General features: G+C 72.4%; 64 protein-coding genes. 24 read left to right on the top strand and 40 right to left on the bottom strand.

Annotated elements, in window-relative coordinates; all coding sequences use genetic code 11:
• The first annotated feature begins 17 nt into the window (after positions 1–17).
• The 8 genes from RB150_07595 (at position 18) to RB150_07560 (ending at position 7111) form a co-directional block, all read left to right on the top strand.
• On the top strand, positions 18–1154 hold the full coding sequence (locus RB150_07595) for a hypothetical protein (GenBank protein ID MDQ7820398.1): 1137 nt from the start codon (positions 18–20) through the stop codon (positions 1152–1154).
• A 139-nt stretch (positions 1155–1293) separates the two neighbouring features.
• A complete protein-coding gene (locus tag RB150_07590) occupies positions 1294–1635 on the top strand; it encodes a hypothetical protein (protein MDQ7820397.1) in 342 nt (113 codons plus the stop codon).
• Between the two features lie 149 nt (positions 1636–1784).
• Positions 1785–1946, top strand: a complete 162-nt coding sequence (locus tag RB150_07585) for a hypothetical protein (protein MDQ7820396.1) — start codon at positions 1785–1787, stop codon at positions 1944–1946.
• 289 nt (positions 1947–2235) lie between these two features.
• Positions 2236–2529: a hypothetical protein gene (locus RB150_07580; protein MDQ7820395.1), complete on the top strand. Its 294-nt coding sequence runs from the start codon at positions 2236–2238 to the stop codon at positions 2527–2529.
• 13 nt (positions 2530–2542) lie between these two features.
• On the top strand, positions 2543–3418 hold the full coding sequence (locus RB150_07575) for a 4Fe-4S dicluster domain-containing protein (protein MDQ7820394.1): 876 nt from the start codon (positions 2543–2545) through the stop codon (positions 3416–3418).
• Entirely contained in the window at positions 3418–4539 is a 1122-nt protein-coding gene (gene hybB, locus RB150_07570; GenBank protein MDQ7820393.1) for a Ni/Fe-hydrogenase cytochrome b subunit, read from the top strand. The genes RB150_07575 and hybB overlap by 1 nt, the downstream gene beginning before the upstream one ends.
• A 48-nt stretch (positions 4540–4587) precedes the next feature.
• The gene (locus tag RB150_07565) at positions 4588–6462 is read left to right on the top strand and encodes a histidine kinase (protein MDQ7820392.1); all 1875 of its coding nucleotides are present in this window, start codon (positions 4588–4590) and stop codon (positions 6460–6462) included.
• Positions 6434–7111 carry a response regulator transcription factor gene (locus RB150_07560; protein ID MDQ7820391.1) on the top strand — a complete coding sequence of 226 codons (678 nt, stop codon included), beginning with the start codon at positions 6434–6436 and terminating at the stop codon, positions 7109–7111. Before RB150_07565 ends, RB150_07560 begins: the two co-directional genes overlap by 29 nt.
• Positions 7112–7115: 4 nt before the next feature.
• Here the strand turns inward: RB150_07560 and RB150_07555 are convergent, their stop codons facing one another.
• The 6 genes from RB150_07555 to RB150_07530 all read right to left on the bottom strand — a co-directional run bounded on the left by RB150_07555 (position 7116) and on the right by RB150_07530 (position 12268).
• On the bottom strand, positions 7116–7847 hold the full coding sequence (locus RB150_07555; protein ID MDQ7820390.1) for a cytochrome C: 732 nt from the start codon (positions 7845–7847) through the stop codon (positions 7116–7118).
• Complete coding sequence (locus RB150_07550) at positions 7844–8737, bottom strand: cytochrome c3 family protein (GenBank protein MDQ7820389.1); 894 nt, start codon at positions 8735–8737, stop codon at positions 7844–7846. The genes RB150_07555 and RB150_07550 overlap by 4 nt, the downstream gene beginning before the upstream one ends.
• 395 nt (positions 8738–9132) lie before the next feature.
• A complete protein-coding gene (locus RB150_07545) occupies positions 9133–9375 on the bottom strand; it encodes a hypothetical protein (protein MDQ7820388.1) in 243 nt (80 codons plus the stop codon).
• A 14-nt stretch (positions 9376–9389) separates the two neighbouring features.
• Positions 9390–9752, bottom strand: a complete 363-nt coding sequence (locus RB150_07540) for a hypothetical protein (protein MDQ7820387.1) — start codon at positions 9750–9752, stop codon at positions 9390–9392.
• A gap of 244 nt (positions 9753–9996) precedes the next feature.
• Positions 9997–10659 (bottom strand): response regulator transcription factor, encoded by a 663-nt coding sequence (locus RB150_07535; GenBank protein MDQ7820386.1) that lies wholly within the window; start codon positions 10657–10659, stop codon positions 9997–9999.
• The gene (locus RB150_07530; GenBank protein ID MDQ7820385.1) at positions 10631–12268 is read right to left on the bottom strand and encodes a sensor histidine kinase; all 1638 of its coding nucleotides are present in this window, start codon (positions 12266–12268) and stop codon (positions 10631–10633) included. The genes RB150_07535 and RB150_07530 overlap by 29 nt, the downstream gene beginning before the upstream one ends.
• Positions 12269–12419: 151 nt before the next feature.
• Here RB150_07530 and RB150_07525 point away from each other — a divergent pair, with 151 nt between their 5' ends.
• Both RB150_07525 and RB150_07520 read left to right on the top strand, forming a co-directional pair.
• Entirely contained in the window at positions 12420–13745 is a 1326-nt protein-coding gene (locus RB150_07525) for a citrate synthase (protein ID MDQ7820384.1), read from the top strand.
• Positions 13746–13828: 83 nt separating this feature from the next.
• The gene (locus RB150_07520; GenBank protein MDQ7820383.1) at positions 13829–14707 is read left to right on the top strand and encodes a cytochrome c3 family protein; all 879 of its coding nucleotides are present in this window, start codon (positions 13829–13831) and stop codon (positions 14705–14707) included.
• A 49-nt stretch (positions 14708–14756) separates the two neighbouring features.
• Here RB150_07520 and RB150_07515 read toward each other — a convergent pair whose 3' ends face one another.
• Together RB150_07515 and RB150_07510 are read right to left on the bottom strand one after the other, a co-directional pair.
• On the bottom strand, positions 14757–15428 hold the full coding sequence (locus RB150_07515) for a CBS domain-containing protein (protein MDQ7820382.1): 672 nt from the start codon (positions 15426–15428) through the stop codon (positions 14757–14759).
• A 13-nt stretch (positions 15429–15441) separates the two neighbouring features.
• Positions 15442–17718 carry an NADP-dependent malic enzyme gene (locus tag RB150_07510; GenBank protein MDQ7820381.1) on the bottom strand — a complete coding sequence of 759 codons (2277 nt, stop codon included), beginning with the start codon at positions 17716–17718 and terminating at the stop codon, positions 15442–15444.
• 220 nt (positions 17719–17938) lie between these two features.
• On the opposite strand from RB150_07510, the gene RB150_07505 reads away from it, so the two are divergent.
• The 6 genes from RB150_07505 to RB150_07480 all read left to right on the top strand — a co-directional run bounded on the left by RB150_07505 (position 17939) and on the right by RB150_07480 (position 22294).
• Positions 17939–19336: an NAD(P)-dependent oxidoreductase gene (locus RB150_07505; GenBank protein ID MDQ7820380.1), complete on the top strand. Its 1398-nt coding sequence runs from the start codon at positions 17939–17941 to the stop codon at positions 19334–19336.
• Positions 19337–19397: 61 nt separating this feature from the next.
• The gene (locus RB150_07500; GenBank protein ID MDQ7820379.1) at positions 19398–19625 is read left to right on the top strand and encodes a hypothetical protein; all 228 of its coding nucleotides are present in this window, start codon (positions 19398–19400) and stop codon (positions 19623–19625) included.
• A 312-nt stretch (positions 19626–19937) separates the two neighbouring features.
• On the top strand, positions 19938–20420 hold the full coding sequence (locus RB150_07495) for an adenosine-specific kinase (protein ID MDQ7820378.1): 483 nt from the start codon (positions 19938–19940) through the stop codon (positions 20418–20420).
• A 130-nt stretch (positions 20421–20550) separates the two neighbouring features.
• The gene (locus RB150_07490; GenBank protein ID MDQ7820377.1) at positions 20551–20739 is read left to right on the top strand and encodes a hypothetical protein; all 189 of its coding nucleotides are present in this window, start codon (positions 20551–20553) and stop codon (positions 20737–20739) included.
• Between the two features lie 45 nt (positions 20740–20784).
• Positions 20785–21843 carry a hypothetical protein gene (locus RB150_07485; protein MDQ7820376.1) on the top strand — a complete coding sequence of 353 codons (1059 nt, stop codon included), beginning with the start codon at positions 20785–20787 and terminating at the stop codon, positions 21841–21843.
• A gap of 13 nt (positions 21844–21856) precedes the next feature.
• Entirely contained in the window at positions 21857–22294 is a 438-nt protein-coding gene (locus RB150_07480) for a rhodanese-like domain-containing protein (GenBank protein MDQ7820375.1), read from the top strand.
• A gap of 64 nt (positions 22295–22358) precedes the next feature.
• Here RB150_07480 and RB150_07475 read toward each other — a convergent pair whose 3' ends face one another.
• Genes RB150_07475 through RB150_07460 form a run of 4 tightly spaced genes read right to left on the bottom strand, consistent with a single transcriptional unit; the run spans position 22359 to position 24439 of the window.
• Entirely contained in the window at positions 22359–22613 is a 255-nt protein-coding gene (locus tag RB150_07475; protein ID MDQ7820374.1) for a hypothetical protein, read from the bottom strand.
• Between the two features lie 13 nt (positions 22614–22626).
• Positions 22627–23742: an FAD/NAD(P)-binding oxidoreductase gene (locus tag RB150_07470; protein ID MDQ7820373.1), complete on the bottom strand. Its 1116-nt coding sequence runs from the start codon at positions 23740–23742 to the stop codon at positions 22627–22629.
• 12 nt (positions 23743–23754) lie between these two features.
• A complete protein-coding gene (locus RB150_07465; protein MDQ7820372.1) occupies positions 23755–23991 on the bottom strand; it encodes a sulfurtransferase TusA family protein in 237 nt (78 codons plus the stop codon).
• A 25-nt stretch (positions 23992–24016) separates the two neighbouring features.
• A complete protein-coding gene (locus RB150_07460; protein ID MDQ7820371.1) occupies positions 24017–24439 on the bottom strand; it encodes a DsrE/DsrF/DrsH-like family protein in 423 nt (140 codons plus the stop codon).
• 200 nt (positions 24440–24639) lie between these two features.
• On the opposite strand from RB150_07460, the gene RB150_07455 reads away from it, so the two are divergent.
• Both RB150_07455 and RB150_07450 read left to right on the top strand, forming a co-directional pair.
• Entirely contained in the window at positions 24640–25341 is a 702-nt protein-coding gene (locus tag RB150_07455; protein MDQ7820370.1) for a thioredoxin family protein, read from the top strand.
• A gap of 11 nt (positions 25342–25352) precedes the next feature.
• A complete protein-coding gene (locus RB150_07450; protein MDQ7820369.1) occupies positions 25353–25637 on the top strand; it encodes a metal-sensitive transcriptional regulator in 285 nt (94 codons plus the stop codon).
• Between the two features lie 24 nt (positions 25638–25661).
• Here the strand turns inward: RB150_07450 and RB150_07445 are convergent, their stop codons facing one another.
• The 7 genes from RB150_07445 to RB150_07415 all read right to left on the bottom strand — a co-directional run bounded on the left by RB150_07445 (position 25662) and on the right by RB150_07415 (position 31572).
• The gene (locus RB150_07445; GenBank protein MDQ7820368.1) at positions 25662–26081 is read right to left on the bottom strand and encodes a universal stress protein; all 420 of its coding nucleotides are present in this window, start codon (positions 26079–26081) and stop codon (positions 25662–25664) included.
• A gap of 17 nt (positions 26082–26098) precedes the next feature.
• Complete coding sequence (locus tag RB150_07440) at positions 26099–26830, bottom strand: methyltransferase domain-containing protein (GenBank protein ID MDQ7820367.1); 732 nt, start codon at positions 26828–26830, stop codon at positions 26099–26101.
• A gap of 6 nt (positions 26831–26836) precedes the next feature.
• Positions 26837–27322 carry an OsmC family protein gene (locus RB150_07435; GenBank protein MDQ7820366.1) on the bottom strand — a complete coding sequence of 162 codons (486 nt, stop codon included), beginning with the start codon at positions 27320–27322 and terminating at the stop codon, positions 26837–26839.
• A gap of 59 nt (positions 27323–27381) precedes the next feature.
• On the bottom strand, positions 27382–27603 hold the full coding sequence (locus tag RB150_07430; GenBank protein MDQ7820365.1) for a DUF2892 domain-containing protein: 222 nt from the start codon (positions 27601–27603) through the stop codon (positions 27382–27384).
• A gap of 26 nt (positions 27604–27629) precedes the next feature.
• A complete protein-coding gene (locus RB150_07425; protein MDQ7820364.1) occupies positions 27630–28094 on the bottom strand; it encodes an Hsp20/alpha crystallin family protein in 465 nt (154 codons plus the stop codon).
• 208 nt (positions 28095–28302) lie between these two features.
• A complete protein-coding gene (gene acnA / locus RB150_07420; GenBank protein MDQ7820363.1) occupies positions 28303–31020 on the bottom strand; it encodes an aconitate hydratase AcnA in 2718 nt (905 codons plus the stop codon).
• A 123-nt stretch (positions 31021–31143) separates the two neighbouring features.
• On the bottom strand, positions 31144–31572 hold the full coding sequence (locus RB150_07415; protein ID MDQ7820362.1) for a hypothetical protein: 429 nt from the start codon (positions 31570–31572) through the stop codon (positions 31144–31146).
• Between the two features lie 480 nt (positions 31573–32052).
• Between RB150_07415 and RB150_07410 the strand changes: the two genes are divergently transcribed.
• The gene (locus RB150_07410; protein ID MDQ7820361.1) at positions 32053–32469 is read left to right on the top strand and encodes a cytochrome D1 domain-containing protein; all 417 of its coding nucleotides are present in this window, start codon (positions 32053–32055) and stop codon (positions 32467–32469) included.
• Between the two features lie 62 nt (positions 32470–32531).
• Here RB150_07410 and RB150_07405 read toward each other — a convergent pair whose 3' ends face one another.
• The 11 genes from RB150_07405 to RB150_07355 form a co-directional block, all read right to left on the bottom strand.
• Positions 32532–33020, bottom strand: coding sequence for a CHRD domain-containing protein (locus RB150_07405; GenBank protein ID MDQ7820360.1), 489 nt, complete (start codon positions 33018–33020; stop codon positions 32532–32534).
• A 102-nt stretch (positions 33021–33122) separates the two neighbouring features.
• Entirely contained in the window at positions 33123–34181 is a 1059-nt protein-coding gene (locus tag RB150_07400; protein ID MDQ7820359.1) for an SIS domain-containing protein, read from the bottom strand.
• Positions 34178–35323, bottom strand: a complete 1146-nt coding sequence (nagA, locus tag RB150_07395) for an N-acetylglucosamine-6-phosphate deacetylase (protein MDQ7820358.1) — start codon at positions 35321–35323, stop codon at positions 34178–34180. The genes RB150_07400 and nagA overlap by 4 nt, the downstream gene beginning before the upstream one ends.
• A 5-nt stretch (positions 35324–35328) precedes the next feature.
• Positions 35329–36060, bottom strand: a complete 732-nt coding sequence (locus RB150_07390) for an SIS domain-containing protein (protein ID MDQ7820357.1) — start codon at positions 36058–36060, stop codon at positions 35329–35331.
• Positions 36051–36356, bottom strand: coding sequence for a PTS sugar transporter subunit IIB (locus tag RB150_07385; GenBank protein MDQ7820356.1), 306 nt, complete (start codon positions 36354–36356; stop codon positions 36051–36053). The genes RB150_07390 and RB150_07385 overlap by 10 nt, the downstream gene beginning before the upstream one ends.
• A 3-nt stretch (positions 36357–36359) precedes the next feature.
• Positions 36360–37661: a PTS ascorbate transporter subunit IIC gene (locus RB150_07380; protein ID MDQ7820355.1), complete on the bottom strand. Its 1302-nt coding sequence runs from the start codon at positions 37659–37661 to the stop codon at positions 36360–36362.
• Positions 37662–37798: 137 nt separating this feature from the next.
• A complete protein-coding gene (locus tag RB150_07375; protein ID MDQ7820354.1) occupies positions 37799–40522 on the bottom strand; it encodes a GNAT family N-acetyltransferase in 2724 nt (907 codons plus the stop codon).
• A 30-nt stretch (positions 40523–40552) separates the two neighbouring features.
• Positions 40553–41491, bottom strand: coding sequence for a thiamine pyrophosphate-dependent enzyme (locus RB150_07370; protein MDQ7820353.1), 939 nt, complete (start codon positions 41489–41491; stop codon positions 40553–40555).
• 12 nt (positions 41492–41503) lie between these two features.
• Complete coding sequence (gene porA, locus RB150_07365; GenBank protein MDQ7820352.1) at positions 41504–42688, bottom strand: pyruvate ferredoxin oxidoreductase; 1185 nt, start codon at positions 42686–42688, stop codon at positions 41504–41506.
• On the bottom strand, positions 42685–42975 hold the full coding sequence (locus RB150_07360) for a 4Fe-4S binding protein (GenBank protein MDQ7820351.1): 291 nt from the start codon (positions 42973–42975) through the stop codon (positions 42685–42687). Before RB150_07360 ends, porA begins: the two co-directional genes overlap by 4 nt.
• Positions 42944–43537 carry a 2-oxoacid:acceptor oxidoreductase family protein gene (locus tag RB150_07355; GenBank protein MDQ7820350.1) on the bottom strand — a complete coding sequence of 198 codons (594 nt, stop codon included), beginning with the start codon at positions 43535–43537 and terminating at the stop codon, positions 42944–42946. Before RB150_07355 ends, RB150_07360 begins: the two co-directional genes overlap by 32 nt.
• A 227-nt stretch (positions 43538–43764) precedes the next feature.
• Here RB150_07355 and RB150_07350 point away from each other — a divergent pair, with 227 nt between their 5' ends.
• Together RB150_07350 and RB150_07345 are read left to right on the top strand one after the other, a co-directional pair.
• Positions 43765–44163 (top strand): hypothetical protein, encoded by a 399-nt coding sequence (locus RB150_07350; GenBank protein ID MDQ7820349.1) that lies wholly within the window; start codon positions 43765–43767, stop codon positions 44161–44163.
• Between the two features lie 5 nt (positions 44164–44168).
• The gene (locus RB150_07345; protein MDQ7820348.1) at positions 44169–44450 is read left to right on the top strand and encodes a hypothetical protein; all 282 of its coding nucleotides are present in this window, start codon (positions 44169–44171) and stop codon (positions 44448–44450) included.
• A gap of 40 nt (positions 44451–44490) precedes the next feature.
• Here RB150_07345 and RB150_07340 read toward each other — a convergent pair whose 3' ends face one another.
• From RB150_07340 to RB150_07325, 4 genes are all read right to left on the bottom strand, one after another.
• Complete coding sequence (locus RB150_07340) at positions 44491–44940, bottom strand: OsmC family protein (GenBank protein ID MDQ7820347.1); 450 nt, start codon at positions 44938–44940, stop codon at positions 44491–44493.
• Between the two features lie 5 nt (positions 44941–44945).
• On the bottom strand, positions 44946–45356 hold the full coding sequence (locus RB150_07335) for a CBS domain-containing protein (GenBank protein ID MDQ7820346.1): 411 nt from the start codon (positions 45354–45356) through the stop codon (positions 44946–44948).
• A gap of 67 nt (positions 45357–45423) precedes the next feature.
• Positions 45424–46359 (bottom strand): ribokinase, encoded by a 936-nt coding sequence (gene rbsK / locus RB150_07330; GenBank protein MDQ7820345.1) that lies wholly within the window; start codon positions 46357–46359, stop codon positions 45424–45426.
• A 320-nt stretch (positions 46360–46679) separates the two neighbouring features.
• Positions 46680–47672: a CapA family protein gene (locus tag RB150_07325; protein MDQ7820344.1), complete on the bottom strand. Its 993-nt coding sequence runs from the start codon at positions 47670–47672 to the stop codon at positions 46680–46682.
• 34 nt (positions 47673–47706) lie between these two features.
• Between RB150_07325 and RB150_07320 the strand changes: the two genes are divergently transcribed.
• Positions 47707–48405: a dienelactone hydrolase family protein gene (locus RB150_07320; GenBank protein MDQ7820343.1), complete on the top strand. Its 699-nt coding sequence runs from the start codon at positions 47707–47709 to the stop codon at positions 48403–48405.
• 24 nt (positions 48406–48429) lie between these two features.
• On the opposite strand, the gene deoC is transcribed toward RB150_07320, so the two are convergent.
• From deoC to RB150_07295, 5 genes are all read right to left on the bottom strand, one after another.
• Complete coding sequence (deoC, locus tag RB150_07315) at positions 48430–49095, bottom strand: deoxyribose-phosphate aldolase (GenBank protein ID MDQ7820342.1); 666 nt, start codon at positions 49093–49095, stop codon at positions 48430–48432.
• Positions 49092–49811 (bottom strand): CBS domain-containing protein, encoded by a 720-nt coding sequence (locus tag RB150_07310; GenBank protein MDQ7820341.1) that lies wholly within the window; start codon positions 49809–49811, stop codon positions 49092–49094. Before RB150_07310 ends, deoC begins: the two co-directional genes overlap by 4 nt.
• 5 nt (positions 49812–49816) lie before the next feature.
• Positions 49817–50272, bottom strand: a complete 456-nt coding sequence (locus RB150_07305) for a universal stress protein (protein MDQ7820340.1) — start codon at positions 50270–50272, stop codon at positions 49817–49819.
• A 13-nt stretch (positions 50273–50285) separates the two neighbouring features.
• Positions 50286–50762, bottom strand: a complete 477-nt coding sequence (locus tag RB150_07300; protein ID MDQ7820339.1) for a universal stress protein — start codon at positions 50760–50762, stop codon at positions 50286–50288.
• 185 nt (positions 50763–50947) lie between these two features.
• Positions 50948–51442 (bottom strand): ferritin-like domain-containing protein, encoded by a 495-nt coding sequence (locus tag RB150_07295; protein ID MDQ7820338.1) that lies wholly within the window; start codon positions 51440–51442, stop codon positions 50948–50950.
• A gap of 171 nt (positions 51443–51613) precedes the next feature.
• Between RB150_07295 and RB150_07290 the strand changes: the two genes are divergently transcribed.
• Together RB150_07290 and RB150_07285 are read left to right on the top strand one after the other, a co-directional pair.
• Positions 51614–52072, top strand: a complete 459-nt coding sequence (locus tag RB150_07290) for a universal stress protein (protein MDQ7820337.1) — start codon at positions 51614–51616, stop codon at positions 52070–52072.
• A gap of 215 nt (positions 52073–52287) precedes the next feature.
• The gene (locus RB150_07285) at positions 52288–53277 is read left to right on the top strand and encodes a TerC family protein (protein ID MDQ7820336.1); all 990 of its coding nucleotides are present in this window, start codon (positions 52288–52290) and stop codon (positions 53275–53277) included.
• Between the two features lie 36 nt (positions 53278–53313).
• Here the strand turns inward: RB150_07285 and RB150_07280 are convergent.
• The coding region (locus RB150_07280) for a Glu/Leu/Phe/Val dehydrogenase (protein MDQ7820335.1) at positions 53314–54398 on the bottom strand (1085 nt) is incomplete at its 5' end.

The raw sequence follows: 54398 nt of genomic DNA, 5'->3' as shown, positions 1-54398 counted from the left end.
CAAGGAGGAAGCCATCCATGAACGGACGGGTGCGCGTCATGCTGCGGGCGGCTGCGGTGGGGTTGCTGGCGGCCGTCCTGGTGTTCGCGGGGACAACGGCGGCGGTCCGGGCCCAGGCGGATCAGCGCGCCCAGTGGCTGCGCAGCGGGCACGCCAACCGGGAGCTGGCCCGCGACGAGGCCACAGTGGAACGCCGGGGCGCGACGGCGGCGCACTGCGCCCGCTGCCACGCCGAGCAGGGCTACCTGGCCTGGCTGCCGCAGCTGGAGAAGGGCAACCCCGGCCTGATCACCAAGCCCGACGGCAGCCCGGCCGACGTGCCCTATCTGTCCATGCTGGGGTTGAACCGGTTCTCGGTGCGGCCGGTGACCTGCGCCGCGTGCCACAAGCCTGACTTCAGCATCCGCGTGACACAGACGACGCCGGTCCTGCCGTCAGGCTTCCGGGCCATCGGGGTGGGTCTGGGCGCCCAGTGCATGACCTGCCACAACACCCGCAACGGGGCCATCGCCTGGAACGCCGACGACCCCAGGCGCTGGACCGCGCCCCACACGGCGGCCCAGGCCGACGTGCTGATGGGCAAGAACGCCTTCTTCGTCCCCCCGGCGGAAGCCACCATCTCGCCCCACGCCACCTTCATCGGGGACGCCTGCGTGACGTGCCACATGCGCTTCAGCAAGGAGAGCCACACCTTCAGGGCGCCGGAGGGCATCTGCATCCGCTGCCACGGGCCCGAGGTCACCGTGGAGCGCGTGCAGGCCGGCATCAAGACGCTCCTGCACGAGGTGGAGAAGGCCATCGCCGCCCGGGTGATGGCCCGCAAGGACCAGATCGCCGTCATCCGCAACTGGGACCCCCAGACCGACCGGTACACGGACAACTTCAAGGTCAACCCGGCCCTGATCGTGTCGGTGGAGCCGGTGGAGATCCACGGGCAGCAGGGGCTGAAGTTCACCCTGCGCGACGGCGGAGCCTGGTACAGCCAGCTGGGCAGCGTGCTGGATGCCGCCGGCAAGCCGGTCTTCCCGACCAGCGATCCCATCGTGCGGGCAGGCTGGAACTACTTCTTGATCGAGGGAGACGACAGCTTCGGCGTGCACAACCCCCGCTTTGCCCGCACGGTCCTGCTGGCCACGCTGGACGCCCTGCGCTGACCGGGCAGGCGCCCTCGTTCGGAAGGCGGGCGGCCGTCCGGCCGCCCGCCTTCGTTCAGCCTGACGGAGGAATCGGCCCGCCGCCCGATGGCATCCCGGCTGACGGCGCGGTACGCTACAGGTGGAGGGGCGGGCTGCGATGCCCGAGGTGTTCTTCCGGCCGTCCATTCACCGCCTGCCGGACCTCCCCCGGTGCCCGTGGTGCGGTTCCCGCTATACCTCCCGCGCCCGCCAGCCGCGCATCTACTACTGCCACAGCTGCTTCCGCGCCTTTGAGGAGATCCCGGAGGTCCCCTACGATTTCGTCGCGGACGAGTGGTCCCCGGCCCTGGGGGCGCTGCAGCGGGAGGGGGAACTGATCCTGGTCCGGCTGGGCGCGGGGTTTTACGGGGTGTGCCTGATCTCCGTGGAAAGCCCGTTGCAGGCTCTGCTGCGCCTGCGCCGCCGGCAGTCCGCCGCCTCCACCGCGCGTTCCGCCTGACGGACAGCCACCCGCCCCCACTCCGGCGCCGGCCGGAGGCGGCCCTCGGGTGGACACCGGGGTGCGATCGGCCTCCCGCCCGATGGACGGCCGCCTCCGGCAGTTCGACCATGGAGGTGCCGGCCTGACCGGCAGACGGGAGGTGCGCCATGGCGGCAGAGCGCGAGATCCACCCCACCGACACCTGCGCCCGGTGCGGCCTGCGCCGGGCGACCCGGGAACTGGAGACCCGGGGAATCCGGGTGCGTCTGTGCGACGACTGTTACTGGGGCCGCGAACCCTCCCCGGAGGAGACCGAACCCTCCGCGTGAGTGTCCCCCGGTCCGCTGCGCGGAGACCTCCTCTCCGCGGGCACTGCTCGAGCCCAAGCCAGGCGCAAGGTTCCGCCGGCCCCGAGTCTTCCTAGCCAGAACGGACTAGCCACAATCCGCAGGCGGCCTGCTGGGGCCGGAACGCGCCCCCATCTAGTATGGGAGATGAAGACGGCCATGTCCGGGAGGCGCACGCTCCGGATCCGGGAGCCCTCCCCGCCGGCTCCCGGGAGATCTCCCACTGCGGCCGGCACTCTCTCCGCGTACGGTCGGGGCGGAGGTGAGTGCCATGCTGTCCGTCCGCGACCTGGTCCGGAGGCGGCAGGAGTGTCCGGTCTGCCCGGTGGCCGCCCTGAGCTTCACCCTGGGCCTGACCGGCCTGCGGCTGTGCTGGCTGCCAGGGGTCAACTGCGTGCTGGGGGCCGCGGCCCTGCTGCTGGGAATCACGGGTCTTGTGATGATCGCCCGCAGTCGGGGCACCCTGGCGGGGGTGGAAGAGGCGATCTCCGGCGTGGTCCTGGGGGCCGTGGTCGTGGGGCTGTCGGTCTTCTTCATCTCGGCCCTGGTCGCCAGCTGGCGGTAGGAGCTGACCCGGGATGGCGCTGACCCGACGTCAGTTCCTGCACCTGGCGGCGGCCAGCGCCGTGGGGGTGACCGTGCTGTCTCCGACGCGCCCGGCCACCGCCCGGCGGCGGGCCGCGCCCGCCGTCGGCGTCCTGGTGGACGTGGCCCGGTGCGTGGGGTGCCGGTCCTGCGAGATGGCGTGCAAGCGCTACCACGGATTCCCCGAGCGGGAGTCGTCTGACCTGGGCCCCACCGCCTGGACCTACATCCGGGTCCGCCCCCTGCGGCAGCCGCGCAGCCACCTGAACCTGGGCGATGCGGGAGCCGACCGGCGCACCTATAAGGTACAGTGCATGCACTGCCTGGAACCGGCGTGCGCCTCGGCCTGTCCCGTGGCCGCCCTGCGCAAGACGCCCGAGGGGCCGGTGGTCTACGACGCCAGCCGCTGCCTGGGATGCCGGTACTGCATGCTGGCCTGTCCCTTTCAGGTGCCCCGCTTTGAGTGGGACCGGCCTCTGCCGCGCATCCAGAAGTGCAACCTGTGCGCGGAGCGGCTGGCCCGGGGGGAGCCCCCCGCCTGCGTGGAGGCGTGTCCGATGCGGGCGCTCCAGGTCGGGCCGCGGGAGGCGATCCTGGCCGAGGCCGCCCGCCGGATCGCCGAGTCGCCCGACCGCTACGTGCCCGCCATCTACGGCGCCGAGGAGGCCGGGGGGACCTCGTGGCTGTACGTGAGCGACGTCCCCTTCGAGGAGCTGGGGTTCCCGGTCGTGGTCCGGGAGCCGCTGCCCGCCTACACCTGGAAGGCGCTGGGCAAGGTGCCGACCCTGGTGATCGTCATCGGCGCCACCCTCAGCGCTCTGGAGTTCTTCCTGCGCCGGCGCATTAACCTGAACGGAGGTGGCCACTGATGGCCCGACGGCTCACGCCCGGCCGGACGATCCTGTGGATCCTGGTGGCGGCTGCCGCACTCATCAGCGGTGTCCGCTACGCCCGCGGGCTGGGCGCGGTGACCCGCCTGTCCGACCGCTTCCCCTGGGGACTGTGGGTGGGGTTTGACGTCCTGTGCGGGGTGGCCCTGGCCGCCGGAGGGTTCACCATGGCGGCCACGGTGTACGTCCTGCACAACGAGCGCTACCGCCCGCTGCTGCGCCCCGCCATCGTGACGGGGTTCCTGGGTTACCTGCTGGTGATCGCGGCCCTGCTGGTGGACCTGGGCCGGCCGTACCGCATCTGGCACCCCTTGATCATGTGGAACCCCCACTCGGTCATGTTCGAGGTCGCGTGGTGCGTGATGCTGTACACGCTGGTCCTGGCCCTGGAGTTCGGCATCATGGTCCTGGAGCGGCTGGGGTGGACCACCCTGCTGTCCATCGCCCGGGCGTCGCTGCCCCCGCTGGTGGTGGCCGGGGTCATCCTCTCCACCCTGCACCAGTCCTCCCTGGGATCGTTGTTCCTGATCGTCCCCGGGAAATTGCACCCCCTGTGGTACACGCCGCTGCTGCCGGTCCTGTTCTTCCTGTCGGCGGTGGCGGTCGGGCCGGCCATGGTGACCGTGGAGGCCGCCCTCAGCGCCCGGGCCTTCCGCCGCCCCCTGGAATTTCCTCTGCTCGCGGACCTGGGACGGGCCATGGCGGTGGTCCTCACCCTGTACCTGGGCGTGCGGGTGGTGGATCTGGTCCTCCGGGATGCACTTTCCCTGGCGACTCCCCGCACGGTGGAAGGGACCCTGTTCTGGGTGGAGATGGCGGTCGGGGTGATCCTGCCCCTGATCCTGCTGGCCCTGCCGGTCGCACTGAGGCCGGGCACGGTAGTCACCGCCGCGGCCCTGGTGGTCAGCGGTGTCGTCCTCAACAGGCTCAACGTGGCCATCACCGGCATGTGGGCGGGCAGCGGCGCCACGTACGTGCCCTCGTGGATGGAGGTGACAGTCACCCTGGGCATCGTGTCCGCCGGCGTGCTGGCCTACCTGTGGATTGCCGAGCACCTTCCCGTCTTCGTGGAGCGATCGGAGGAATACGCGGGGGGATAGCCGCTGCGGCTCCACCTGAAGATCACCCTGTGGATTGTTACCCTCGTTGTGGTGGTCGGGGGGTTTTCCATTTACGCCCTGGTGGTGTTTCAGCGCCGGGCCGCCCTGCGCCAGTTCGAGGTCATGGCCCAGACGGTGGCGGGGACCGTGCTGCACAGCCTGATGACCACCATGATCAACAACAACCCCGACGAAACCAAGCAGATCATCCGGCACATCGAGGAAGTGCCAGTGGTGCACCGGGTGACCGTCTTCTCGCCCGGAGGACGCATCTGGGCGTCCTCCCACACCGGCGAGGTCGGGGCCCCGCGGCCGTCGGCGCTGCTGGCTCAGGTGATCGCCACGGGCCGGCCGGCGACCGCGGAGTACCCGGCCGCCGGCGAGCTGCTGGTGCTGGTCCCCATCCCCAACCGCCGCGAGTGCCACGCCTGCCACCCGGCGGGCCGCCCGATCCTGGGAGCCATCGGCGTGACCCTGGGAACCGGGCAGGTGGCCGAGCACCTGCGGTCCACCGCCCGGATGCTCGCGGGCCTGGTGGGATTCACCTTCCTGCTCGCCCTGGGGACCCTCAGCGTCCTGCTGGGCCGGTTCGTCCTGGAGCCCCTGTCCACCATCGTCGCGGCCGTGCGGGAGGTCACCCGCGGAAACTTCACCGCCCGGGCGTCGGTCCAGTCCGCGGACGAGCTGGGGTTGCTGGCCGCCGCGTTCAACGACATGAGCGCCCGCATCGAGCAGTCCACCTCCAGCCTGCACGCGCAGGTCGCCGACCTGACCCGGCGGCTGTCCACCCTGACGGTCTTCAGCCGGGCCCTCACCGCCGCCGAGGACCTTCAGTCGGCGCTGGCCGAGGCCGCCGAGGCCATGCGCGATGCCGTGGGTGCCGACGCCTGTCGGATTTACGGGTGGGAGGGAGAGGCGGCAGTCCCCGTCGCCGGCGCCGGGGCCACGGATCTCGTCGACCCGTGGGGCACCGCCCTGGCCCGGGCCGCCACCGGGAGCGGGCCGCCTGCCGCCCTTCCGGGGATCCGGGGCCTGGGGGCCACGGTGACAATCCCCCTGCGGACTCGCGACCGGGAGCTGGGAGCGATGGTCGTCGTCCGCCGCGACCCGCGGCCCTTCCAGGCGTCGGATGTCCTCCTGCTCCAGACGGTGGCCACCCAGCTGGCGGTCGCCATGGACAACGTGAGCCTGTTCGCCCAGGTCCGCGCCCAGGACCAGTTGCGTCGGGAGCTGGTGGCCCGCCTGCTCCGGGCCCACGAGGAGGAGCGCTCCCGCATCGCCCGGGAACTGCACGACGAGGTGAGCCAGTCGCTCACCAGCCTCATGATGCGGATCCACGCCGCCGAGGAGGCCCTGCCGGAACATCAGGAAACCCGGGGTGCCCTGGCGGGGATCCGGTCGGTGGTGGAGCAGACCCTGGAGGACGTGCGCAAGATCATCTTCGCCCTGCGCCCGACCCTGCTGGATGACCTGGGCCTGATCCCGGCGGTGAGGTACTACGCCAGGAACCTCCTGGAGCCCGCCGGGGTGCAGGTGCACATCCACGCCACCGGATTCGGAGCCCGGCGGCTGCCCCGCGAGGTGGAAACCACGGTCTTCCGCATCGCCCAGGAGGCCATCACCAACATCGCCCGGCACAGCCGCGCCCGGCACGCGGCCGTGTCCCTGGAGTTCACCGGGACGGCGGTGCGGCTGGAGATACACGACGACGGGGTCGGGTTCGACGTGGCCGCCTCCCTGGCCGACCCCAGCCGGCGCCGGCTGGGACTGCTGGGCATGCAGGAGCGCGTGGCCCTGGTGGGGGGAACGCTGAGCATCGACTCCCGGCCGGGAGGAGGGACCGTGGTGCGCGCGGACATCCCGGTCCCGCCCCCGCCGGCGGAGGAGGACGCCCGTGCCGCTGCGCGTGCTCATCGTGGATGACCACACCCTGGTCCGGGCCGGCATCCGGTCCCTGCTGCAGTCCTCCCCCGCCGTGGAAGTGGTGGGTGAGGCCGAGGACGGCCTGGCCGCCCTGGACCTGGTCCGGACGCTGCGCCCCGACGTGGTCCTGATGGACGTGGCCATGCCGCGGATGGGCGGGGTGGAGGCCACCCGGAGGATCAAGGAGGAGTTTCCCGATGTGGCGGTCCTGGGCCTGACCGTCCACGAGAACGAGGAGTACTTCTTCCAGATGCTGCGGGCCGGGGCGTGCGGGTACGTGCTGAAGAAAGCCCGTCCGGCCGAGCTGGTGGAGGCCATCGAGGCCGCCGCCCGGGGGGAAACGTACCTGTACCCCTCCATGGCCACGGCGCTGGTCACCGACTACCTCCGCCGGGTCGAAAGCGGCGAGGACGCCGGAGCCTACGAGACCCTCACCCCGCGGGAGCGGGAGATCCTCAAACTGGTCGCCGAAGGCTACACCAGCGCCGAGATCGGCCGGCTGCTCCATCTGTCGGTGAAGACGGTGCAGGCGTACCGCCAGCGGATCATGGAAAAATTGGACCTGCACCGCCCCGCCCAGCTGATCGCCTACGCCGTCCGCAAGGGACTTGTGGAGCCCGAGGGGCCGTCCCCGACCCCCCCGGGCTAGGGCGTCAACCGGCGCCGCCTGAGGAGTCGGGCGGCCCGGAGGGACGCACCCCCTGCTCCACCAGGCGCTCGTACTCAGCCCGGTGCTCCCGCCGCAGGCGTTCCAGGTCGATGCGGCCAGTCCACATGGCGGGGTCCATGGGGAAGACCTCGGGGCGGAAGTGCGCGTTGTAGAAGTGCCAGAGGATGACCGCCAGGACCGCCAGCAGGGCCTCGCCCCCGTGGGCCACCCGGGCGGCCGGCACCACCACCCCCGGCACCCACCGGGTGATGACCTCGGGGAACCACATGATCAGGCCGGTGGTGGCCATGATCACCGTGCCCCACACCACGGCCCAGTACTCGAACTTCTGGCGATAGTCGTACCGGTCAAAGGCCGGCCGCTCGGCCCGCAGGCCCAGCAGATAGGCGATATCGGCGACCACGTTTCGGACATCCTGGAACGTCACGCCCATGCCCGCCGGTCCCCGCTCCCGGCCGGCCCGCCGCGCCCGCAGCACGGCCCCCAGGTGGTACAGGCCTTCCAGGATGAGCACCACGGCGAACGTCCGGTGGATCAGCCGGGTCCGCTCGATCCCGCCCAGGGCGCGGATGATGGCCTGGGCCCAGGGAGTCCAGAAGTACTTCTGGGGCAGGCCCGTGAAGGCCAGCACGTTGAAGGTGATGATCAGCACGAAGTGCTCGACCCGCTGGGCCAGGGTGAACCGCTCCACCTCCGGTCGACCCCCGGCGCTCATCGGCGGTTCCTCCGCAGCTGGTCGCCCGCCCACCGGCCGAGGTCCAGCACCGTGAGCACCGTCAGGAACCCCACCACCGACGGAATAAGGACCCGGTAAAACAGCTGCACGTAGTAGACCAGGGGAGCCGCGTCAGGTCCCGGGGCCCGGTGCTCGGTCCAGGCGGTGGCGAAGTACTGGCCGGCCTGCGGGTGGCAGGTCCGGCAGGTGGCCAGGATGTTGGACGGGTGCACCCGGGAGGCAGGGTCGTCGGCTGCCCGGATGTCGTGCACCCCGTGGCAGTCGTAGCAGGTGGCGGCCGGAGAGGGACTCACCGGCGTGGTGATCCGGTACAGGGTGGTGGTCACCCCGTGGAACTCGCTGATGTAGGTTTCGTACACCGCCCGCAGGCCGTACTTGGCCATGATCTCCGGACGGGCGTGGCAGCTGCCGCACAGCTGCGGCGTGTTGTTCCGGAACTCGGGGGTCCGCGCCCGGACCACCTCGTGAGCTCCGTGGCAGGAGACGCAGGTCGGCGCGTCGGCCAGGCCCAGGACCTGGGCGCGGCCGTGGACGCTGCTGTCGAACTGGCCGGCGGGGTCAGGGTGGCAGGTGGCGCACACCTGAGCGGCCCGGGCGGTGAAGTCCCGGCGGGTGCGGGCGGTCACCGGCGGGTGGGGATAGGAGGTCTGGGCAGGGTGGCACGACGCGCATCCCAGGCCTCCGTGCACCGAGCGGTCGACGACCGCGCGATCGACGGTCGCAGGCAGGGTCTCCCCGCCGGGCAGCGTCAGGACCAGCCCCTCGGCCCCGTGGCAGCTCAGGCAGACGTCCGCATCCTGGGAGAAAACTGGCCCGGCGGCCGCCAGGACCACCGCCACCGCGAGCGGAACCCAGCGCGCGTCACTCACCCGTGATCCCCTTCCACCATAGGGGGCATCGCAGGGGAGAGCCATCGGGCGGTTACTGGATCCGGGGTCCGCCCGCAGACCTAGAATGGGGAGGAGGTCTCGCGCACTCCAGCGGGTGTGTGGCAGTGCCTGTCCGCCGCGCGGTCAGAGCCTCGTGAGTCCCCGGGATCGCCTGGCGGCTGCGGAGATCCTAGCGGCAGACGGTATTGATCAGGGAAACCAGGAATGTAGCCACAAACGCCGTGGCCAGAACCACGGCCAGCGTGGCGACGATCTCCAGCGTGGGGTTGCGTTCCTCCACAGTGCTCACCTCCCCTGAGGGCTGGCCCGGCCGTCATCGAGGCGGCGTCGAGGCCGGGGGACCGCCCCCGGTCGCCCGGCGCCTCCGGGGCGATCTACCGGGCCATCAGCACCACGTAGGTGGCGTACAGGCCGGCGGCCACCAGGGTCGCCCCGGTGGCCAGACCCACCAGGTGCAGGACAACTCCCACACCCTCGGTCAGAGCCACCCGGCCGCTTCCCGCCAGGGCCTGCTGCCAGCGCACCAGCCGCCGCAGGCACGCCGTGCACAGGAAGGCGCCGGCGGCCACCAGCGACCAGAACACCAGGAACGCCAGGGCAATGCCCACCGGGTGCACCGTTCTCCCCCCTTTCATCCCGAGGCGGACGACGCCGCCCGCCCCGCGGCTTCCTCAATCGCCCGGACCACTGCATCCAGGCGCGTCGCGCCGCACCCGCGGCTGTCGTAGATGCGCATCACATCGTCCAGCGGATCCAGGACCAGCACCCGGATCGGCTCGCAGGTGCGGATGAGCTCGGCCACGGCGTGCGCGTGCTCCCGCTCCACCACCGGGTCGGCCACCACCACGTCTGGCCGCGTCCGGGCAATGGCCGGGAGGACCTGCTCGGGGTGGGAGGCCGCCCCGGCACACTCCATCCCCTGCCGGTGCAGCAGCGACTCGATGGCGCTGGCAAACAGGGGATGGCTGTACCAGATGAACACCCGCGGCCGCACGGCCCACCTCCACCTCGACCGTACGGCCGCCGGCGTCTTTGGCCTATCGAGTGACGGGGTGATTTGAGAGCGTCAGTGTGGGCGGGGAACGTCCCGCCTCCGGGACGGGGCGGGCGCAGACCCGTCGGGCGCCCCCGTGTCCCACGCCTGGATGGGCGCGGGCCCCTCCTCTCCAGCGCCCGCAGATCAGGCTGCGGACCGGGGCGCGCCGCCAGGGGTGGTCAGGCGGCCCCGCCCGGACGGACTAGGAGGACGGCTGGGGGGGCTCGCCGGGAGGGGGCACCAGGCCCATGCGGACGGCGTACAGGGCCGCCTGAACCCGGTTCTGCAGGTGGAGCTTTTCCAGGATGTTGCGCAGGTGGTTCTTGACGGTGTTTTCGGAGATCTTCAGGTCCAGGGCGATCTCCTTGTTGGACTTGCCGGCGGCCAGCAGCTCCAGCACCTGTCGCTCCCGCGCCGTGAGCGGCGGGGCCGGCTCGGGGGGAGCGGCCAGTTCCCGCAGGATCTTGCTGGCCATGGTGGGGGCGATGGGGACTTCTCCCCGCTGGGCCTGCCGCAGGCAGGCCACCAGGTACTCGGGATCGACGTTCTTCAGCAGGTACCCCGACGCCCCGGCCTTGATGGCCTCAAACAGGTCCTCGTCGGTCTCGGAGACCGTCAGCATGAGGATCTTCACGTAGGGCATCTCGGCCTTGATCCGGCGGGTGGCGGCCAGCCCATCCACGCCCGGCATCTTGATGTCCATGAGGATGACGTCGGGCATCAGTTCCCGGGCGCGCTCGATGGCCTCCTCCCCGTCGGCTGCCTCCCCCACCACCTCCATGTCCTCCCGCCCGGCCAGCAGGGCCGTGACGCCCCGGCGGAACAGGGCGTGGTCGTCAGCCACCAGAACCCGAATGCGTTCCATCGGTCTCCCCTCCCGGGATGAACACCCGCACCGTGGTCCCCCGGCCCGGCGCCGTGTCCACCGTCAGCGTGCCGCCCACGCTCTCGGCCCGCTCGCGCATGGTCACCAGGCCGAAGCGCGCTCCCGGGGCGCTCTGGACCTGCGCCAGATCGAACCCCTGGCCGTCGTCGCTCACCGTGACCAGGGTGCCCGTCCCCTCCCGGGCAAACCGCACCCATACCCGGGTGGCCCGGGCGTGCTTGCGGACGTTGGTGAGGGCCTCCTGCACGATGCGGATCACCTGGGTCTCGGCGGCCGGGGAGAGGCGGATCTCCCCGGGGGCCTCCAGACGGATGTCCAGCCCGGTCTGCTCCCGCATCCGTTCCACGTACTCCCGCAGGGCGGCCACCAGCCCCCGGGGCTGCGGAGCCGTGCGCAGGCTCAGGATCGCCTGGCGCACCTCCTCGTACGCTTCCTGCACCGCCGTCCGCATCTGGCTCAGTTCCTCGCCCGCCTCGGCGGCCCGCCCCCGCGCGATCAGGGCCTCGGCCACCTTGGCCTTGAGGTTGACGAACCCCAGGACCTGTCCCAGGCTGTCGTGGAGCTCCCGGGCCAGCCGGTCCCTCTCTTCCAGGATGGCCAGGCGGCGGACCTGCTCGAACAACTCCTCGGTCCGTTCCCTGACCTTGGCTTCCAGTTCCCGGCTCCACGCGGCGGCGTCGGCGGCCGCCTTCCGGGCGATCTCCAGCGCCTCGGCCTGGGCCCGCAGGCGGCCCTCCTGAGCCTCGGCCAGCCGGCGCGCGTACTCCAGGTCGAACACCCGCAGCACCCGTACCCCGAAGAAGGCAATGACGCCCGCCAGCGCGGCGCGGAAGACCTGGGGCGGAACCCCCACCACCGAGAGGAAGCGGTCGTAGTTCAGCCACGAGGCGGGCGGAAACGCGGCGGGGGGGACGATCAGCCCGGCCACGGCCCCGTTGGCGACGAACGCCCCGGCCATCCACCGGCAGTCCCGGGCGATGCGGGCGTACCCTCCCTGCTCGAACCGGCGCGCCTGCAGGGCGAGGCCGGCCGCCGCAAACAGCGAGCCGGGCAGGTAGATCAGGTACCGCGCCCAGATGTCCGCCACCGCCACCGACGGTGCCCACGCCTCGGTCCGCGAGGGCAGGGCGACGCCGTCGTGGCAGCGCAGGCACGACGGCCCCCAGGGGGACCGCCCCGGGGCGGCCAGCACGTTCACGTGGGGGCCCACGGCCCAGTACCCCAGCCAGAAGGCGAACAGGAGCGGGGGAATCCACCGCACCCACCGGTACCGCGGAGCCAGGTGGCCGATCAGGGAGGTGCCGAACGCGGCCAGGAGCAGGGTGCCGGCCGCGAACAGCGACAGGCGGCCCATCCGCAGGGCCGTGACGGTGGCCGGTGACAGGGTCAGGGGCAGCAGCAGCCACATGTCGATCCACTCCACCCCGGCGTGCAGGAGGCCGAAAGCGGCCAGGTAGCCCAGGCTGCGGGCCAGGCGCAGCTCGCTGGATCGGCGGGCCTCCAGGGCGATGGCCAGGCCCATGGCGAAGAAGGCCAGGCCGTAGACGAAGAAGACCAGGACCAGCCGGGGGACCGCCACCCCGATCACCCGTTCCATCCTAGGCGCGGAGAGCCACGTCTGCCATCGGCCACGCACCCGATGGGAATCCGGCCCCAGCCTGATGACCCGCCCCGGCGGGGAGCGTAGAATCGAGGCGAGACGGGCAGGCTGCCCGCACCCTGACTGTGGGAGGCATCCCATGGGCCGCGACACCCTGACCATCACCGACAACCGCACCGGGAAGACCTACGAGATCCCCATCTTCTACGGCACCTATCCCCGCTACGGTGCCGCCATCCGGGCCGCCGACCTGCGGCAGATCAAGGTGTCCGACGACGACTTCGGGCTGCTCAGCTACGACCCGGCGTTCACCAACACCGCGTCGTGCCGCAGCGCCATCACCTTCATCGACGGCGAGCGGGGGATTCTGCGTTATCGCGGGTACCCCATCGAGCAGCTGGCCGAGCACTCCACCTACCTGGAGACGGCCTATCTGCTGCTGCACGGGGAGCTGCCCACCCGGGCCGAGCTGGATGCGTGGGTGGACGAGATCACCCACCACACCATGATCCACGAGTCCATCAAGAAGTTCCTGGACGGATTCCACTACGACGCCCACCCCATGGGGATGCTCATCGGTACCGTGGGCGCCCTGTCCACCTTCTACCCGGAGGCCAAGAACATCCACGATCCGGCGGTGCGGCGCAAGCAGATCGTCCGGCTCATCGCCAAGATGCCCACCATCGCCGCGTTCGCCTACCGCCACAGCCGGGGGCTGCCCTACGCCTATCCCGACAACGACCTGTCGTACACCGGCAACTTCCTGAACATGCTGTTCAAGACCACCGAACTCAAGTACACGCCCAACCCGGTCCTGGAGCGGGCGCTGGACGTCCTGTTCATCCTGCACGCCGACCACGAGCAGAACTGCAGCGCCAACGCGATGCGGAGCATCGGGAGCTCCCACGCCGACCCCTACTCGGCCCTGGCCGGCGCGGCGGCGGCCCTGTACGGCCCCCTGCACGGCGGGGCCAACGAGCAGGTGCTGCGCATGCTCACCGAGATCGGCAGCACTGCCAACATCCCGGCCTACATCCGGCGGGTGAAGGCGGGCGAGGTGCGGCTGATGGGGTTCGGCCACCGGGTGTACAAGAACTACGACCCCCGGGCGAGGATCATCAAGCAGATCGCCTACCAGGTGTTCGAGGTCACCGGGCGCAACCCGCTCCTGGACATCGCCCTGGAGCTGGAGCGCATCGCACTGGAGGACGACTACTTCGTCTCCCGCAAGCTCTACCCCAACGTGGACTTCTACTCGGGGATCATCTACCAGGCCATGGGGTTTCCGGTGGAGATGTTTCCGGTCCTGTTCGCCATCCCGCGGACGTCCGGCTGGCTGGCCCAGTGGGAGGAGATGCTGAAGGACCCCGAGCAGAAGATCAGCCGGCCGCGGCAGGTGTACGTGGGGGTCGATGCCCGCGACTATGTGCCCCTGGCCCGGCGGCAGCCCGGTCGCGCCGCCTGAGAGCATGACCGGGGCGCGAGGACGCCGGGCCGGGGGCCACCAGGCCCGGACCCGAGGCCCTCTGCCGCCCCGGGAGGTCTGCCGTGGGTGAGGACCGTCCTCCCCGCGACCGGCGGGGGGCGCTCCGGGACATCCCGGGGCGCCTTCCCCGCCCCTGGCTGGCGGCGGCGGTGGTCGGGATGGCCGCCGCGGCCGCCGCGCTGATCACCGCCGGATACACCCTGTACGACTACACGATGAACAACCCGGCGTTCTGCCGGTCCTGCCACATCATGGAAGCCGCCTGGGACCGGTGGGCCGCCAGCGAGCACCGCGCGGTCGACTGCCACGCCTGCCACCAGCAGAGCATCGTCGAGTCCGCCCGCCAGGTGATCGTCTTCGTGGTCCGCCAGCCCCAGCGGGTGGGCCGCCACGCCGAGGTGCCGGCGGCCCGCTGCCGCACCTGCCACGCCAGCGGCGACCCGGCGTGGATCCAGGTGGCCCGCACCGCCGGCCATCAGGTGCACGCCGAGCGCCGGCAGATCGAGTGCGTGACCTGCCACTCGACAGGCATTCACCGCATCCGGGCGGTCGCGGATGTCTGCGCCCGCTGCCACGAAGCCCAGGCCGTCGGCGCCCGGGCCGTCAAGATCGCCCAGATGGCCGACTTCCACTGCGTGGACTGCCACCAGTACCTGCGCCCGGACAGCCCCCTGCGGCCGACCCGCCAGACCTGCCTGCAGTGCCACCAGGGGCTGCCGCCGCGGCGCACCGCCGGCTTTCCGGGTGGGGCACCCCACACCGGCTTCGCCTGCAGCACCTGCCACAAGCCCCACGAGCAGGCCCGTCCGGTCGTGACCTGCGTCTCGTGCCACCCCGCGCCGGCGCCGGCCGTGCACCCCGCGGCCGTGGTGGCCGCCGCCGCCCGGGACTTTGCGGCCTGCACCTCCTGCCACGTCCCCCACCGGTGGACCCTGCGGTGACAGAACACCACAGCGGCCGCGCCGGAGCGATGGAAGGGCGCGGGGATGTTCACTCCCAGCTGGCGGTGATCAGGGGAAAGTCGTGGCGCAGCTCGGTGTCGTCGATGCCGATGACGCCGTCGATCTGCTCCAGGCGCGCCCGCAGGAGCGCCCGGCGGCCGGGAGAGGCTACGCGACCGCGCAGGGTGAGAACCCCCTCCTGGGCCTCGACCCGCACGTCCTCGTCGGGCAGGAGGACTTCCTCCAGGATGGCCCGGGCCTCGTCCTCCAGGGCCTGATCGCTGCGCAGGAACACCCGCAGGATATCGGCACGGGTGACGATACCCACCACCCGGCGGCCCCTGACGATGGGCACCCGGTTGATCTGGTGGCGCATCATCCGGGCGGCGATCTCGCGCACCGGCGTGTCCTCGGTGGCCGTGATCACGTGGTGGGTCATCACCTCGCCCACGGTGCGGCCTTCGGCTTTGCGGTAGGCGCTCAGCCACCGCTCCACCCACAGGGACGGGCCGATCCAGTCCACCACCGGGGGCTGGGGCCGGGGCACGAGCTCCTTGGGCAGCAGGTCCGCCTCGGTGACGATGCCCACCAGTTCTCCGACCTCGTTCACCACCGGGAGGCCGCTGATGCGGTGCTCCAGCATCAGGGCCACCGCCTCCCGGACCGGGGTGGTCGGCCGGACGGTCACCACCGGGCTCGTCATGATGTCCCTGGCGGTCATCCCCTTCCCCTCCCTATGTCGCCGCGGGTCGCTGGCGCAGCCGGCTCACCTCCTGGGCATCCACCACCGCGATGGCGGCGATATTGACGATGTCGGCCACCTCGGCGCCGCGGCTGAGCACGTGCACCGGATGGGCCATGCCCATCAGGATGGGGCCGATGGCGGTCGCCCCGCCCAGCTGGGCCAGCAACTTGTAGGCCACGTTGGCCGCTTCCAGGCTGGGAAAGACCAGCACGTTGGCCTCGCCCACCAGGGTGGAGAACGGATAGTCGGCCGCCCGCAGCTCCGGGTCCAGGGCGACGTCGGCCATGATCTCGCCGTCCACCATCAGGTCCGGCCGCCGGGCCTTGACCAGCGCGGTGGCCTGAGCCACCTTCTCCGAGCGGGGGTGGCGGGTGGACCCGAAGTTGGAGAACGACAGCATGGCGACCCGGGGCGTGATGTCGAACCGACGGGCGGTGTCGGCCGCCATGATGGCGATCTCGGCCAGCTCCTCGGCGGTCGGGTCGATGTTGACGGTGGGGTCGGCCAGCAGGTAGGGCTTGCCGTTGACAATCATCAGGTACAGCCCCGCCACCCGGGTGGTCCCCGGAGCGGGGCCGATGACCTGCAGGGCGGGCCGGATCACGTCCGGGTAGTGGTAGGTCAACCCGGCCACGAAGGCGTCGGCGTCGCCGGCGCGGACCATCATGGCGCCGAAGTAGTTGGGCTGGCGCATCAGGGTCCGCGCCTCCCGCAGGGTGACCCCCTTGCGCTGGCGGTCCTGGTACAGGATCCGGGCGTAGGCCTCCAGCTTGGGCGACAGCTCCGGCGTCGCGATCTCCAGCGGCTCGCTGATGCGCAGGTCGGCCATGGCCGCCCGGATCACGTCTTCCCGGCCCAGCAGGATGGGCCGGGCCATGCCTTCCCGCACCAGGGTGGCCGCCGCCCGCAGGACCTTGGGCTCCTCCCCTTCGGAGAAGACCACGCGCCGGGGCGAGGCCTGCGCCTTGTGGTAGACGGTCCCCATCACCTCGTGGCCCCGCACCAGGCGGCGCGACAGCTCCTCCCGGTAGGCCCTCAGGTCCACGGTCCGGCGGGCCACCCCGCTGGCCATGGCCGCCTCGGCCACCGCCGGGGCCACCCACAGGGGAACCCGCGGGTCCACCGGCTTGGGGATGAGGTAGTCGGGGCCGAACGCCAGCCGCTCCAGGTTGTATGCCCGCAGGACCACGTCGGGGACCTCTTCCCGGGCCAGGGCGGCCAGCGCCCGCGAGGCGGCCAGCTTCATCTGGTCGTTGATGGCCCGCGCCCGCACGTCCAGGGCGCCCCGGAAGATGAAGGGGAAGCCCAGGACGTTGTTGACCTGGTTGGGATAGTCGGAGCGGCCGGTGGCCACAATGGCGTCGGGACGCTCGGCCCGGACGTCTTCGTAGGGAATCTCCGGGTCGGGGTTGGCGAGGGCGAACACGATGGGCCGGGGGGCCATGGACCGCACCATCTCCCGGGTCACGATGTTGGGGGCCGACAACCCGATGAACACGTCGGCGCCCGCCATGGCGTCGGCCAGCGTCCGGGCCGGGGTGTCGGCGGCAAAGCGCGCCTTGTAGGGGTTCATGCCGTCGGTGCGCCCCCGGTACACGACGCCCCGGGTGTCCACCAGCGTGATCTGCTCCCGCCGCATGCCCAGCAGGAGGAGGAACTCGGCGGTGGCGATGCCCGACGCCCCGGCTCCGCTGATCACCACCCGCACCTGGTCCATGGCCTTGCCGACCACCTCCAGGGCGTTCACCAGGGCGGCCCCGGTGATGATGGCAGTGCCGTGCTGGTCATCGTGGAACACGGGGATGTCCAGGAGGGTCTTGAGCTTCTCCTCGATGATGAAGCACTCGGGCGCCTTGATGTCCTCCAGGTTGATACCGCCGAAGGTCGGTTCCAGGGCCCGGACGATCTGGACCACCTCATCGGGGTCGGTGGCGTTGACCTCGATGTCAAAAGCGTCCACGTCGGCAAATCTCTTGAACAGCAGCGCCTTGCCCTCCATGACGGGCTTGGCCGCCTGGGCCCCCACATTGCCCAGGCCCAGCACCGCCGTCCCGTTGCTGACCACCGCCACCAGGTTGCCCTTGTTGGTGTAGCGGAACGCCTCCAGGGGGTTGGCGTGGATCTCCCGCACGGGTTCCGCCACCCCCGGCGAGTAGGCCAGGGTCAGGTCCCGCTGGGTAGCGGCGGGCTTGGTGATGGCGACGGCGATCTTGCCGGGCCGGCCGCGGCTGTGATACTCCAGGGCGTCCTCCCGCAACGTGCTCACAGGTCTCCCCCTCTCCGACGGCCTCTGTCACCACGGTACCGGTCCTCCGGAAAACTCCCCATCGGTCTGACAACCGATTTGTCCTCGGGCCGCCTGGGGACCTTCCCCTTTCCCATCGGACCGGCGCCCGATTCCGGACCCTCTGCCGACCCGATGGGCCCCGCGGGCGAGGCCCGTATACTGGCAGGCGGAGCCACGCCGGCGCCGGGAGGGTGAGGTCATGCCGGTTCCCAAGAGCGAGCGCCTCAAGCTGCCCCACATTCCCGTACCCCGCCGCCCGCCCGAGGAGCGGAGGCGGGACTTCTGCGAGGTGACGCTGACCTACACCCCCGAGCAGGCGATGGCCGAGGCCAGCCGGTGCCTGGAGTGCGGCAAGGCCCCGTGCATCGAGGCGTGCCCCCTGCACAACCGCATCCGGGAGTGGCTGATCCTGACCGCCCAGGGCCGGTTCGTGGAGGCGGCGCACCTGTCGCGCACGACCAACCCCATGCCCGAGATCTGCGGCCGGGTGTGCCCGCAGGACCGGCTGTGCGAGGGCGCCTGCGTGCTCGGGGTCAAGCAGGACCCGGTGGCCATCGGCGCCGTGGAACGGTTCATCAACGAGTACGCCATCGCCCGCGACGGGCTCCCGGTCCCTCCGGCGGTCCCGCTCACCGGGTACCGGGTGGCGGTGGTGGGGGCGGGTCCCGCCGGCCTGGCCTGCGCGGAGGCGCTGGCGCGACGGGGGCACGTGGTGGAGGTCTACGATACCCACCCGCAGCCAGGGGGACTGCTGCGGTTTGGCATCCCGGGCTTCAAGCTCGACCCGGCGGTGGTGGACCGGCGGGTCGACTACCTGCGCCGCCTGGGTATCCGGTTCATCTGCGGAACCCGGGTCGGCCAGGATGTCCCGCTGGAGGACCTGCGCCGCCGCTACGACGCCGTCTTTCTGGCCACCGGCGCCACCACGCCCAAGCGGCCGAGCCTGCCGGGCATCGATCGGGAAGGGGTCGTCGACGCGCTGCCGTTTCTCCTCCGCAACACCGCCGACCCCGCCCGGCGGGACGACCTGTCCGGCCGGCGGGTGGTGGTCCTCGGCGGCGGGGATACGGCGATGGACTGCCTGCGCACCGCGGTGCGGCTGGGGGCGTCCCGGGTGACGTGCGTGTACCGCCGCGACGAGGCCAACATGCCCGGAAGCCGCCGCGAGGTGAAGGCGGCCCGGGAGGAGGGCGTGGAATTTGTGTGGCTGGCCGCGCCGTCCCGCTTTCTCGACGACGGCACGGGACGGCTGGCCGCCATCGAGTGCATCCGGATGGAGTTGGGTCCCCCCGACGCCGACGGGCGGCGCCGGCCGGTGCCGGTACCGGGAAGCGAGTTCACCATCCCGGCTGACGTGGCGGTGCTGGCGTTCGGCTTTGACGGCACGCCCGTCCCCGCGGCCGACGGGCCGCGGACCACGCCGACGGGCACCTACGTGGTGAACCCTGACGGGTCCACCGACTTGCCGGGCGTGTTCGCCGGTGGCGACGCCGTCCGCGGGCCCGACCTGGTGGTCACGGCCCTGGCCGACGGTAGGAGGGTGGCCGAGACCATCGACCGCTACCTGCGCAGCGCGGTTCCGGCCGCCCGCCCGTAGAGAAGCGGTTCCCGCCCGCGGGAGCGCCGTGCTATCCTGTAACCAGGATCCTGCGGAGGTGATGGCCGTGCCTCCATCCTGGGAGATCGATCCCCGGTTGTTCTCCGATCCGCGGTACGCCTCCCTCAGCCCGCAGGCGCGCATCCTCTGGTACCACCTGCTCCGCAGTTCGCCCCACCACGGCCTGTCGGTGGAAGAGGTGAGCGCTGCTCTGCAGGAACTGGCCGACGCCGATCTGCTGGCCCATCTGCAACGGTACGCGGCCCCGGCCGAGAAGGTCAGGAACTGACGGCCGCTCCCATCCCCCCTGGATGCGCCCCTAGCCGAAGAGGACTATCGTCAATCCGTCGGCGCCCCGATGGTGCCGGGCGGGACTCCCGGCCACAATGTCAGTCGCCGGGCGGGGGTGCTGCGCCAGCGGGCACTGCAGCCAACAGCCCGCCTGCCTGCCATCTCCTCACCCACCCCGCCCGGCGCGCCGACCTGCCGCGACCGGCCTGCCGGGGAGGCCGCACAGGGCTCGCACCTCCGTGGGTTCCCCAGGAACTGCCCTCCGCCGCGCCGTAAAATCGAACAGGACGTGTGCGGACGGGAGGTCGGCATGAACCTCATCACCGTGGCCATCGAGAAGCCCCCGGAGATCAACCTGATCCTGGGGCAGGCGCACTTCATCAAGACCGTGGAGGACCTGCACGAAGCCCTGGCCGGAGCGGTGCCGGGGCTGAAGTTCGGCGTGGCCTTCTGCGAGTCGTCCGGGCCCGCCCTGGTCCGGTGGAGCGGCACCGATCCCGCACTGGTGGACCTGGCCCGGCGCAACGCGCTGGCGCTGGGGGCCGGACACTGCTTTCTCATCCTCCTGCGGGACGCCTACCCCATCAACGTTCTCAACGCGGTCAAGGCCGTACCCGAGGTCTGCGGGATCTACTGCGCCACGGCCAATCCTGTGGAGGTGGTGCTGGCCGAGACCGACCAGGGGCGGGGCATCCTGGGGGTGATCGACGGCCTCCGGTCCCGGGGGGTCGAGGGCGAGGCCGAGATCGCCCAGCGCAAGGAACTCCTGCGGCGGTTCGGCTACAAGTTGTAAATCCGACCCTCCCGGTGGCTGCCGCCCGGCACCCTCCCGGCCGGGCCCGGGGTAGCCTGAAAGAGCCAGGACCGGATCGGCGGCCCGGCGGATACCGCCCGGGAACTCCTCTTCCTACCATCGGGGCGGGATGAGGAGGCTCCTGATCGTCGGTGGGCTGGCCGCGGCGGGGCTGGCGCTGGGCATGACGGGGCTGCGTCCCGCGTCACCGGCCGCTTCCGCTGACGGCAGTTCCTGCGTGAGCTGCCACACCAGCCGGCAGGCGCTGGAACCGCTGGTCCGGCCACTGCCGCCGCCGCCCGCTGAGGGCGAGGGCTGAGCCGTCCCCCTGCCCCCGGCGGGGGCGGACTACGAGCGGAAGCTGGTGGACCGGCGGTTTCTTCAGACCACCCACGGCCGCCTGGGGTGCGTCACCTGCCACGGGGGCGATCCGTCGGCGTCCGATCCGGCGCTGGCCCACCGCGGCCTGATCTCCCGCCCGTCCGACGATCCGCTGAAACCGTGTGGAGGCTGCCACCCGGATGTCGCGGCGACCTTCACCCGCAGCCTGCACTTCACCGCCCGGGGCATGGAGACCGGCCTGCGCGCCCTGACCGGACCCGTGCGGTGGGGCCCGGTGACACCTGCCTTCCGGGCGTCGTGCCGGTCCTGCCACGCCACCTGCGGAGACTGCCATGTGAGCCGTCCTCCCTACCGGCCCCAGCCGCCCACCCTGCTGGGCGGGTTGCTGGCCGGACACCTGTTCGTCCGCACCCCTCCCGTGGAGGCCACCTGCGCAGGCTGTCACAGCGGGCGGGTCTGGCCGGAGTTCACCGGCCAGTACGAGGGATTCCCGGCGGACGTCCACTTCAGCAGGGCGAAGATGACGTGCCTGTCCTGCCACACGGGCGCGCAGCTGCACGGCCAGGGGGAGGCCACCGCGGCCACCCGCTACGCGGTCTCCACCCGCCCGGCGTGCACGTCGTGCCATCCCTCGGCGGCTCCGGGCGCACGCGGGCTGCGGGTCCACACCGTCCACGGCACCCGGCTGGCCTGCCAGGTCTGCCACGGAGGCATCGCCAAGAGCTGCTTCGGCTGTCACCCTGGGCGCGGGGCGACGTCGAGGCCGATGCTGAAGATCGGTCGCAACGTCCGGCCGGAGCTGCCCTCCGCCTACGTCCTGCTCCGCCACGTGCCCACCACCCGGGAGATGCTGGACCGGCCGACGGGCCTGGCCGGCGCGCTGGCCAACTTCGACCGCATCCCTACGTGGAAGGCGGCGACCCCGCACACCATCCAGCGGGTGACGGCTCGCAGCCGGACGTGCGGGAGCTGCCACAACACCCCGTCGCTGTTCCTGCGCCTGCAGGATCTGGACCCACAGGATTCCCAGGCCAACGGCCGGGTGGTGACCGGGCCGCCCCTGCCGTTGCCGGACCGATAAAGGGGGGAGGAACATGACGAGGCTCGCTCTGGCCGTGCTGGTGGCGGTGACGCTGGCGTCCACGGCGCCGGCGGTCGCCCAGGCGCCCGCCGTCCAGCAGGCCGTGCTGGACTACCTGACCAACATCGCGGCGGACTACAACGCCATCGCCGCCCCGGCCCTGAAGGCCCGGCTGGACGCCGGGGAGAAGCCGTTCATCCTCGACGTCCGCCAGCCCGAGGAGTTCGCCGCCGGCCACATCCCCGGCGCCGTGAACATCCCCATCCGCACCATCGCCCAGAACCTGGGCAGGCTGCCGGCGAAGGACGCGCTGATCGTGGTGGTGTGCCGGTCGGGCATGCGGGCCGCGTACGTGACCATGGCCCTGGGCATCCTGGGGTGGACCAACGTCAAGGACCTGGCCTTCGGGATGTACGAGTGGGAGCGGCAGAACTTCCCGATGGAGAAGTAGCCGTCGGGTGCGCTCGGCGGCGGGGACCCGGGTGGATCCGGGTCCCCGCCTCATGCCGGCCGGATTACCGCACCTTGCGGATCACCAGGTGGGCGACTCCGTCCTCCACCTCCAGGCGGACCAGCTCGCCCCCGGCGGCGCGCACCAGCAGGTAGGCGTAGCGCATCACCTCTTCCACCTGACGGCACCGCAGGTCGATGATGTCGCCGGGCTTGGACAGGTCCATCACCCGCAACAGGTCCCAGAACGGACCGCAGGTCCCCACGGTGGCATCCACAACCCAGGTCTCCCCGGAGGGGGCAGGCGGCGACGTGGTCACGGCGGGTCCTCCTTTACACGCGTCCTGTCGGAACCAGCGCCCAGTAGACCCGGTTGAACAACCGCTTGAGGGCGAAGGCCACCGGGTTGGGAGGAGCCGGGCGCGGGGGGTGCTGGTAGTCAAAGCGCAGCAGGGTGGCCCGGCGCTCACCGGTCTCCAGGAAGCACATCACCTTCCCCGTGTACCGGATGTCGCGGCCGGGGTTACCCGCGGCGATGCGCTCGGCCACCGTCCGGGCCTGGTAGTGGGCCGCCGAGCCGCTCTTGCTCACCGGCAGGTCGGTGGCGTCACCGATGGCGTAGACGTGGTCGTAGCCGGCGACCTGCAGGGTCTCCCGGTCGGTGCGGATCCACCCTCCCCGGTCGGCGATGCCGTCCAGGGCGACCGGCGCGGTGCCCCGGTGCGGCGGGATCAGGACCAGCACATCGTAGGGAATCTCCTCCCCCTCCAGGGAAGAGACCGTCTTCCGGGCCGGGTCCACCCGCTCCACGTTGAAGAAGGTCACCAGCTCGATCCCGCGCCTGGCCATGATCGGTTCCACCACGTCGGCCACCGACTCGATGGGGAAGGCCCGGGGCAGGGGCGAGACGTAGGTGATGCGGGTGCGGCTGCGGCGGCCGGTGCGCCGGAGCTCCCACTCCAGCAGCAGCGCGAACTCCAGAGGGGCCGGCGGGCACTTGTAGGGGACGCCGGCCACCCCCACCACGATGTGGCCGCCCTCCAAGCGGGCCAGGGTTTCCCGCAGGCGCACCGCCGCCTCCGGGCTGTAGAAGTGGTGGGCGTCTTCCATCCCCGGGACCTCCTCGGGCGCCAGGCGGGCGCCGGTGGCCAGGACCACGGCGTCGGCGGCCAGCTCGCCGGCGGACAGCCGGGCGACACGCCGGACCGGATCGATCTCCCGGACCTCGTCGTGGAGGAAGCGGATCCGCGGGTGCAGCAGCGGCCGCTGGGGCCGGACCAGCTGCTCGGGCGACACCCACCCGAACGGCACGTACAGCAGCCCCGGCTGGTAGAGGTGCGTGGCCTCCCGGCTGACCAGCGTCACCTCCATGTCCGGCCGCCGGGCGAGCAGGTTGGCGACGATGCTCCCGCCGGTTCCTCCGCCCACCACCAGGACCCGCCGGCTCACGGCGCTCCCTCCCTACCGGGCCTTGCGCACGATGAAGCGGGCGAAGCCCTGCTCGTCCACGACCCGCAGCAGCTCGTGGCCCGCCTTCTGGCACCACTTGGGGATGTCGCGCTTGCTGCCGCTGTCGCTGCTGAGGACCTCGATGACCTCGCCCACCCGCGCCTCCCGGATGGCCCGGATCAGCTCCATCAGCGGCCCCGGGCAGTAGCTGCCCCGGGCGTCGATGGTGCGATCGACCTTCAGCTCCACCGCCATCGGTCTCCCTCCCGCCCCGTCAGATGAACAGGGTGATCTTCCCCTTCTGGGCTTCCTCCACGAACTCGCCCACGCCCACCACGTCGTCCACGATGGGGTCCAGGTCGTCCTTGGTCAGACCCATCAGGTCCATGGTCATGGCGCAGGCGTGGATGCGCAGCTTGCCGTTGCCCAGCTCCTTGGCCTTGCGCAGGGTCTCGTACCACGACGGCACCTGCTTCTGCTGCATCAGCGCCAGCATGGCCGGGGCCTTGTCTTCGAAGTCCTTGCTGAACCGCATGTTCTGCTGGGGCGCCCCCCGCCGGAACGCCTCCAGACCCCAGAAGGTCAGGAAGATGTCCACCTCCTGCTCCATCGCCACCGCCCCCGAGGCCAGGATGGCCACCGGGAACAGCTTGTCCACCGTGCCCGAGAACACGATCATCGACAGGCGGTCCGCCATCGCCGTCACCTCCGCGACGGATACCCTGGAGGGTATCCACCTTCACTGTAGGGGGCGGCCGACCCGCGGGCAATCGGGCCCGCGCCGGATGGGCTCCCTCGGGCGGCTGCCCGAGGGGGCACCCCGGGATTGACGGCGGCCTCCCCCCGAGGCATAATACCCTACGGAGTATTGTATCAACCCAGAGGAGGGAGACCATCATGCCCCTGCTGAAGGCCCGCGATGTCCAGGCCCTGCGGGACCGGTTCGCCCGGGACCTGGCCGGAGAGGTGACCGTGACCCTGTTCACCACCTCGCCCGCCGGACTGGCGCTGCCCGGCGCCGACTGCCCGTACTGCGAGACCACCCAGCGCCTGCTGGAGGAGGTGGCCGCCCTGGACCCCCGCATCCGGTTGCAGGTCCGCAGCATCGTCACCGACGCCGCCGAGGCGGCCGCCGCGGGGGTGGACCGGGTCCCGGCCATCCTCATCGGCGGGGACGGGCAGGCGCGGATGCGGTACTTCGGCATCCCGGCGGGACTGGAATTCGGGGTGCTGATCGAGGACATCGTGGCCGCGTCGAGAGCCGACAGCGGTCTGCGGCCGCAGACCCGGCAGGCGCTGCGGGACCTGCCCGGGGACGTCCACATCCAGGTCTTTGTGACCCCCACCTGCCCCTACTGCCCCCGGACGGCCCGGCTGGCCCACGCCATGGCCCAGGAGTCGCGCCGGGTGCGGGCGGACGTCATCGAGGCCAACGAATTCCCCGCCCTTGCCGAACGCTACGGCGTGTACGGCGTGCCCAAGGTGGTCATCAACGAGGAGTGGAGCTTTGAGGGGGCGCTTCCGGAAGAGGCCTTCCTCCACTACGTGCTGGCCGCCGCCGGCGGGCACCCGGCGGAGCCCGCCGACGTCACGTCCTGAGGAGGATGCCCATGGCCGCGACCCTGCAGATCGACGCGGAGGCCCGCGCGTCCATCCTGACCCGGCTGCGCCGGATCGAGGGCCAGATCCGGGGACTGCAGCGGATGCTGGAAGAAGGGCGCGACTGCGCCGACATCGCCCAGCAGGTGGCGGCCACCCGGGCGGCCCTGGACCGGGTGGCCATGGACCTGATCGCCGCCGGCCTGGAGCAGTGCGTACGGATGGAGGTGGCCGGCAAGCCTCAGGCCCAGGGCGCGCTGCGCAAGCTCCAGCGGACGTTCCTCATGCTCCGGTAGAACTCCTGCCCCGGGGCGAGGGGGTCAGTGTACGATCAGGACGGGACAGGGGGCTTCCGCCACCACCCGCTGACTCACCGACCCCAGGATCGCGGCCCGCAGGGGGCTGAGACCCCGGGACCCCATGACGATGAGGTCGCACCCCCGGACCCGCGCGACCCGCAGGATGGCGTCGGCCGCCGGCCCCTCCAGGACCTCCTCCTCGTGGCTCACCCCGACCTCGTCCAGCACCCGCCCGGCGTCTTTGGCGACGGCCTCCGCGGAGGCCGTCCGCCGCGCCATCAGGTCCTCCTGGTAGGGGCTGCCCAGGTCCCGGGGGATGGGGTCGAAGGCCGTGACCACGATGACCCGGGCTCCGTAGCGGCGCGCCAGGTCCGCCGCCAGGCGGGTCGCCCGCCGGGCGTGGGCCGAGCCGTCCGTGGCCAGCAGGATGGTCGCCAGCATCTCCGGCCTCCTCGCCCTCACCCAGTGTTCGCGGTGACGCGCACGGGAAGGGCCTTCCACCCCGAGAAGCCGGCGTCCTGGGGGTCTCCCTCCACCACGGGCTCGGGTCGGGGTGCCTCCGTCGGGGGCTGCCGCAGGGTGGACGCCGCCGCCACGACGGTAAATCCGGCCCGGCGGAGAAGAGCGGCGAGGTCGGACCGGGACAGGAACCGGGCCACGGAGTAAAAGGGGTGCCCGGCCGCTCCGCGCCTCCGGTAGTAGTCGCCCCAGGGGCTGTCGGCGAACACCATCCCCAGAACCAGCGCGCCGTCCGGCCGCAGGACCCGTCGAGCCTCCCGCAGCACTTCCACAGGCTTCTCCACAAAGCAGAGGGTCACGACGGCCAGCACGGCCCCGAAGGTGGCCGCCGGGAAGGGAAGGCGCTCGCCGACCGCTCGCACGACGCGGATGCCGCGACGGCGGGCGCGCCGCAGCGGCCTCCGCGCCGGGTCCACCCCTACCTCGACACCCAGCGCACGGGCAAACCGACCACTGCCCACGCCTATCTCCAGCCAGGGGCGCGGCTGGCCCTCCAGCAGCCTCCGCAGGACCTCCACCTCCAGGGGAAAGACGACCCGGCCCACCGGACCGTCGTACCAGGCGTCATAGCGCTCGGCCAGCTCGTCAAACACCGCGGCCCCGGCGCCCCGCGTCGCCAGAACATCCCCCGCGTCCCTGCCGGCGCGGACCCCGCGGAGACCGTGCCCCATGCGCCTTCACCGAGACCCGGGCCGGGTGTCCGGCTCGGGAGCAGGGGCCACAACAGCCTCCCCTGCCCGCACGGTCACGTCCACGGGAATTCCCCGGCGCACGCTGGCCGTGACGATGCAGAAGTCTTCAAACAGCTCCCGGCAGCGCTCCACCGCCGCCCGCCAGGCGGCGGGCACCGATGAAAGGTCCAGCGCGGCCCGAATGCCGGCGATCCTCCAGCGGCCGCTCTCGGTGCGCCGGATCTCGACGTCCACGGTGGTCTCCACGCGCGGGTCGGGGACCCGCGCCCGGCGCAGGCAGTACAGCAGGCTGCTGGACAGGCAGTGGCCCACCGCGGTGGCCAGCATCCGGGCGGGGTTGGGACCGGCTCCGCCTCCCAGGGGAGGAGGTTCGTCGACCACCACGCCCTGGGCGGGACTGTCGTACTCCGCCCGAAATCTGTATCCGTCTTCCTGCCGCAGGCGGACGGTCGCGCGCATGAGCTCGCTCACGGCTGCTGCCTCCCCGCGGGGGCGAGCCCGTTGCTCGCCCCCGCGATGCTCACCCACGTCTACGTCTGCTTCCTGGCCGTCCCGCAGGTCTGGACCCCCAGCGCCACGTACAGCGGGCAGCGGCCGGCCAGGCCCGTGATGAGGCCGATGGCTGCGATGAGGTACAGGACGTAGGTCCACCCGGCCGCCATCTGGCCGCGCGTGACCAGCGCCCAGATCAGGGCCGCGATGCCGATCAGGACCCGCAGCACCCGGTCGGTGGTGCCCACACAGCCGCGCATGGCGTCACCTCCTCCCTCCCCCGACGTCACTGCTCCACCGCCACCGCGATCTTCCGCGGGGCCGGCTCCCGGCTCTTGGGCAGGACGATCTCCAGCACGCCCATCTTCAGGGACGCCTTCACCCGATCGGCGTCGACCTCCACGGGCAGTTCGATGGTGCGGGCAAACCTGCCGGCCGGACGCTCGCAGCACAGGTAGGCGTCTTCGCGTACGTCGTCGGCCTTCCGGGACGCCCTGACGGACAGCAGGCGCCCCTCGTCCACCGTCACCTCCACGTCCTCGGGCCGCACCCCGGGCAGGTCCACCCGGGCCACCAGGGAGTCCCCCGCGTCATAGAGGTCCACCGCGGGCACGAGAGCTTCGGCCTCGGGAGTGGACCTGCGGCCGGTCCGCCCGACACCCCACAGCCGCTCCACCTCGCGCCGAAGCTCCTCCAGCTCCCTCCAGGGGTCCCACAGGCGCTCCCCGCGCCGGATCCTCAGCAGCGCCATGGCCATCACCTCCCCACCGGGCTTATACCATACCCCCTATGGTATGTCAAGGGGCAGGGGGGCTCAGAGGACCAGGGTGCCCGCGGCCGATCCCGCCCCCGCAGGTGCGGGACCGCCGGCGGCAGCTCGCTGACGACCTGGGTGAAGGGTCCGCCCCTCCGGCGGGCGAGAGCCCGCCGTCCCCGTGCGGCTCGTCGTGCCGCGCCTGTCAGTCGCGCAGGAACAACCGCGCCACGTACGGCAGGATGCCCCCGTGCCGGAAGTACTCCACCTCCACGGGGATGTCCAGCCGGGCCACCACCTCGAAGGCGACCTCCCCCCCGTCGGCGCGCCGGGCCCGCACCGGCAGCGTCTGGCCCGGCCGCACCCCGGCCAGACCGGTGATGTCGTACAGCTCCGTCCCGTCCAGCCCCAGGGTCTGGGCGGACTGGCCGGGCAGGAACTGCAGGGGCAGAATACCCATGCCGATCAGGTTGCTGCGGTGGATGCGCTCGTAGCTTTCGGCCAGGACCGCGCGCACGCCCAGCAGCGCCGGACCCTTGGCGGCCCAGTCCCGCGAACTCCCGGCGCCGTACTCCCGGCCGGCCAGGACCAGCAGGGGGACACCCTCGTTCCGGTACCGCTGGGCAGCCTCGTACACCGTCATCAGCTCGCCGGAGGGGATGTGGGTGGTCCACCCCCCTTCCCTCCCGCCGGCCAGGCGATTGCGCAGGCGGACGTTGGCGAACGTGCCGCGGACCAGCACCTCGTGGTTGCCTCTCCGGGCGCCGTAGGTGTTGAAATCCGCCGGCTGTACGCCGTGCTCGATCAGGTACCGCCCCGCGGGGCTGTCGGGAGGGATGCTCCCGGCCGGCGAGATGTGGTCGGTGGTGATGGAGTCGCCCACCCACACCAGCACCCGCGCCCCGACGATGTCGGCCAGCGGGCCCGGCTGCGGAGTCAGGCCATCGAAGAACGGGGGCCGGCGCACGTAGGTGGACTCGGGGTCCCACCGGTACCGGTCCCCCCCGCCGGTTAGAAGGGACCGCCAGGTGTCGTCTCCGGCGTAGACATCCCGGTAGCGGTCCGCAAAGAGGTCGGGGGTCACCGCCCGGGCGATGACCTCCGCCACCTCCTCCCGGGTAGGCCAGATCTCCCGCAGGTACACCGGCCGGCCGTCCCGACCGATGCCGAGGGGATCGGCCAGCAGGTCGACCTCCACGGTCCCGGCCAGCGCAAACGCCACCACCAGGGGCGGCGAGGCCAGGTAGCTGGCGCGCACCAGGGGGTGAATGCGGCCGTCGAAATTCCGGTTCCCGCTGAGCACGGCCACCGCCACCAGGTCGTGCTCCTGGATGGCCTGAGCCACCGGCGGAGGCAGCGGCCCGCTGTTGCCGATGCACGTGGTGCACCCGTAGCCCACCAGGTGGAACCCCAGGGCCTCCAGCGCCGGCAGCAGCCCGGCCCGCTCCAGGTACGCCGTCACCACCCTCGACCCCGGCGCCAGGCTGGTCTTGACGGCCGGGTGGCGGCGCAGGCCCCGCTGGACGGCGTTGCGGGCCAGCAGTCCGGCCGTCACCATGACCTCCGGATTGCTGGTGTTGGTGCAGCTGGTGATGGCGGCGATCACCACCGAGCCGTGGGTGAGGTCGACCTCCTCGCCCTCGACGCGGACCCGGACCACCGGGGGCCGCTCGGCCACCGCCGTGGCCCCGCCTCCCCGCGGGGCCGGGGCCATCCGGTCGGCGAACGCCGTGCGGAAGGCCCGGCCCAGGTCCGACAGCGGCACCCGGTCCTGCGGGCGGCGGGGGCCGGCCACGCTGGGCTGCACCGTCCCGAGGTCGAGCTCCACCACCTGGTCAAAGACCGGCTCCGGCGCCGCCGGGGTGCGGAACAGCCTCTGGGCCCGCGCGTAGGCCTCCACCAGCGCCACCTGAGGGTCAGGCCGGCCCGTCAGCCGCAGGTAGGCCAGGGTCTCGCCGTCGACGGGGAACAGGGCGGCGGTGGCGCCATACTCGGGAGCCATGTTGGCGACGGTGGCCCGGTCCGGAAGGGCCAGAGCGTCCAGCCCGGGGCCGAAGAACTCCACGAACTTGCCCACCACGCCCACGGCCCGCAGCAGCTGGGTGACCGTGAGGACCAGGTCGGTGGCCGTCGCGCCCTCCGGCAGCCGGCCGGTCAGGCGGACGCCGACCACCTCGGGCATCGGCAGGTACAGAGGCTGGCCCAGCAGCACGGCCTCCGCCTCGATGCCCCCCACCCCCCACCCCAGCACGCCCAGCCCGTTGACCATGGTGGTGTGCGAGTCGGTGCCCACCACCGTATCGGGATAGGCCACGGCGGCGCCGGCCTCCTCCTCGGTCCACACCACCTGCGCCAGGTACTCCAGGTTGACCTGGTGCACGATGCCTGTGCCCGGCGGCACCACCCGCAAGTTCTCAAACGCCTGCTGCGCCCACCGCAGGAGCTGGTAGCGCTCCCGGTTCCGCTGGTACTCGTACCGGACGTTGGCCGCAAACGCCTGGGGCGTCCCGAAGACATCCACCTGCACCGAGTGGTCGATCACCAGGTGGGCGGGGACCACCGGGGTGACCCGCCGGGGGTCTCCTCCGAGTTCCGCCAGGGCATCCCGCATGGCGGCCAGGTCCACCACCACCGGCACCCCGGTGAAGTCCTGCATCAGGACCCGGGCCGGCAGGAAGGGAACCTCCCGGCGATCGGACACCGCCGGCTGCCAGGCCGCCAGGGCGCGGACGTCGTCCTCGGAAAACGGCGGCCTGCCGCAGTGGCGCAGCACGTTCTCCAGCAGGATCTTGACCGTCATCGGCAGCCTGTCCAGCGGGAGGGCCAGATCTGCGGCCAGGGCCTCCAGGGGGGCGTACGTCCACGTCCGATCATCCACGGTCAGCTGCGCCCGGGCGGCGCGCAGGTCAGCACCCACGGTCATCCTCCTGGGTGACAGCCATAGGGCCGTCGAGTGTCACGCTCTACCAGTATACAGCGCAGCCCGCGCAGCATGTGCGGGGGTGCGAGGCGAGTGTCGTCCCCCTCGTCCCGCAGAGCAGCGGAGTCACCGGGGAGAACTGGCTGCTGCCCGCAGGACGGAAGGCAGGTCCCGTCCCGCGGAGTCCTTGGGAACCCACGCGTCCACGCCCACGGCGCGGGCGGCCCGCGGGTACTCCTCCCACGCGTCGGGCACCAGGGCCACCACCACCATCCCCGGCCGCAGCCGTTTGGCGACCAGGCAGGCGGGGGGACCGCCGGGGCCGAACAGCCAGGGGTCCACCACCAGCACGTCGGGGGACACATCCCGCACCAGGCGCAGCGTCTCTTCCATCGTGGCGGCGCAGCCCACCACTTCCACGTCGGGAAGGGACCGCAGGACGGCGGCAAGGGCGTCCCGGGTCACCTTCTGGGCGTCGGCCACCAGGACCCGCAGCGGACGCGTACCGGCATCCATCACCGGAAACCGTACCAGATCGCCTCGGCGGGTGGGCATCGGCCGCCGGACCGATTCCGACCGCCCGGCCGGCGCCACCGGGGGAGGCAAAATCCGGCGCCCGCCCGATGGGCGCCGCCGGCGGCGCAGCCCATGATGGGGATGCGTGCCGGCGGCGGAGGGCGACCAGACCGTCGACGCCGGAACGGTCGGATCTCCCTTCCCGGTGCTGTCCCGGAAGGCGCCGTGCGCACCGCCCTCCCCGCCGGCCACGCGCCTTCCCGCCCGCCAGCGACTGCGGTGCGCCCCGGATCTCGACCCCGTCCTCTCTCCGACCGACAGGCCCTGGGGACTCCTCCGGCCGGGTATACGTCCGGGGGGATCCTTGTGCCCGAACGAGGCGCGCCGATGAAATGCAGCTGGCTGGCCGGGGCAGCTGAACGTCTACGTGGGCGACACCGCCGGCAACACCCTGACGACCGTCGATCCCCGCAGCGGAACGCCCGTCCAGACCCTGTCCGTCCGCGACCCGTATAATTTATCCTTCACGCCCGACGGGACCAAGGCCGCCACGGCATCTCGCTGGTGGACACCCGGCGCCTGGCGGAGGTGGCCTGTCTGCCGACCGGGCGGGGCGCCCACGGCCTGCACGTCAGCCGCGACACGCGGTGGCTGTACGTCAGCAACCGCCTGGAGGGGACGATCTCCGTGGTCGGCCTCGCCGCGCGCCGGGTGGTCGCCACCTGGCGGGTGGGGGGCAGCCCCGACATGATGCAGGTGTCCCCCGACGGGCGGGAGCTGTGGGTCAGCAACCGCTTTGACCGCACCGTGTCGGTGGTCTCCACGGCCGACGGCCGTGTGCTGGCCCGGGTCTCCGTCGGCGTGGGGCCGCACGGCCTCGCCTGCGTGCCGCAACCCGGCCGGTACAGCCTGGACCACAACGGCGCCTACCGGTAAGTCAGGCTGGCCCGCCCTCCCGCCGACGGCGCGGAGCCGAGGCGGCGATCGGAAGGAACGCCCTAGCGGATCTGCCCCCGGATCTCCCCGCCCGGATTCGCCCGGGTGTGGACGTTGACGTAGGCGGTGCCCTGGGCCAGGGCGGTGAGCAGCGCGCTCATGGGCTGGCCCGCCAGAGGTCCCATGAAGCTGGCCGCCGTGAACGTCCCCTCCCCCAGCACCCCGTTGGTGACGCCCGGAATCAGCCGCGGCGGCGGCGCCGCCGGGTACAGCCAGACCACCACCGGCCCGTTCTGGCCGGGCGGGGCGATGTGGATGTGGGCCATCATCACGTCGGTGGTCTCGAACACGCTGAGCCGGTAACGCACCGCGGCGCCTCCCGGCTGGACCTCGAACAGCGCCACCCCGTATCCGGGCGAGCTGTTCGGCGGCACCTGCTCGCTGCCGCTGAGCAGGGCGCTGAAGTGGGCGCGCGGCGCCTGGGCCGGAGCCGGGCCTGCCAGCACTCCGACCAGGGCCACCAGCACCATCACACGGGCGGCTGTCGTCATCGCGTCCTCCCCCCGCAGGATCCCGGCCCCCGGCCGGGTCGGTGAGTACCGCAAACTCGGGATAACGGTGACGGCCTCCTGTCACGAACCGGTAACGACATCTCAGAGGACGGCCGTCACCTTGCGCAGACCCCGCGGCCGGTCGGGGTCCAGCCCCCGCCGCCGGGCCACGTGATAGGCCAGCAGCTGCAGGGGGAGGATGTACACGTGCGGGGTGAGCGCCTCCTCGCTCACCGGGGGCAGCGCCACGGCCTGCGTGCCTTCCGCCAGCAGGGCCGCCTCCGAGGACAGGACCACCGTCCGGGCGCGCCGCGCCCGCAGGCGCCGCAGGACGCCCCGCAGGTGCGCGGCCACCCGCCCCGGAGGCGCGATCACCAGCACGGGAAAGCCGCGCCTCACCACCGCGATGGGACCGTGCAGGAGATCGGCCGAGGACAGCGCCTCGGCCACCACCCGGGCGCCCTCCTTGAGCTTGAGGGCCGCCTCCAGGGCGGTGGCGAAGTTGTACCCTCGGGAGGTGACGATGCACTCCCCCGCCCGCGCCAGGTGGTGGGCCACCTCCTCCACCGCCGGCTCGGTCCCCAGGGAGCGGGCCGCCAGGTCCGGCAGCTCCCCGTGGGCCCGGAGCAGGACGCGGTCGGCGGCGGCGTGGGCGACCAGCAGGCTCAGGCACATGAGCTGGGCCGTGTAGGTCTTGGTGGCGGCGACGCTGCGCTCCGGCCCCGCCTGCAGGCCCACCACTTCGTGGGCGGCGCGCGCCAGGGGTGAGCGGGTGTCGTTGGTCAGCGCCACCGTCAGCGCTCCTGCGGAGCGGGCCGCCCGGACGAACTCCACCACGTCCACAGACCGGCCGGACTGGGACAGACCCACCACCAGCGCTCCCCGCACCCGCAGGCGCCGCCCGTACAGCGTCACCACCGACGGTGCCGCCAGGGACACCGGAATCCCCAACCGGGTCTCGATGAGGTACCGCCCGTAGAGAGCGGCGTTGTCGGAGGTGCCGCGGGCGGCCAGAATCACCAGGGGTGGAGGACGCCGCCGCAGGCGCGCGCCCAGGGCCGCGAGGGTCCCCCCTTCCCGCCGGGCGAGGCGGGCGAACACGTCGGGCTGCTCGCGGATCTCCCGGAGCATCCAGCCGCCCGGAGGTCGCCGCGCCGTCATCCCACGATCCGCTCGCCGCCCACCCAGACCGCCCGCACCCGCAGGCCGGCGTCGAACAGGACCAGGTCGGCGATCCCGCCCACCGCGATCCGCCCCAGGTCGGGCCGGCCCAGAATCCGCGCGGGGGTGGACGACGCCATGGCGATGACGTCCCGCAGGGGAAAGCCCAGGGCCACCATGTTGCGCACCGCCTGGTCCAGAGCCAGCACGCTGCCGGCGATGGTGCCATCCGCCAGGCGCGGCACGTCGGTCACCCGGACGCGGCGGCTTCCCAGGCGGGCCCTCCCGCCCCGCAGGCCGGCCGCCGCCACCGCGTCCGTCACCAGGACCGTCCGCCGGGGCCCCTTGAGCCGCGCCGCCAGGCGCAGCACCGCCGGGTGGACGTGCACGAAGTCGGCGATGAGGCTGACCGCCACCTCCTCGTGCTCCAGCGCGGCGACGACGATGCCCGGGTCCCGGTGGTGGACCGCCCGCATGCCGTTGAAGAGGTGCGTGACCAGACTCACGCCCGCCGCGAACGCCTCCCGGGCCTGATCGTAGGTGGCCCCGGTATGCCCGGCGGCCACGGCCACCCCGCGCTCCCGCAGCAGGCCGATCAGCGCCCCGGCGCCGGGCAGCTCCGGCGCCAGGGTGACCAGGCGTACCAGGCCGGGATGGCGGTCCAGCAGGGCGGCCAGCTGGCCGCGGTCCGGGGGGCGGAGGTACCGCGCGGGGTGCGCGCCCCGGTACTGAGGGTTGAGGTACGGCCCTTCCAGGTGGAGGCCGCCCACCCGGGGACCGCCGGACAGCCGGCTCCACCGCTCCCAGCGGTCCAGGGCCGCCGCCAGCGCGGCAGGGGGAGAGGTGATCAGCGTGGGCAGGAACGTGGTGACCCCGCAGGAGGCCAGATAGCGCCGCGCCCGGTCCACGTCGGCGGGCCGCCGGCAGGTCAGGAAGTCGGCCCCGGCGGCGCCGTTGACCTGCAGGTCGATCAGGCCCGGAGCCAGGATCCCATCCGGCGCCGCCACGTCCGCCCGGCCCGACGATCCCCGGCGGACCGCGGCGATCCGGCCGTGGCGGACCTCCACGGTGCCGGGGGTCAGGTCTCCCGAGGGAGTGACGACCCGGCCGGCGGAGATGACCTGGACCGGCGGAGTCTGCATGCGGGCTACAGCAGGGGCACGCGCCTGCGGTACCGCTCCAGGAGGGCGGCGTTGCGCTCCTGCCCGCCCTCCACGTTGGCGCTGACCCACACCGGCAGGGCGACACCCGACGCGGCGGCCAGTTCGCCCAGCCGGACCAGCAGCAGGTTCCACAGGAAGACCCCTGCCAGCGTGGACAGAGGCATGGTGGGCGTTCCGGTGCCCGGGTCGAGGGCCGCGTCCCCGTACGGGACGAGGGTGTCCAGGAGATGGTCAACCACATCGCCCAGGCGGCAGGGATGGCGGGCGGGGGCCCGGCCCATGTGCTCCCGGGACACCACCCCCACCGTGGGGGTCCCCGCGGCACGGAACTCTTCGGCCATCTCCACGGGCACGGGGTTGATGCCCGAGTGGGAGAAGATCACCGCCAGGTCGGCCGGCGTCGGGCCGACCCGCCGCACCAGCGTCCGACCCAACCCCGCCGTCCGCTCCAGCTGGGTGCTGGCCGCAGCCCCCTCCAGGGGCAGGAGGGCCGGGTGGTACACCGGGTACACGCACGCCAGCCCTCCGGCCCGGTAAAACCCTTCCAGGACCAGGGCCACCGAATGCCCCGTGCCGCCGAGAAAGATCAGCCCATCCGCCCGCACCACCTGAAGCATCGCCCGGGCCACCTGCTCCACCGCGTCCCGGTTGGTCTCTTCCACGCGGGCCAGGTGACCCCGCATCCGCGAGCCGGCGGGCGGGGACGCTACAGCCATCCCTGTTCCCGCAGCCGCCGGGCCAGTGTCTCCTTCAGCCCGGCGCTGTCCAGGAAGTTGCGGACCTCGATGACCACCGGAGCCGCCCCCGCCAGCTCGGCCACGTGCAACCCCTGAGCCAGAATGACGTCGGCACCCATGCCGCGGGCGGACGACAGGTCGGCGTGCTCCACCCGGGCGGGGATGCCCAGCTCGGCGAGGGCCTTCTCGGCGGTCATCTTCAGGATCAGGCTGCTGCCCATGCCGACCCCGCACACGGTCAGGACCTTCAGCGGACGGTCACGGGTCACGCGCACCTGTCACGACCCCGCAAACGGCGCCAGGACCAGGCGCAGCACCCAGATGAGGATGTACCAGTCCGGGTCGCCCAGAGTCGCCAGTTCGGGCGCGGTGTGGGACAGCAACCCCCAGGCGGTGGCCTGGCCGATGGCCAGGAACAGCCCGTTGATCACCCCGCCCAGCACCGCACCCCTCCACCCTCCGAAGGCGTTGCCGAACACGCCGGCGCCTCCTCCGGGGAAGAACAGCATGATCATGGGCGGCACCAGCGTGAACCACCCCAGGGCGCCGAAGACACCCATCAGGATCAGGAACACCACCGTCCCCGACAGGAAGCCGATCAGGACCGCCGTGGGAGCCATGGGAAAGACCGTGGGCACGTCCAGGGCCGGCTTGCTGCCCGGGATGATCCGGTCGCTGATGCCCTTGAACGCCGGCACGATCTCGGCCAGGAACATGCGCACGCCGAACAGCAGGATGGCGATGCCGGCTGCGAACCGCAGGCCCACCACGATCCCCCACACCCAGGGATCAATGGTCTGGCTGAACTTGCGCGCCTGCTCGAGCACCAGCGCCTTGTCGGCAAAGGCAATCCCCAGCAGCATGATGGCCCCGATGACGATGCCGTTGGCGGCGTTGATGTCCTTGAACACCGACAGCCTCCCGGGCAGCTGCACCCGCTCGGTGTCGTGTGTCTCCCGGCTGCCCACGTAGCGGCCCAGCCACGCCGCCAGGAAGCACCCGGCCGAACTGGTGTGGCCGAACCCCCAGTCGTCGGACCCGATCACCTGGCGCATGTACCGGGCGATGTACATGGGCTGCACCGACCAGTACAAGGCCACGATGACGCTGCCCCACAGCACCAGGGCCGTGGCACTGATGCCGGGAAACGCCTCAATCAGCACCGCGGCCACCACCACGCTGATCCAGAACATCAGGTGGCCGGTGAGGTACACGTAGCGAAAGGCGGGGACAAGCCGCACCAGCACCACGTGGATGAGGAAGCCGATGGCGATGATCAGGGCCACCGACCCGCCGCGCTCCTGGAGAAAATCCCCCAGGGTCTTGGCCGCCTGGGGAGGCCGCAGGCCGAAGGCGCTGGACAGGATGGTCTGAAAGGACACCAGGCCGCCGACGAAGACGTCAATGCCCACAAAGAGGATGAGGACGCCGATGGTGGCGCGCAGAGCTCCCGCCACCACCTCTTCGGTGCGCCGCCGTTGCAGGGCGTAGCCCACCAGGGCAATCAGCCCGATGAGGATCGCGACCTGGTTGAAGAGGTTGTTCGCGATCCACGTCAGCAGCTGGGATAACCACTGCATGCGATCGCCCCCTTCGGTGTGGTCTGCCTGCCTCACCTCGCCCGCCCGGTGATTCGACGGCGGCGGCACCCTCCCCTGGGGTATGGCCGCCCGCGCGCGCCGGGAGCCGCCCGCGACTCCCGGGAGTCCTGATCGGGCTACCGCACGAATCCGAACGGCGGCGGGGGCGTCACCGAGGCCACCCGGATGCGGGCGTCCACCACCGCGGCGCCGTGGGGGTGGACGATGATGGGGTTGCAGTCCAGCTCCACCACCTGGGGCAGGTCCTCCACCAGGGCCGCCACCCGCAGGATGGCGTCCTCCAGGGCCGCCACGTCCATCGGCGGGCGGCCCCGGAACCCCCGCAGCACGGGAGCGATCTTCAGTTCCTCGATCATGCTGCGGGCGTCGTCCCGCCCCAGAGGGGTCAGGCGCACCGAGACGTCCCGCAGGACCTCGACCATGACGCCGCCGGCCCCGCAGGCCACCACCGGGCCGAAGTGGAGGTCGGAGACCACGCCCACCAGCATCTCCACGCCTTCCGGCACCATCTCCTGGACCACGAACCCCTCCACCCGGTGTCCGGCGGCGGCCAGCGCCCGCGTCATCTCCTCGGCCGCGCGCCGCACCGCCTCCGCGCCCTCCAGGCGCAGGCGCACGCCTCCCAGGTCGGTCTTGTGGACCACGCCCGGCGCCACCGCCTTCAGGGCGACGGGACAGCCCAGCTCCTCCGCCGCCGCGGCGGCGTCGGCGGGGCTGGCCACGACCCGCTGGCGGGCGAGGGGCAGCCCGTAGGCAGCCAGCACCGCCTCCACCTCCCGGGGGGTCAGCCACCCCTCCCCCCGCCCCAGCGCCTGCGCCACCACCGCCGCCGCCTCGTCGCGCCGCAGGCCCTCCAGCTCCACCGGCGCGGCCGGGGGCCGGCCGCGCCACTCGCCGTAGCGGGCCACCCGGGCGAGGGCGATGGCGGCGCTTTCGGGAAAGGCGTACGACGGCAGGCCGACGTCGGGGCGGCGCAGGATCTCGGGCACCCCCCGCGACGACATGAACACGGTCAGCAGCGTCGTCCGCCCGTTGATCTCCCGGGCGGCGGCCACGATGGCCTCGGCCACGTCCTCGGCGCGGGTCACCAGGGGCGGGATGAAGATCACGATCACCGCATCAACCTGGGGATCGTCGGCCACGATGCGGATCGCCTGCCGGTACTGATCGGGGGTGGCCGAGGCGATCAAATCCACGGGGTTGGCGGTGCTGGCTTCGGGAGGCAGGATCTCCCGCAGGCGCGATTGGGTCCGCTCCTCCAGCACCGGCACCACCAGGCCCTCGGCCTCGCAGGCGTCGGCGCACAGGATGCCCGGCCCGCCGGCGTTGGTGACGATCGCCACCCGCCGCCCCCGGGGCGGAGGCTGGGTGGCGAGCAGCGCTGCCACGTCAAACATCTCCTCGAGGGTGTCGGTCCGGATGACCCCCGCCTGTCGGAACAGCGCGTCCACGGTGATATCCGAGGCTGCCAGCAGCGCCCCCGTGTGGGAGGAGGTGGCGCGGGCCCCGGCCGGGGAGCGTCCGCTCTTGACCACCACGATGGGCTTGGAGCGCCCCACCCGGCGGGCGATGCGCGAGAACTTGCGGGGGTTGCCAAAGGACTCCAGGTACATGAGGATGACCGTCGTCCGCGGGTCGGCCTCCCAGTACTCCAGCAGGTCGTTGCCGGAGATGTCGGCCTTGTTGCCGATGCTGACGAAACCCGACATCCCCAGCCCCAGGGACGCCGCGTAGTCGATCACGGCCAGCCCCAGGGCCCCGCTCTGGGAGTAGAACCCGATCTTCCCCGGCGGGGGCATCACCGGGGAGAAGGTCGCGTTGAGGGGGCACTCCGGGTCGGTGCTGAGGATCCCCATGCAGTTGGGTCCCACCAGGCGCATGCCGGCCGCCCGGCAGATCTCCACCAACTGGCGCTGCCTCTGCCGCCCCTCCTCCCCGATCTCGGCGAAGCCGGCCGAGATCACCACCAGGGCCCGCACCCCTTTGCGGGCGCACTGCCGGGCCACCTCCAGGACGTGCTCCGCCGGGACGGTGATCACCGCCAGGTCCACGGGGCCGGGAATCAGTTCCACCGAGCGGTACGCCGGCACCGACTGCACCACCGCCGCGGCCGGGTTCACCGGATAGACGGGTCCGGGGAAACCGCTGGTGAGCAGGTTGTGAAACACCTCCCCGCTGATGGTCCCCCGCTGGCGGGAGGCCCCGATGACGGCGATGGAGCGGGGCCGGAAGAACCAGCGCACCGCGTTGATGGCGGCGATGCGGTCGCGCTCCCGGAACCGCTCCAGGGCCTCCGGCGACAGCTGGGTGGGGAACGTGACCACCAGCTCTCCCGTCCCGGCCCGGACCTCGATGGGGAAGCCCGAGTCCCGGAAGACGGCGATCATCTGGTGGTTGGCCGGCAGTACGTAGGCCTCGAAGACCTGGACGCCGCTGGCGGCCGCCGCCTCCGCCAGTTCGGCCAGCAGGATCGTCCCCACCCCGCGGCCCTGATAGTCGTCGGCCACCACGAACGCCACCTCGGCCCGGTCGCCGTCCACCAGCGCGTACACGCCGTGGCCGATGATGCGCTCGGGCGAGCCCGTGGTGGCCACCAGGCCCACGCGCCGCACCCCGTCGGCGGCGGCCTCGCGCCGGGCGGCCTCGGCCAGGAAGTCGTCGGAGACGTCGGCGAAGAACCGCTGGGCGCGCGAGGCCGGGCTGAGCCCCCGGAAGAACTGCAGCAGGGGCACGGCGTCATCGCTGCGGACGGGGCGTACCCGGACCGTGGTCCCGTCCCGCAGAACCACGTCCACCGCCCGGCGGGCGGTGGGCTGGGAGGGGAGGGGGTCCGAGGCCATCGCGTGCTGGCCGGGGGCGACTGCCGGTGGTCAGGACACCCGCTCTCCGGACGCCGCCGCCCGGGACGTCAGGCGGGCCCAGTTGTCGTCCACCCACGCCTGGAGCTCCGCCACCCGGGCCTCATCCGCCAGCAGGTGCTTGAACCGGCCCTGTCTCTCCAGCCACGCGCGGACGGGCAGAGGCTCCCGGGGGATGTAGGTGAGCCGGTAGCGCGCGCCGTCCTCGACCTCGTACAGGGGCCAGTAGCGGGTCTCCACGGCCAGGCGGGCGATCTCCACCAGCTGGTCGGGCGGGTAGTCCCACCCGGGCTGGCAGGGGGTCAGGACGTTGATGAAGGTCGGGCCGGAGGTGGTCAGGGCCCGGCGCAGCTTCTTGGCCAGGTCGCCCCAGTGGCTGATGCTGGCCTGGGCCACATAGGGCATGCGGTGGGCCGCCATGATCTCCGTCAGGTCCTTGCGGGGCTGCACCTTGCCCGGCAGCACGGCGCCCGCGGGAGAGGTGGTGGTGCGGGCGCCCTGAGGGGTGGCGCTGCTGCGCTGGATGCCGGTGTTCATGTAGCCTTCGTTGTTGTAGCAGATGTACAGGAAGTCGTGGCCTCTCTCCGCGGCCCCCGACAGGCTCTGCAGGCCGATGTCGTAGGTGCCCCCGTCGCCGCCGATGGCCACCACCTTGGGCCGGCGCGCCAGGCGGCCGCGGGCCTGCAGCGCCCGGGCTGCCGCCTCCACCCCGGACGCAGTGGCCGCCGCGTTCTCGAAGGCGTTGTGCAGCCACGGCACCGGCCACGCCGAGTACGGGTAGATGGTGGACACCACCTCCAGGCAGCCGGTGGCGTTGACCACCACCACCGGTTCCGGGGCGGTGGCCAGCAGGAGCCGGATGATCATGGGGAACCCGCACCCGGCGCACGCCCGGTGCCCCGGGGCCAGCCCCTCGGCCCGCTTGGACAGCTCCCGCAGGTTCAGCGCCATCGCGTCCCCTCCTCAGACCCCATCGCCGGTGCCCAGGTAGCGCACTCCCCCGGGCGCCTCCTCGACCAGGCGCCCGACCTGCTCCAGGTCTTCCTCCCGCAGTTCGCGCCCTCCCAGGCCGAAGATCACGTCGGTCACCACCGGCCGCCGGACGGCGCCGTAGAGGGCGGCGCGGAGCTCCACCCCCAGGGGACCGCCGAGGGTGGACAGGGTGTCGGCACGTTCCATCACCACCACGTGCTCGACCCCGGCCAGGGCCGCCCGCAGCGCCTCCGCGGGGAACGGGCGGAAGACGACCGGCCGCACCAGCCCGACGGCCCGGCCCGCCTCCCGCCAGCGGAGCACCGCTTCCTCCACCACCCCCGCGTACGACCCCATCAGGACGACGGCGGCCCGGGCCGCCTCCATGGCCACCGGCTCCACGAAGACGGGCAGCGACCGCCCGAAATGCTCGCGGAACGCCGCCGCCTCCCTGGCGATGATCTCCGCCGAGCGGGCGACCGCCTCGGCCAGGGCGCGGCGGAAGTCCATGTAGGAGTCCGGCAGGGCCAGCGGGCCGATGGTGATCGGCTCGGGACTGTCCAGGAAGTGATAGTGGTCGTCGGGCCCCGGCCCCACGAACGCCCGTACGGCGTCGTCGCCGTAGACGTCCACCACCTCCAGGCTGTGGCTGAGGGTGAACCCGTCCAGCCCCACCATGACCGGCAGCCGCGCCCGCTCCGCCACCCGGACGGCCAGGATGGTCAGGTCGTATGCGTCCTGCACATCCTTGGCGTACAGCTGCAGCCAGCCGCTGTCGCGGGACCCCATGGCGTCGCTGTGATCGCCGTGGATGTTGATGGGAGCCGACAGGGCCCGGTTGGCCACCGCCATGACGATGGGCAGGCGCAGGCCGGCGGCGATGTAGAGAATCTCGTGCATCAGGGCCAGGCCCTGGGACGATGTCGCCGTCATGACCCGGGCGCCGCAGGCGGCGGCCCCCACGCACGCCGACAGGGCCGAGTGCTCGGATTCCACCGGCACGAACTGCGTCTGCACCACCCCGTCGGCCACGTACTGGGAGAACTTCTCCACCACCTGGGTGCTGGGCGTGATGGGGTAGGCCGCCACCACGTCGGGGTTGATCTGCTTCCACGCCAGGGCGACCGCATCGTTGCCGGTCAGTCCCAGCCGGCGGGTGGGCGCCAGGACGCTCATGGCTGTCCCTCCGGAACCATGACGATGGCGTGGGCCCGCGGCGGACAGACGGCCGCGCACACGCCGCACCCCTTGCAGTGATCCAGGTCGATGCCCACCACCCGGCCATCCCGGGCCTGGATCGACGAATCGGGGCAGTACAGCCAGCACAGCATGCAGTGGATGCACCGCTCCAGGTCCAGGACCGGCCGCTCGGTCCGCCAGGTCCCGGTCAGGAAGGCCCGACTGGTGCCCCCGGCAATGACCGGGCCGCGGTCAAGGGCGCGCCACGATGCCTGCGTGCTCACGGGCCACCTCCTCCATGGCCTGCCGGGCCGCCGCCAGGTTGGCGGCGACCACCTCCTCGCGGAACTCCGCGGCCAGCCGGCGGGGCAACCACGTCACAAACGGCTCCCGCAGCGCGGGGAGGAGCACCGCCACCACCGCTGCCAGCATGGGGACGTTGGGGATGTCCCGGCCCAGGTGCTGGCGGGCGATGCGGGAGGCGTCCACCGCCACCACCCGCCCGGCGGCGACCCCCGGCACCTCCACGGCGCCGGGCGCGTTGACCAGGACCCAGGTGCGGGCGTCCACCCCGGCGGTGGTGGCGGGAGCCTGCAGCAGCCCGCGATCCAGGACCACCAGCACGTCCGGCCTCTCGATGGGCCCGCGGCGGCGGATGGGATCCGGGCCGATGCGGGTGAACGCCTGCACCGGAGCCCCGCGCCGCTCGGGTCCGAACTCCGGGGCGGCCTGCCCGTAGCCGCCCATGTCGATCACCCACTCCGCCAGCAGTGCCGCCGCGGTCTTGGCCCCGAACCCTCCGCGGCCGTGCCAGCGGATGTCCATCCGGGGAATGGCCACGCCCATCCCGTACCCTCCCGCGCCACCTCCGGCACGGATGCCGGAGACATCGAGTCCCGCCCGGCACACCGCGGACGGCCCTGTTCCCACCGTAGCCCGCGGTCCGGGGCGGAACCATCGGGCGCAGGCGGTATTTGGCGGTCGGTTGCTCCCGCCATCGGGTCGGCGCCCGAGCGAAAATCAGCTTTCCGCCCGATCCGCTCCCGGGCGCGCCGCGCCTACGCTCAACACCGATGCTGGAGATTCCCGAACACCGCCGGCGTTTCCTGGCCGAGGTGCGACACGCCCGGCTCCTTCTGGAGCAGGCCCGGGCCGAGCACCGCCGCGCCCTGGAGCAGGAGCGCGGGACGCTGACCACCTCCCGGGTGCGGTTGCGGGAGGACCGGCGCCAGCACCGGCGGGTCCTGGACCAGGTCCGGTCCCGGATGGCGGAAGAGCGGCGCTATCACCGGGAGGCCCTGGCGGCCAACAAATGGCTGCTGGCCCTGGTGGACCGCCTGCTGCCCCTGTGGGGGCCTCCCCGCCGCGCGGGCGGCCGCCCCCCTGCCCGAATACAGCCGGCGCCCGATGCCAAATCGGGCGCGCGCCCGATGGGACGTCCCTCCGCCGCCCCCTACCCTGGCGCCGGGTGAGAGGGATGGCCCGCTACGAGCAGGTCCTGATGGGAGAGAGCCCGCCTCGGGGCGTGGGGCGGCCGGACGAGCACGCCCGGATGCTGGAGGGCGAATGGCAGAGGGTCCGGGCGGCTCGGGAGGCGACGCGCCGCGAGGCGCGAGCGCACCGGCGGGCGCTGGAGGCGGTACGCGAGGAGGTCGCCCGCAGCCGCCGGTATCACCGGACGGCCCTGCGGCAGAATCGCTGGATCCTCGCGCTGGCCGAGAGGCTGCTGGCGCCGCGCCGGGCCGCGGAGACGCCCTAGATCACCCACAACGCGAAGCCAGGGGCGCGCCCCGGCGGCGTCAGGAGGCCACGGGCGGCCGGTCCACAGCGTCGCCCGGGGCGACGACCACCTCGTGGGTGATGGCCGCCGTCGCCCGCAACATCGCCGCCACCGAGCAGTAGCGATCCAGGGAGAGAGCCACCGCCCGCCGCACCGCCTCCGGATCCAACCCCGGTCCCCACGCCGTATACCGCATGCGGATCGCGGTGAAGACCCGGGGCGGCTCAGGCGCCCGCTCCCCCGCCACGTCGATGCGCAGCCCCGCCAGGGGCGCCCGCATCTTCTGCAGGATGCTCACCACGTCGATCCCCGAGCAGCCCGCCAGGGCGGCCAGAACCGTTTCCATCGGCGAGGGCGCCACCCCGGTGCCGCCCGCCTCGGGGGAGGCGTCCATCAGCACGGGAGCCGCCCCCGCCGGCCCGCCGACGAAGACCATCGGCGCCCGCCACTCCACCCGCACCTCGGCCATCGCCGTCACCTCCCCGTGCGGGCGGCCCTCTCCGGCCCGCGCGGTCGGGGAGCCTCGTGCAGGTTGAGGAAGAGCTGGACGATGTCGCTGGCGCTGACGATACCCACCACCTTGCCCGCCCGCACAATGGGGATCCGGCGCACCATCTGGTCGAGCATCAGCCGCGCGATCTCCTCCACCGGCGTGTCCTCCTGGGCCACCACCGGGTCGGGGGTCATGATGTCCTCGACCCGGGCGTCTTCCCCGGCCCGGCGCGCCAGGTCCATGAAGCTCACCATGCCCAGCAGCTGGCCTTCCGGGGTGGTGACCGGCGCCCCGTGGATCCGGTAGCGCAGCAGGACGTCGGTCGCCTCCTCGACGCTCATGTCCGGGGACAGAGTGATCACATCCTTGGTCATGATGTCCCGCGCCTCCATCGGTCCACCTCCCGAGTCTGTCCCCCGCACGCCCGCCGCAGATTGCCTGCGGCGGGGAGGGTCATCCCTACAGTACCACCCCGGCCTCACGCGCCAGGGCCAGAACCTCCTCGCGCCGGGGCATGGACGGCTGGGCGCCCGCACGGGTCACCGACACGGCGGCCGCCACGGTGGCAAATCGTACGGCACCGCGCAGGTCCCGCCCTTCGGCGAGCGCCACCGCCAGCGCCGCCGCAAAGGCGTCGCCGGCCGCCGTCGTGTCCACGGCCTGCACCGGCACAGCCGGCGCGAGCTCCCGCACCCCGTCCGCGGCCACATAGGACCCGCGCTCGCCGAGCTTGATCACCGCAGCCCGGCAGCCGCGCGCCAGCAGCGTGTCGGCCGCCCGCCGGGCGCCGTCGGCGTCGGCGGGATCCACGCCCGTCAGCGCCCGGGCTTCCACTTCGTTGGGGTTGATCACCGTCAGCAGCCGGTACAGGGACTCAGGCAGCGGGTCGGCGGGGGCGGGCGCCGGATCCAGGATCACCCGGCACCCGGCCTCCGACGCAAGCCGCGCCGCGTGGAGAACCACCGGCACCGGCACCTCCAGCTGGAGCAGCACCACCTGGCTGGCGGCCAGGACATCCCGGGCGGCCTCCACGTCGTCGGCGCTGACCCGCATGTTGGCGCCGCTGGCCACCACGATGGTGTTGCGTCCTGCCTGGTCCACGGTGATCAGGGCCACGCCGGTGCTGGCCTGCGGGTCCTCCCGCAGGTGGCGGACGTCGACTCCTTCGGCGGCCAGCCCGTCCCGCAGGGCGCGCCCGAACGCGTCTGCGCCCACCCGTCCCACCATCGCCACGGACGCTCCCAGCCGGGCCGCGGCCACCGCCTGGTTGGCCCCCTTGCCTCCGGGAAAGGTGGCAAAGGTTCCCCCGATCACCGTCTCCCCCACCTGGGGCAGCCGGGGAGCGGTCACCACCAGGTCCATGTTGGCGCTGCCCACCACCGCAATCCGCACCATGCCGTCCTCCCCCGCCCTCACCTCTTCGCGCCCCGGAGGAGATCCCCATCCCGGGCGCCCCGGCGGCTGCGTACTCAGAGCGCCGGGCGCTCAATGCCATCTTCCCTCTCTCTATCCACAGACCTCGAACACATCTTCCGGATTGACGCGGCGGGGGCCCGCAGGGTACTTTGGAAAGTGCCTCGGTCACTTGGGGAAGTAGTAAGATCGGGCAGTAACGCTCACCCAAGGCCGGATAGTAACCGCCTCCGGAGCGGCCATGATCCGGTCCCACAGCGAGCGCGATGGTCCGATCCCATGACGACCCCGAGTGGCCGAGGTTAGTTGCTGTCGGGCCGCTCGACCACCCCCACGTCGCCGTCGAAGAAAATCCGCGTGCCGCACTCCTCCATCCGGGCCCGCAGCCAGCGGTGCAGCCAGGTCACGTCCTCGCCCCGGGCCCGAGTGGCGCGGAAGGTGGCGATGCGCACCGGATGGAGGCGGATCTGCGCCGCGCGGGCGCCGTCGGTCAGGACCTCAAAGAAGCAGGACAGGTCGTTGCGCTCCTCGGGATCCACCGCATAGTCGTCGATGAAGTCGCCCGTGGAGTACAGGAGGGGGCGCCCCCGGTACCACTCGATGCCCTGCACCGTGTGGTTGGAGTGCCCCCAGTACAGGTCGGCGCCCAGGTCCACCAGCTGGCGCGCCAGAGCCCGCATGGCCGGGGTGGGCGGACCCCAGTTCGGGCCCACGTGACCGGAGACGATCACGAACCCGGCCTCGCGTCGGGCGCGCTCCAGCGCCCGGCGCACGCGCTCCCGGTACGGCGGCCGCAGGCCGCGATCGTCGCCGGCCACGTAGAAGACGCCCGGGCGGTCCGGCCCCGCCTCCCAGTCGGGCTCGTTGTCGGTGAGGGCGACCACCGCCACCGTCCGGCCACCGGCCACCATGAGCGCCGGCGCCATGGCCTCCTGCAGGGTCTCCCCGGCGCCGGCGTAGCGGATGCTGCCGCCGCGCAGCAGCGCCAGGCATTCCCGCAGGGCGTCGTACCCGAAGTCCAGCACGTGATTGTTGGCCAGGCTCACGCAGTGGATCCCTGCGGCCCGCAGGGCGTCCAGGGCCCGCGGCCGCGCCCGGAAGTGAAACACCTTGGGGACCCAGGGGGACCCGCCCGTGGCGATCACGCACTCCAGGTTCACCAGGCGCAGGTCGACCCGCCGCCACAGGTCCAGGGTATCACCCCATACCCAGCCGGGGTCCACCGCCGGGTCGGCCAGGACATAACGGTCCACCAGCCGTCCCAGCATCACGTCACCGGCCAGTCCCAGGCGCATCACCGCCCCGAGAATAGCGCATAATGGTGGTGGAATGACAGACGCCGCCGTCGTGGTGCGCTCCGTCCGGGTCCCCGTGGAAGGAGGTGCCCTGGACGGCGACCTGGCGATCCCCGCCGCCGCCCGGGGAGTGGTGGCCTTCGCCCATGGCAGCGGCAGCAGCCGCCACAGCCCCCGCAACCGGTACGTCGCCCGCCGGTTGCAGGACGCCGGGCTGGCGACACTGCTGATCGACCTCCTGACGCCCGAGGAAGAAGACGTGGATCGGGCCACAGCCCACCTGCGCTTTGACATCCCGCTGTTGGGCCGCCGCCTGCTGGACATCGTGCGGTGGGTGGAGCGGGATCCGCAGACTGCGCCCCTGCCCCTGGGGTTGTTCGGGGCCAGCACCGGCGCGGCGGCCGCCCTGCGGGCCGCTGCCGAGCGGCCCGACCGGGTTGCGGCCGTGGTGTCGCGGGGAGGTCGGCCCGACCTGGCGGCCGACATCCTGCCGCGAGTGACGGCGCCGACCCTGCTGATCGTGGGCGGGCGGGACCTGCCGGTCCTGGACCTGAACCGGCAGGCCCTGGCGCTGCTGGGCGGTCCCGCGCGACTGGAGATCGTTCCCGGCGCGGGCCACCTGTTCGAGGAGCCCGGAGCGCTCGACCGGGTGGCCGGGCTGGCGGCGGAGTGGTTTCTCCAGCACCTGTCCTCCGCCCCGGGCAGCCCCCGCTCACCGGCCCCCGATGCCTGATCGCATTCCGGATCCCCGGCTGTCTCAGGCGGCGTGCGCCGCGGCCTCCTGAAGGATCGCCTCGGTGGCGCTGGTGCCCAGAAGGTCCGCTCCCGCGTCCAGCAACGCCAGGGCGTCGCGGTAGGACCGGATGCCTCCGGCGGCTTTCACCCCGACCGACCGCGGGACGATGCGGCGCAGCAGGGCCACGTCGGCGACCGTCGCCCCCGCCGGGCCGAATCCGGTGCTGGTCTTGACGTAGGCGGCCCCCGCCCGGGCGGCCAGGCGCGCGCCCAGGCGCTTCTCGGCGTCAGTCAGATAGCCCGTTTCCAGGATCACCTTGACCGGCCGGCCGGCGGCCTCCACCACAGCCCGGATGTCGTAGAACACCCGACCCAGATCGCGCTCCCGCAGGGCCCCGATGTTGATCACCATGTCCACCTCGGCCGCGCCCTGGGCGACCGCCTGGCGCGCCTCGGCCACCTTGGCCTCCGTGGTCTGGCCTCCGTGGGGGAACCCCACCACCGTGACCACCCGGACGGGTGAGCCCTCCAGGGCCCGCACCGCCACGGGCACGTAGCAGGGTTTGACCACGAGGGCCCGGACGCCCCACCGCCGGGCCAGCCCTGCGGCCTCCCCGGCGTCGGCGGCGGTCGTCTGGGGGCCCAGCACGGCGTGCTCGATGCGGCGTGCCAGCTCGGCAGGCGTCATCGCGCTCCTCCCACCCGGGGCTCGGGCCACAGGTCGCCCAGGGAGGCCCGACGGTCGTCAAACCGGTAGGTCAGACGGTTCTCCACCCCCACCACCCCGTCGGCGGCGGCCACCCACCGCTCCACCAGCTGCTTTTCGGACCAGCGATCTACCTCGCCCTCGAGGATCACCACGCCCTGGCGCACCTCGACCGTCAGCCGGCTGGTGTCCACCCACAGGTCGTGCAGCAAGCTCTCCCGCACCGCTGCGGCGATCTCCTCGTCCGAACGGGCCAGGGCCCGGACGATGTCGGCGCGGCTGACGATGCCCACCAGCCGCCCGCCGCGCATCACCGGCACCCGGTTGATCTGACGGCGGACCATCAGGGACGCCACCTCGGACAGCGGCGCCTCCTCGTCCACCGTCACCACCGGGGAGGTCATCAGGTCCCGGGCCCGCAGGCGCGGCCGGGCCTCCCCCACCGGCGCCAGGCGCGCCGGCCGCCGGAACCCGCGGGCTTCGGCGAGGAGCAGGTCGGCCTCGGTGATGATGCCCACCAGCTCCCCCTGGTCGGTGACCACCGGCACACCGCTGATGTGGTGGGCGGCCATCAGCGCGGCCACATCCTTGATCGGCGTGTCCGGCCGCACCGTGATCACCGGCGAGGTCATCACGTCCTTCGCCCGCAGGCGGATGCGCCCCGCGCGGACCAGCTCGGTCCGTCCGACCTCGTCCATCTGTCTCACCCCGCCACCGCGGCCGGCCGGGAGTCCCGCCGTGCGCCGGCGGGAATCACCAGGACGGGACAGGAGGCGTGGCGCAAGACCTCCTCCGCCACGCTGCCCAGCAGGACCCGCCTCCACCCCCGTCGGCCGTGGGTCCCCATCACGATGAAGGTGGCGCCCCACCGGCGCGACGTCTCCAGGATCTGCTCGGGAACCGACCACCCCTGGCAGACCTCCACGTCCGCCTGGACACCGCGCCGCCGAACGAGATCCCGCAGGGACTCTTCCAGCCGCTCCACAAACCTCTGCGGGGTGTCTCCTCTCTCCCTCTGGGCGTCGGCCACGTCGTCAGGGGTGAAGACGTGGAGGATCCGCAGTTCCGCCCCCAGCGGACGCGCCAGGTCTGCTGCCGCCTCCACCACCGCGTCCGACAAGGCCGACAGGTCCACCGGCACCAGGATCCGCTGCCGCATCGCAGGCCTCCCGTCAGGAGGCGGCGGCCAGGACCTGCGGGCCGACCCGGAGGGACGTGTGGGGAACGACCAGGACAGGCCGGCCGGCGCGGCGGAGGACGGCGTCCGCCACCCCGGGCCGCAGCGCCGGCAGGCCGCGGCGCGGCCGCGCCCCCACCACGACCAGGTCGGCGCCCAGGCGGTTCGCCGCCGAGACAATCGCCCCCGCCACGTCGCGGTCTTCGATGACCTCCAGGCGCACCGACACGTCGGTGTCGCCGATGCCGGCCTCCGCCAGGGCGTCCCGCATCTCCGCCCGCAGGTGGTCCACGTACTCGTCCACGGGCATCCCGGTGTCTCCCAGCAGCCTCTCGTACTCCTCGGGGTCGAAGACGTGCACCACCACCAGCTCGGCGCGCCAGCGCTCGGCCAGACCGACGGCCTGGGCCAGCAGGACCGGCGCCGTGTCGGAGAGGTCGGTGGCCACCAGCACCCGGCGGACGCGCTCCATGGATGTCGCCTCCCGTCTGGGCTTCCGCCTCCACGGTACGTCCCGGCACGGCGCCCGGCCATCGGACGCCCGCCCGAATTGGGTCTCGGTCCCCGGCCCGAGGACCGGTCCGGCGAGGCTACGCCAGAAAGGGCCGGCGCGGCGGGCGGTCCAGCCCGCCGCGCCGGGACAAAAACGTGACCCGGTCAGGCCCGCGCGGGCCGCCGGGCCACCAGGTTCTCCAGAAACTCCTCGTGGCGGACCTCGTCGGCCAGCAGGCTGCTGGCCAGGGCGTAGGTCACGGGGTCCTTGCCAAAGGTCATCTTGGCCAGACGGTTGTAGGCGTCGATGGCGGCGCGCTCGGCCCGGATCTGGTCTTCCACCATCCCCTCGGCGTCGCTCCAGTCGCGGCGGGGAGCCGTCCAGGGCCCGTTGGCGCCCGCCTCCCACTCCCGGGGGTGTACCACCGGGTCGCCCCCGAGCTCGATGATCCGGCGGGCCAGCTTCTCGGCGTGGCCCAGCTCGTCCATGGCCTCCTCCTTGAAGTGCTCGGTCAGCTCCTCCCCGTGGAACCCTTCCGCCACCTGCGCGGTGATCCAGTAGGAGTAAAACGCCAGCAGCTCGTCCAGGTAGGCCCGGCGCAGCTGCTGGACCAGCTCGTCCACGTTGACCTCCACGATGGCGCGCCCTTTTTCACCCATGCGCGATCCCTCCCATGTGTGTGGAGTGTGACGGGTCCGGTGCGATCATAGCCCGTCCCCCCCGTCCGGGGAAACCCCTCCGCCGCCCGGACTTCCATCCTCCCGCCGGGCGGAGGACCGGCCCCCGGCGCCGAAGATCCCAGGGACACGACCGGCCCACGAGGTGATGGCATGCAGCCAACCGGCCCGATCCACGTCCGGCGCATTCTGGCGGCCACCGACTTCTCCCCCGGAGCCGAACGGGCGCTCCTGTGGGCGCGGACCCTGGCGGACGCGTTTGGCGCCGAGCTGGTCATCCTTCATGTCCTGGACCTCAGCCTGGCCGGGGCGGCGGGGCTGCCCACGGAACTGGCGGCCATGCCGGCGGTGGGACAGCTGATGGACCGCCTGCGCAGCGAGGCCAGCAGCGAGATGACCAAGCTGGCGGCCCGCCACCCCCGGGCCCGGACCCTGCTGCGGGAGGGCAGCCCCCGGACCACCATCCTGGACGTCGCCCGGGAGGTGGGAGCCGACCTGATCGTGGTGGGCACCCACGGCCGCACGGGGCTGGCCCACGTCTTCTTCGGCAGCGTGGCCGAGCACGTGGTCCGCCACAGCCCCGTACCGGTCTTGACGGTCCGCCAGGAGTAACCTATCGTAAGCCCGAAGGGGAGTAGCCTCGGAGCACCCCTCCGTGGCCGGGCCGTCATCACGATCCGCAGGGATCCGGCCCGGCCTCCCGCCAGGATATGCCGGGACGCCCGGGCGTCCCGGAGCGCGCGGGGGCGAGACCTTCGCTGCAGGATTGCGGCGGAGGTCTCGCCCCCGATGCGTCTGGAGACCCGCCGCCGGGAAGGAGAGGGGACATGTCGTCGGTGGGCACGCCGTGGCTGTGGGCGGGTTTCTCCCTCCTGATCGCGGGGTTGCTGGCGCTGGACCTCGGCGTCTTCCACCGCCGGGCCCATGAGATCCGCCCCCGGGAAGCCCTGGCGTGGAGCGTGGTCTGGATCGCGCTGGCCCTCCTGTGGGGCGCCGGGGTGTGGTGGCGCTTCGGGCCCGAGCGCGGCCTGGAGTACCTCACCGGCTACCTCATCGAAAAAGCCCTCAGCGTCGACAACATCTTCGTGTTCCTGGTCATCTTCAGCTACTTCGGGGTGCCCGCCGAGGCCCAGCACCGGGTCCTGTTCTGGGGCATTGTGGGCGCCGTGGCCTTCCGCATGGTCTTCATCCTGGCGGGGGCGGCGCTGCTGGCGGCGTTTCACTGGACCATCTACCTGTTCGGAGCCGTCCTGGTGATCACCGGGATCCGCATGCTGCGCGGGCGGGAGCCCGAGGTGCATCCCGAACGCCATCCGGTGATCCGCTGGCTGAAGCGCCGCCTGCCGCTGGTGGCCCGCTACCACGGGGGGCGATTCGCGGTGCGCGAGGCGGGCAGACTCCGGGCGACCCCGCTGGTGCTGGCCCTGGTGACGGTGGAGCTCTCCGACATCCTGTTCGCGGTGGACTCGATCCCGGCCATCTTCGCCGTGACCCGGGACCCGTTCATCGTCTACACGTCCAACATCTTCGCCATCCTGGGCCTGCGCGCCCTGTACTTCCTGCTGGCCGGACTGCTGGCGCGGCTGCGGTACCTCCACGTGGGACTGGGGCTGGTCCTGGTTTTTGTGGGGATCAAAATGGTCCTGGCCGAGGTCGCCCCCATCCCCATCGGGCTGTCGCTGCTGGTGGTGGCCGGCCTGATCGGTACAGCGGCGGCTGCCTCGGTGGTCCGCCCGGAGGTTCGAGCGCCGGCCGGAGGCGGGGCGTCCGCCGCCCCGCCTCCGGATGTCCCCCACCCGGATGCCCCGCGGTCGTGAGGCTCCCGGCCCGCCCGCCGGACGACAGCGCGGGTGTCAGGGATAGATGCCCCGGGTGTAGAGGGCGTCGGCCACCCGGCTGATGGCCTGAATGAGGGCCGCCACCCGCAGCCGCACCTTGTGCGCCTCGGCAGCCTGCCACACCCTGTGGAAGGCCCGGACCATCATGCGCTCCAGGTGGTGATTGACCTCCTCCTCGGTCCAGAAGAACTGCTGCAGCCCCTGCACCCACTCGAAGTAGGAGACGATGACTCCGCCGGCGTTGGCCAGGATGTCGGGGATGACCGGGATCCCCCGGTCGGCCAGCACCGCGTCTCCGTCCGGGGTGGTGGGCCCGTTGGCGCCCTCGGCCACCAGGCGGGCCGAGACGCGCTCGGCGATCCGGCCGTCAATCTGGCCCTCCAGGGCGCTGGGGATCAGGACCTCGCAGGGCAGCGCCAGCAGTTCCTCGTTGCTGACCCGGTCGGCGCCGGGGAAACCCACCACCGATCCGGTGGTCTGTTTGTACCGCAGCACCTCCCGGGGGTCGAGTCCCTTCGGGTTGTAGATTCCGCCCCGGGAGTCGCTGACGGCCACCACCCGGCAGCCCAGGTCGTGCAGCAGGTAGGCCGCCACCGACCCCACGTTGCCGAACCCCTGCACCACCACCCGCGCGCCGTTCAGAGGCAGATCGATCTGGCGCGCCGCCTCCCGGACGCACAGCATGACCCCCCGTCCGGTGGCCTCCACCCGGCCGTGGGAGCCGCCGATGCTCAGCGGCTTGCCGGTCACCACCGCCGGCACCGAATAGCCCCGGTGCATGCTGTAGGTGTCCATGATCCACGCCATCACCTGGGGGTTGGTGCCCACATCCGGGGCGGGGATGTCGCCTTCGGGGCTCATCAGGATCGAAATCTCGGTGGCGTACCGGCGGGTCAGGTGCTCCAGCTCGTTCTGGGACAGAGTCTTGGGGTCGCAGGCCACCCCGCCCTTGGCCCCGCCGTAAGGCAGGCCGGCCAGGGCGCACTTCCAGGTCATCCACATGGCCAGGGCCCGGACCTCGTTGAGGGTCACGTCGGGATGGTAGCGGATGCCGCCCTTGGTGGGCCCCAGGACCGTGCTGTGGTGCACCCGGTAGCCGG

The organism is Armatimonadota bacterium, assembly GCA_031081675.1.
GTDB classification, from domain to species: Bacteria; Sysuimicrobiota; Sysuimicrobiia; order Sysuimicrobiales; family Kaftiobacteriaceae; genus Calidihabitans; species Calidihabitans tengchongensis.
Note: the sequence above shows the minus strand (reverse complement) of the source record. Positions and strands in the feature narration are given on the sequence as shown.

Excerpts from the sequence above, each read along its gene's own strand:
- deoC (MDQ7820342.1), bottom strand. The coding sequence starts at position 49,095 with ATGACGCCTGCCGAGCTGGCACGCCGCATCGAGCACGCCGTGCTGGGC.
- RB150_07355 (MDQ7820350.1), bottom strand. The coding sequence starts at position 43,537 with ATGGGCGTGGCCATTCCCCGGATGGACATCCGCTGGCACGGCCGCGGA.
- acnA (MDQ7820363.1), bottom strand. The coding sequence starts at position 31,020 with ATGACCGTGGGTGCTGACCTGCGCGCCGCCCGGGCGCAGCTGACCGTG.
- RB150_07295 (MDQ7820338.1), bottom strand. The coding sequence starts at position 51,442 with ATGGGTGAAAAAGGGCGCGCCATCGTGGAGGTCAACGTGGACGAGCTG.
- hybB (MDQ7820393.1), top strand. The coding sequence starts at position 3,418 with ATGGCCCGACGGCTCACGCCCGGCCGGACGATCCTGTGGATCCTGGTG.
- porA (MDQ7820352.1), bottom strand. The coding sequence starts at position 42,688 with ATGAGCGTCCTGGCGCCCACCCGCCGGCTGGGACTGACCGGCAACGAT.
- RB150_07505 (MDQ7820380.1), top strand. The coding sequence starts at position 17,939 with ATGCCGGTTCCCAAGAGCGAGCGCCTCAAGCTGCCCCACATTCCCGTA.
- RB150_07300 (MDQ7820339.1), bottom strand. The coding sequence starts at position 50,762 with ATGGAGCGCGTCCGCCGGGTGCTGGTGGCCACCGACCTCTCCGACACG.
- RB150_07305 (MDQ7820340.1), bottom strand. The coding sequence starts at position 50,272 with ATGCGGCAGCGGATCCTGGTGCCGGTGGACCTGTCGGCCTTGTCGGAC.
- RB150_07390 (MDQ7820357.1), bottom strand. The coding sequence starts at position 36,060 with ATGGCTGTAGCGTCCCCGCCCGCCGGCTCGCGGATGCGGGGTCACCTG.
- RB150_07445 (MDQ7820368.1), bottom strand. The coding sequence starts at position 26,081 with ATGCTGGCGACCATCCTGCTGGCCACGGACGGCTCGGCCCACGCCCGG.
- RB150_07430 (MDQ7820365.1), bottom strand. The coding sequence starts at position 27,603 with ATGCGCGGCTGTGTGGGCACCACCGACCGGGTGCTGCGGGTCCTGATC.
- RB150_07525 (MDQ7820384.1), top strand. The coding sequence starts at position 12,420 with ATGGGCCGCGACACCCTGACCATCACCGACAACCGCACCGGGAAGACC.
- RB150_07455 (MDQ7820370.1), top strand. The coding sequence starts at position 24,640 with ATGCCCCTGCTGAAGGCCCGCGATGTCCAGGCCCTGCGGGACCGGTTC.
- RB150_07325 (MDQ7820344.1), bottom strand. The coding sequence starts at position 47,672 with ATGCGCCTGGGACTGGCCGGTGACGTGATGCTGGGACGGCTGGTGGAC.
- RB150_07515 (MDQ7820382.1), bottom strand. The coding sequence starts at position 15,428 with ATGACCGCCAGGGACATCATGACGAGCCCGGTGGTGACCGTCCGGCCG.
- RB150_07370 (MDQ7820353.1), bottom strand. The coding sequence starts at position 41,491 with ATGGCGCTGAACCTGCGGGAGCTGTCCAAGCGGGCCGAGGGGCTGGCC.
- RB150_07350 (MDQ7820349.1), top strand. The coding sequence starts at position 43,765 with ATGCTGGAGATTCCCGAACACCGCCGGCGTTTCCTGGCCGAGGTGCGA.
- RB150_07580 (MDQ7820395.1), top strand. The coding sequence starts at position 2,236 with ATGCTGTCCGTCCGCGACCTGGTCCGGAGGCGGCAGGAGTGTCCGGTC.
- RB150_07480 (MDQ7820375.1), top strand. The coding sequence starts at position 21,857 with ATGACGAGGCTCGCTCTGGCCGTGCTGGTGGCGGTGACGCTGGCGTCC.
- RB150_07290 (MDQ7820337.1), top strand. The coding sequence starts at position 51,614 with ATGCAGCCAACCGGCCCGATCCACGTCCGGCGCATTCTGGCGGCCACC.
- RB150_07450 (MDQ7820369.1), top strand. The coding sequence starts at position 25,353 with ATGGCCGCGACCCTGCAGATCGACGCGGAGGCCCGCGCGTCCATCCTG.
- rbsK (MDQ7820345.1), bottom strand. The coding sequence starts at position 46,359 with ATGGTGCGGATTGCGGTGGTGGGCAGCGCCAACATGGACCTGGTGGTG.
- RB150_07460 (MDQ7820371.1), bottom strand. The coding sequence starts at position 24,439 with ATGGCGGACCGCCTGTCGATGATCGTGTTCTCGGGCACGGTGGACAAG.
- RB150_07415 (MDQ7820362.1), bottom strand. The coding sequence starts at position 31,572 with ATGCCCACCCGCCGAGGCGATCTGGTACGGTTTCCGGTGATGGATGCC.
- RB150_07335 (MDQ7820346.1), bottom strand. The coding sequence starts at position 45,356 with ATGGAGGCGCGGGACATCATGACCAAGGATGTGATCACTCTGTCCCCG.
- RB150_07555 (MDQ7820390.1), bottom strand. The coding sequence starts at position 7,847 with ATGAGCGCCGGGGGTCGACCGGAGGTGGAGCGGTTCACCCTGGCCCAG.
- nagA (MDQ7820358.1), bottom strand. The coding sequence starts at position 35,323 with ATGCAGACTCCGCCGGTCCAGGTCATCTCCGCCGGCCGGGTCGTCACT.
- RB150_07590 (MDQ7820397.1), top strand. The coding sequence starts at position 1,294 with ATGCCCGAGGTGTTCTTCCGGCCGTCCATTCACCGCCTGCCGGACCTC.
- RB150_07380 (MDQ7820355.1), bottom strand. The coding sequence starts at position 37,661 with ATGCAGTGGTTATCCCAGCTGCTGACGTGGATCGCGAACAACCTCTTC.
- RB150_07535 (MDQ7820386.1), bottom strand. The coding sequence starts at position 10,659 with ATGGAACGCATTCGGGTTCTGGTGGCTGACGACCACGCCCTGTTCCGC.
- RB150_07575 (MDQ7820394.1), top strand. The coding sequence starts at position 2,543 with ATGGCGCTGACCCGACGTCAGTTCCTGCACCTGGCGGCGGCCAGCGCC.
- RB150_07595 (MDQ7820398.1), top strand. The coding sequence starts at position 18 with ATGAACGGACGGGTGCGCGTCATGCTGCGGGCGGCTGCGGTGGGGTTG.
- RB150_07500 (MDQ7820379.1), top strand. The coding sequence starts at position 19,398 with ATGGCCGTGCCTCCATCCTGGGAGATCGATCCCCGGTTGTTCTCCGAT.
- RB150_07310 (MDQ7820341.1), bottom strand. The coding sequence starts at position 49,811 with ATGGACGAGGTCGGACGGACCGAGCTGGTCCGCGCGGGGCGCATCCGC.
- RB150_07320 (MDQ7820343.1), top strand. The coding sequence starts at position 47,707 with ATGACAGACGCCGCCGTCGTGGTGCGCTCCGTCCGGGTCCCCGTGGAA.
- RB150_07340 (MDQ7820347.1), bottom strand. The coding sequence starts at position 44,940 with ATGGCCGAGGTGCGGGTGGAGTGGCGGGCGCCGATGGTCTTCGTCGGC.
- RB150_07490 (MDQ7820377.1), top strand. The coding sequence starts at position 20,551 with ATGAGGAGGCTCCTGATCGTCGGTGGGCTGGCCGCGGCGGGGCTGGCG.
- RB150_07425 (MDQ7820364.1), bottom strand. The coding sequence starts at position 28,094 with ATGGCGCTGCTGAGGATCCGGCGCGGGGAGCGCCTGTGGGACCCCTGG.
- RB150_07405 (MDQ7820360.1), bottom strand. The coding sequence starts at position 33,020 with ATGACGACAGCCGCCCGTGTGATGGTGCTGGTGGCCCTGGTCGGAGTG.
- RB150_07495 (MDQ7820378.1), top strand. The coding sequence starts at position 19,938 with ATGAACCTCATCACCGTGGCCATCGAGAAGCCCCCGGAGATCAACCTG.
- RB150_07400 (MDQ7820359.1), bottom strand. The coding sequence starts at position 34,181 with ATGACGGCGCGGCGACCTCCGGGCGGCTGGATGCTCCGGGAGATCCGC.
- RB150_07285 (MDQ7820336.1), top strand. The coding sequence starts at position 52,288 with ATGTCGTCGGTGGGCACGCCGTGGCTGTGGGCGGGTTTCTCCCTCCTG.
- RB150_07585 (MDQ7820396.1), top strand. The coding sequence starts at position 1,785 with ATGGCGGCAGAGCGCGAGATCCACCCCACCGACACCTGCGCCCGGTGC.
- RB150_07345 (MDQ7820348.1), top strand. The coding sequence starts at position 44,169 with ATGGCCCGCTACGAGCAGGTCCTGATGGGAGAGAGCCCGCCTCGGGGC.
- RB150_07375 (MDQ7820354.1), bottom strand. The coding sequence starts at position 40,522 with ATGGCCTCGGACCCCCTCCCCTCCCAGCCCACCGCCCGCCGGGCGGTG.
- RB150_07440 (MDQ7820367.1), bottom strand. The coding sequence starts at position 26,830 with ATGGGGCACGGTCTCCGCGGGGTCCGCGCCGGCAGGGACGCGGGGGAT.